Origin of the sequence: Novipirellula herctigrandis (genome assembly GCA_007859835.1) — a bacterium.
Classification (GTDB): Bacteria; Planctomycetota; Planctomycetia; order Pirellulales; family Pirellulaceae; genus Novipirellula_A; species Novipirellula_A herctigrandis.
Genome location: SJPJ01000001.1, coordinates 3,996,373 through 4,054,043, shown reverse-complemented (window position 1 = coordinate 4,054,043; position 57,671 = coordinate 3,996,373). Strand labels below are relative to the sequence as shown.

Here is a 57,671-nt window from a genome sequence, read left to right as displayed (position 1 = left end):
CATCAATGATGTTTTGGGCAGTCCAGACGTTGACGTTTTCGCGCTGGTCACAGTAGCCAACCAAATCACCGCCATCGCGGCTTCGGTCAGCCTCATGCGATGCGACGACATTGACCCCCTGTTCGTTGTAGAGTTCGAATTCGGCGAGCTGAACGGCGTCAAATTTTGTGTTGTGTCCTTGGCCGAGTCGTAGCCGAACGTAGCGCGCCTCTGTCGCGGGTATCGTGAACGACTGGGCGTCGGTTGTCGCCGCTAATGATGATGATAGTACTTCATGGAATGCATCGCTTGTCGGGTCGGTTGTGGAAACAGCGATCGAAAAATCCTTCGCAAAAAGATTTTGGTCGCCGTGCCGTTTCGGATTGTCGCTTAGTGTGTTGTACAAAACTGCCCGATGGATCGTGTGAATTCCCGGCGGATCCATCCGGATGATGAAGTCATGGCCGGGCAAGCGTTTCTTTATGGGCACCGCCAACACGGCGACGTTCTTTAGGAACAACGGTTTACCATCGTCATCCTTTGGGGCCTTAGTAGGGAGCGATGGTAGCGGTAGCGGCTGGTCGAACTTTGTTGGGCCCATCGTCGTTAGCGTCGATTGAAAGAGTCCCATGCTGGCGTGTTCAGGTTTGACCCAGCTTCCGCCCATGTCCCAGCTGCTAGAGACCGAGAGTTGAACATTCAAGTCGAGTTCTCCCGCAACACGCACCGCGTGAGCAATGTCGTCGACCGAGTGTTCGCTCATGAAAGCAGGTCCGTTTGGTGGCATCTTCTCCTTAATACCGCGCGCGCCCATGTCGAAGAGGCAAACGCCACTGATTCCTTTATCGCGAAATTGTTCTAGCTCGCGTCGTACGTGTTCCCGATTCACGTATCCATTAAGCCAGAGCCAATAGGTAGATGGCCGGGCCTCTTTCGAAGGTGAGATAAATCCTTGAAGTAGCGTTTCTCTGCCTTCTGGAATTTGAGCGGTACAAATTCGGCAACTGAGGATGAGGACAAGGAGACAAAACGTTGTTTTGCACGTTAGTGGATGCGACATGGCGAGGTTTCTTTCCAGCTTGATTCAACGAGAAATCATCTGCGATTTTTCGACTAGCAGGTGAGACGCAACTTGCGTGGTGAGGTGAGGCGTGATTCTGGTGTCCGGTTCAACGACCGGACGTACTAACATGATGGAATCCTAGAACGCCCCAGAATAATGCATTCGCGCGCCAGTTGTTGTGGAACCCCCAATATTCGAAGGACAACTTGGATGGAATTGGGGGGCCGACGTTGCTTAGCGGGATTTCATAAAGAAGTAGAAGTCAATTCATCAGCGACGTCGAACGTGCATAGTGTCGGAGTAGGATCTCAGCAATCGGCAGGTTGCTTGAGCGACTTCGCTAACGACAATCGGGTTCGGCAAGATAGATCGCTTGACCGCTGAAGCGACTTAGGAATTGCTCGTTGGACCAAGTGACGAGTCCAACCGCAGGATCGCTGATTTGCCAATCTCCGTCGTCGGTTTGACCGAGTACGACGACGGCGTGGCCTTCACGATCGTCGCCAAAGTTTGTCGAACGAAAGAACCCACTCCACGTTTCCGTTGTCCAACTTGATTGACCGGCCCGAAAAGATTGACCGGCCCGAAAAGATTGACCGGCCCGTAAGCAAGGTTCAAATGTTACCAGTGCAATTGCCGGCAACTGGTTCTCCATCGACCACTGTTCCGGTGACCGCTTCGTAACCGACGGCCTTTTTTGTGTTAGACGTGTTGCGGCGCAGACTCCCCGGAACAAACCCAAAGGGCTGGTTCCGTCCTGACCGGTCAGGCATTGGTGTGCCATTTCCCGTTCGGTCGTCTCGATACCGTGCAATTTCAAAAGTGTCGCGGCCGAAGCAGGACAGCAAGTCGATTCGTGAGATTGGAGGCAATGTCCTTTTCGCCATTGGGCGATCTCCCACCCCGTCAGTGGCCTAACCGCAGGACGAGCAACCGGGCCAACCAAACTGACCATCGCCATGACAGAAATTGGCAAAACGACCAAGCCGCGTCGGAACAACGATGTCGAACGGTTACCAAAAATCGTTCCTGCCGCTATCGCCAGCAAAACGGGAGCCAAATTCGACCACACAATCGCACTGCTGACGGGAATCAAGTTTGCCCACCAAAGCTGTTCCGATAAATACCATGCAAACATAGGGGCACCAAGCAGACCGAGTGCGCAAAGAGTGGTTGCGGACCGGTGGTGGTGCTGACAGAGAAGCCAGCTTCCAAAAAATCCTAGCGAGGCGACCACGAATACGCCGACGCTCGCAAGAAGCAGGTCGTAGAACATTTCAAACCCTTCCGTCTTTGAACCGGAAGCCAGGTGTCAACGATGAAATCCGTTAGGTTTACGTTAACTTAGTGTGAAGCTTTGTTCTAGATCAGAATTCGCCTTTAGCCCTTGATCGACATATACCGCGACAGTAAGTACCAAATCTTCGATCAAAACGGGGCACCCATTGTGAGTTCCCCTGCCTCGAGAACCTAGCTTGAGAAATGAGCTAGTGCAGCAATTGCCTGTTCGCCAGTGAGCGGTGTTTGGCAGGTGAAATGTTCGCATTGATAAAGGGTTGGGCTTCCTTCGATCACGTTGCGGTGCTCGTTGAGGGCGACCACAGGCCCTGACGGCGGTGCTTCGCCAACCACCCATGAAAGGGTAGCGTGCGGCCGGAAGCGGCTTAAGAAGACCGGCCGAAGGCTGTGCATCGCGTCGTTGTCAGGCACAGCCAACACGAGTTGCATCGAATCGTTTCGGTAACGGTCCAATCCAGAAACCAGGGCACCGCAGGCGGCCGATTGGGTTTCCAAAATGCCTGATGCCAACTGCAGCGTCCGTTCCGCCGCACGACGGTAATCACTGCGATCACAGAGTTGCGACAGTTTTAACAGCGTCATGACAGCTGACGCATTGCCGCTTACCAAACTGCCGTCGTGCCAATCTTTGGTACGAGTGATCAAGCGTTCCGAATCATCGGCGGTGTAGAAAAATCCGCCTTGTTCTTTATCTTCAAACTGTTCGATCATCGTGTCGGCAAGCTTTACTGCGCGTCCGATATAGCGTGCTAGGCCAGTGGATTCGAACATTGCGATCAGCGCTTCGATCGTGAATGCATAATCGTCAACGAATCCATCAATGTGTGATTGTCCTTGGCGAAACGCATGTTTCAACCGTCCACGATCGTCCATCATTTGTTCGAGAGTGAACTTGGTCGCACGCTGAGCAATTTCGATGTAGCGCTGACAATCAAGCACTCCGCCAGCGATGGCGAAGGCTGAAATCGCAAGCGAATTCCATGCTGTTAGGATTTTGTCATCCCGTCCTGGATGAACTCGGCTCTCGCGGACGACGCGAAGCTTTTCTCGGTCGGACGCCAATTGCTCGGCTAAATCAGGCATTGCTAGTTCTTCGGCCCAACTTTCGATGGACCGCGGCAAGTTGGCGATGCTGTTTCCTTCGAAGTTGCCTTGCTCGGTGATGTCATAGATGCGGCAAAACTGATCGCCTGCCATTTCACCCAGAATCTGCTTCACTTCTTCGGGGGTCCAAACGTAATACTTTCCTTCAACCCCTTCGCTGTCAGCATCCTCACTGCAATGAAACCCGCCTGACGGGTCGGTCATTTCGCGATCGAGATAGTCGAGGATTTCGCATGCTACGGTTGCATGACGCTCGTTCCGTGTGACTTGATAAGCGCGGACATAGACCTGCGCGAGCAACGCATTGTCGTAGAGCATCTTTTCAAAATGGGGGACCAACCATTTCGCATCGACGCTGTAACGAGCGAACCCGCCACCGATATGATCGCGAATACCACCACCGGCCATCCGGTCGAGCGTCAATTCCGCTGCCTCGGCCAATTCTCGATTTTCGGTTGTCGCGGCGCGGCGAAGAAGCAAATCTAAATCGGTTGCGTGTGGGAATTTTGGTGCGGCACCAAAACCGCCGTCTTCGCGATCAAACACATGTAACAGATGCGATGTGGTTTTGATGATGATCGCATCTTCGGAGATGGACGTAGAGGATGTGTCGGTTCCGATTGCAAGTTGCTCGAGCGAATCGGTCATCTTTCCCGCATGATCTTCGACTTCATCACGTCTATTTTGCCACGCCTTGGCGAGCGCATCGAGTACCGTGGAGAATCCAGGCATTCCGAAGCGTTCATTCGGTGGCCAGTAGGTGCCTGCATAGAAGGGCTGTTTGTCGTGATTGAGAAACACACTCATTGGCCAACCGCCGCGGCCGGTCATTAACTGAACCGCGTTCATATAGATTTGGTCAATGTCGGGACGTTCTTCACGATCGACTTTGATTGACACGAAGTTCTCGTTGAGAAACTTTGCGATCGCCTCATTCTCGAAACTCTCATGCTCCATCACATGGCACCAATGGCACGCCGCATAGCCGACAGACAAGAAAATCGGTCGGTCGGTCTGGCGAGCTCTCTCGAATGCCTCGTCGCACCAGGGATACCAGTCGACCGGATTGTCTTTGTGCTGGAGCAGATAGGGACTAAGGGATTCGGAAAGATGATTCATAAGAGGCTAAACATCCAAATTCCGGACATCGAGAGCGTGTTTTTCGATAAATTCGCGTCGCGGTTCGACTTTATCACCCATTAATAGCCGGAACATTTCATCGGCAGCACCGACGTCGGCCAAATTGACTTTTACAAGCGTTCGGTTTGCCGGGTCGAGTGTGGTTTCGCGGAGCTCTTCGGCGTTCATTTCACCAAGCCCTTTAAAGCGTGTTAGCTGCAACCCTTTTTCACCCGCGGCACGAACTTCAGCGAGTAATTCTCGCAAATCCCCAAGCGGACGGCGAATGTCTTCGCCACGAATCAACTCAAATCGCGGCGCTGTCGCTCCTGTGCGTTCGATAGGAATCAAGTCTTCCAGACCAAAGCCAAGTGGTTGTAGATCCTTTAGCCCGCTATTGATCGTACGAACTTCGTGAAGCTCTGCCAAATGTGCCATTACTTCGGGATTTTCTGAATCGGTTTTGGATTCCGCGTCCTCTTCGTTGACCCCTTCGAGTTCGTCGTCATCATCCACTTCGTTATCGAGTCGCCAACCCTTTTCGTTTAGCAGTGTTTCGACTTCGTCTTGCGAATGGAACCAATGTTCTTCGTTTTCATACGTCAACAAGTGCGAAGGCAGCTTTCCGGAAACGGGGTCAAGCCGGACAGCATGAATCCGTAAGCTAATGCCGCGTCGTTCGAGCGCAATGATCGCGTCTTCCATTGATGCGAGTGCCGTACAAAGTTGACGCATCGTTTCGCCTTCGGCTCGACGCCCATCTTCGGATTCAAAAAAGGTGTCGTTGAGTCCGCGTTCAAGCAATTGGCCCTTCATCTCTTCTTCGCTTTGGACGTAGTATCGCGATTTGCCATGCTGAACACGGAACAGTGGCGGTTGGGCAACGTAGACATGCCCACCGGCGACGAGTTGGTACATTTGGCGGTAGAAGAAACAAAGCAGCAGCGTTCGGATGTGGCTGCCGTCCACGTCCGCGTCAGTCATGATGATGATTTTGTTGTAGCGGCGTTTGGTCAAGTCTTGATCGGCACCAATTCCGGTTCCGAAAGCTTGGATCATCGATTGGACTTCTTCGTTGGCAAGGACTTTGTCTTCGCGGCTCTTGTAAGCGTTGATGATCTTACCACGTAGCGGCAAAATCGCTTGGTATTCGCGCATCCGGCCACCTTCGGCCGATCCGCCCGCCGAGTCACCTTCCACCAAGTAGATTTCGCACTCTTCCATATTCTTGCTAATGCAGTCGCGAAGTTTGCCAGGCAACCCACCGCCCCCAAGGGCGTCTTTTCGCTTCCGCAGCAAATCTTTCGCCTTCCGAGCGGCTTCACGGGCCTCGGCGGCAAGCAAACCTTTACGAACGATCGTTTTGGCGATACGAGGATTCTCTTCCATGTATTTCGCCAACTGCTCGCCGACGCCGGTGTTGATGATTCCTTCAACATCGCTATTGCCGAGCTTCGTTTTGGTTTGCCCTTCAAATTGAGGATGGGGGACTCGGACGCTAATGACCGCCGTTATCCCTTCGCGAAAATCGTCGCCACCGGGTACGGTTCCCTTGAATAGGTTTTCCTTTTTGCCATAGGCATTCAGCGTACGCGTCAGTGCCGAGCGGAAACCGGAAACGTGCGTTCCTCCTTCAATGGTGTGAATGTTGTTCACATAGGATTGAACGTTCTCGGTGAACTCGGTGCTGTATTGCATCGCGATTTCGTATTCGGTGCCATCCTTTTCGCCGATGATTTGGATCACATCGGTGTGCAATACGTCGCTAGCACGATTGAGGTGCTCGACGAATTCAACGATCCCACGTTCGTACTGGAAGTCGCCACCTTCGCCGTTGCGTTCATCAAGAAATTTGATGTGAACGCCACTATTGAGAAACGCCAATTCCTGCAAACGTTTGCTGAGGGCGTCGAAGTTGTATTTTGTAACGCTAAAGATTTTCCTGTCGGCTTTAAACGTTGTTTTGGTGCCGGTGCGTTTGGTGACCCGTCCTTTGACGACGGGGCCGGTTGGGACACCTCGCTCGTATTCTTGCGTCCATGTGTATCCATCGCGGCTGACTTCGACTTCGGCCCATTGGCTCAAAAAGTTCACGACGGTCACGCCAACGCCATGCAGACCGCCGGACGTTTGGTAGGCACCTTTTTCGAACTTGCCACCGAACTTCAAGACCGTCATTACCCCTTCCAGCGTACTGACTTCTCGGTCGAGTTCTTCGGAAAGTTGGTCGTGACGTGTGACGGGAATCCCACGGCCATCGTCTTCCACCGTGACGCTGCCGTCGGTATGAACGGTGACCGTAACCGTATTGGCAAACTTGGCCATCGCTTCGTCAATCGAATTGTCGACGACTTCGTAGACCAAATGGTGCAGCCCGCGCGTAGAGGTGTCACCGATGTACATCCCCGGTCGTTCACGAACGTGTTCAAGGTCCGACAAGTGTTGGAGGTCTTTATCAGTGTATTCGGCCTTGGCACTGGTGCGGCCGGCTTCGACCGCTTCCCGAGCTCCTGCGGCGACAACTTCGCGAGCCTTGGCTGCGGCTGAATCTTCCGCTTCCACGGCAGCTCGGGCTGCAACATAATCGTTGACCGATGCAGCAACCGGTGGGGGAGTGGTTTGGCCAGCGGCATCGTCGCTAGAAACGGGAGTCGAATCGGGATCCGAAGGGGTATCGTCGCTCATGAAAAATCCGAGTGAACATCGCTATGGTTAACACGAGAAAAAACGGTGAATTCACGCCGTTTTGGGAACCGAGAAGTTTACCATTTTTCGAGACTTTCCGCGATGGTACGTCGGCTACGGACCAGGGCAACTCAGTTTTTGAATCTGGATAAGATTTTCAGTAGGTCGCTTGGCTTGGTTGCGAAGGTCCGAAGGGTGGAGGCGACGACCTTGTGGCCCGGATCACGAAGAATCGTTAGGCTTGCGTTGCGAAGGCACGCCAAATTGACCGGACCATGATCTGTGCGAGCACGACACTTATCCTCGCCCATCGTTACGTCGCGAACCCAGTGCAAACAATTTTCGATGCCCCAGTGACCGCGTCCCCGATCCAGAATGTGCGTCGCATTGGCTCGGTCTGGCCCCAAGCTTGTAATCGCATTTGAGGCGTCGGTTACCCGCTCTTGGCCGATGATCCGCGTTCGCTCAATGCGAATCGCTTGGGCGAAGCCTGCCCAGTCAAGATAGCTACCGAGTCTGCTGCTGGAGAAAAGATGGCGAACTTCGCTCGCCCGTGTCCCTTGTCGACTTCGCGAACCTCATCAAGCTGCTGACGGCGAAGGCGTTCGCTGTAGGGGGGGAAGGCCGGGATTGAAATCCGACTTGATCGTCTTATTCAACTCCGGCTGATTGTCTTTGACAGTGATGAGATAGTCACCGCCAGAATCGATGATCTGTTGGCAAAGTTTCTTTTGGCAGAACATCGCGTGCCCCGTGATCACCATGCCGTCAACAACCAACGACTTGAGCAGCAACATGGCGGTTCGATGCTCGTTGGTCTTGGGGTTCATTTTTAGCTGAGCCAGTCCACCGCCCGATGCGTGCTCTAGCAGGGAAATCAGATGAATGCTTTGCCGGTGTGGTTGCAGTGTTCCGCAAAGCGTTTTGCCATCAATCTCGCCCCACGGCGCTTCGTCGTGGTAGGTCTTTCGCTGAGCAGGTGTTGAACCCACTTGGAGATGGCATTTTCAAGAGCCTCCGGTGGAAGGTCGATCAATAGTGACCGATAACAATTCGCTGTCGGACGCTTTCGCCTGAAGCCGATCGCGTGCCAAAAGCTCGGTTCTTGATTACTAATCCACTAGGCAATGGCGGTGCAACCGGTCGCGCCAGTGAGCAAGCCGCAAATAGTCGCCGCCAGCATGGCAGCTAAAGGATGGCGTCGTCCCAGTCGCCGTCGAGGATCGGGAATCGCGGCCAAAATGGCCAGCAATTCCCCGTCTGCGGGGATGGTCACGGATCGATCTCCGGAAGTTCAAATGCACTCCGTTAATGCAACAGACTCATATCTACGCATCAAACTACCCAAAATCAAACAATGAGTTGCCCTGGGCTACGGAAGGAATAGGTGTTCAGCCAGTCGCCGGGGCCCGGAAGATTCGTAAACCGCAGATTCTCACAGCCCGATTACTCGAAGCGATAAATGCATTCCCCCCTGACGCTATTGGTCAAAAAGTAGACCTCGCCCGACGGATCCTCGCCAAACGCCAATACTGGGAAACTATCCGAAATGACTTGTTCGTTTCGTGTCGCAAGGCCTGTTTCGGCGTCGTAGGACAATGCCCAAATGGTGCCAGCAACGTAGTCGGCATACAAATACTTGCCATTCAGTTCGCTCACACGATCGGATCGGTAAACGCGGCCCCCCGTGATCGATTTTCCGATCCCATGGTCATATTCCCAAACCGGCGTGATTGGGTCGCTCCGTTTTTCGTTTCTCGGGCGATTCCCAAACGGATGTGTTCCTTCTCGCACGCTCCATCCGTAATTTCCGCCTCGGACAATCACATCGACTTCTTCCCAAAGTTCTTGACCAACATCGCCGCACCAAAGCCGACCAGTTTCTTTGTCAAACGCGATTCGCCACGGGTTGCGAATCCCAAAGGCATAGATCTCGGCTTGAGTCCCTGTCACGTCCACAAAGGGATTGTCTGAAGGGATGCCGTAAGGTTTTCCTTCGCTTGATTGGTCGACATCGATCCGCAGAATTTTGCCGAGGATCTGGGATAAGTCTTGCCCCGAAGCCAAGGGATCGTTTCGGTAGCCACCGTCGCCAACGCCAACGTACAGGTAGCCGTCGGGCCCAAATTCGATACATCCGCCATTGTGATTCTGGTAGGGCTCATCAATTTCGAGTAAGACTTGTTCGCTATCAGGGTCAGCTTGGTTAGGGTTGTCTTTGGAAACACGAAAGCAAGACAAAACTGATTTGTTCTCGCTCCGATGCGAGTAGTACACATAGAATTTTCCGTTCAATTCAAATTCGGGATGCATCGCCAGCCCAAGCAAACCTTGTTCGTTGGCTCCCGTGTTGGCCCAACTTTTCACTTTCCCGCGTAAATCAAGGAACAAATGCGATTGGCTAACATCCGGTTCGTTTTGGAACGTCCAAATCGCGCCAACTTGGGAAGCGGCAAACAATCGATTGGATGTATCGTTGGCAAAAGTTAGCTCGATCAAACGCAGCGCACGGACTTGTCCTGCATCGTCGATTCCTTCCCATTGATCCCAGACCAAATTGGGAAACGCCAGACGGCTTTTGCGTCGGAGGTGTCCATGAATCGGCGCAGGAACCGACTCGTCTTTGCCTAAACGGCGGACCTTGATGTTGCGAAACGCGACTTCATCACCGTGATCTTGTAAGCAAATGTGGCCGGACCCGGCTTTTCCAAATTGCGGAAAGGCAGCAAACTTGCTCTTGGCGACGCGTTGCTGCCACCTGTCATCACCGATTCGGAAGTTGTAGTAATGGTTGCCGTTCAGGCAAACGAGGGATCCGCTCGGAGCGACACGGAGGTATATTTCGTTCCACTGACCCGCGGCACGCGTCGCATCGATCGTCGGCTTGTCTTTCATCCAACTTGGTGGCGTCGATTGATAGAGTTGGTATAGCCAACCTGCTTTTTGCGGATCATGCCCGCCGACGTTGTCTTGGATTTGAAGTTCGGGACCAGTGTGCCACGGCGGCCCATCGGTTTCGACGACATGGAACATCACGCCGCTATTACCCCCGGGGCTGATTCGATATTGCAATGACAATTCAAAGGCATCGAACTTCTGCTTTGTGATCAAATCCCCTGCACCACCCGATTGGCGGATGAGGTTGCCGTCTTTCACTCCCCAGCCGTCGGAGACTTCGGTTTGGTTGTAATTACGCCACGAGTGGGTCGATGTGCCGTCGAAAAGCAATTCCCATCCACTGAGCCTTTCCGATTCCGTCAATACGTTTGCGTCCGGAGCGTCTGCCATCACGGCGGTTGGGCCACAGGAAAACGCCAGCAGGCTGATCAAACCGAGAGGCAATCGCATGTTTTGATTCCATTAAAGACGAGGGAATTAGGACGAGGGAATTAGGACGAGGGAATGGAGACAAGAGAGTTGTTTGTGGCCGTGTTCTTGGCGGTGAACGGTTTTCGGACGAGCATGGTAGCGGGCATCGAAATAGCCGCAACCGCCAAAATAAGTATTGTTAGCGAGACTTCTGTGGGCAATGAGCGGAATTGGCGATGGCTAGTGATTTCATAAGGCGTCTTTTTTTTGCCTTGGATGGTCTCGCGAAACGACCATTCTGCAGTTCAAGCATGTTAAACTAGACACATCCGCAATCGCTTCTGTTTTCAACCGATCCGATGACCTACGAGTTGTTGTCCTCGTTGCTATTTCATGAATACGACCCAACAAGCCTACGATTTTCTCGCTCCCCCATCCCAGCCAGGTGATTTGGGGATGCTCGGCGCCTATCGCGTCATTAGCGAATTGGGCAAAGGAGGCATGGGGTTTGTTTTTCGCGCCGAGGATACTCGTCTCAAGCGGACGGTGGCGTTGAAAGTGATGAATAAAAAGATCGCGGCGACTCCAAACAGTCGGACGCGGTTTATCGAAGAAGCTCGAGCCATGGCTGCGGTCCATCACGACAATGTGGTGGTGATCTTTGAAGTGGGTGAGAGAAACGGCACGCCATTCATGGCCATGGAGCTGTTGAAGGGCCGAACGCTTGATGCGGTAAACTCAAAGAAAGAGCAAATGCCCTATGGCAAAGTTCTCGATTTCGCGATCCAGATTACTCGGGGTTTGAACGCCGCTCATTCCAAGGGGATTGTGCATCGTGATATCAAGCCTGCCAACATTTGGGTCGAAGAGGGAACCGATCGAATCAAAATTCTCGACTTCGGATTGGCGCTGGCGCAAACGCCGGTTGATCGGCTTGCGGGAACGGGATCGGTGATTGGAACGCCCGGCTATTTGTCGCCCGAACAAGCACGCACCGATCCGCTGGATGATCGAAGCGATTTGTATTCGCTCGGAGTTGTTCTTTACGAACTCTGTACGGGCCGTTTACCTCTTACTGCGTCGACAGTCTCAGGCCAATTGGTTGCCATCCTTTCTCATAAGCCCAAGCCGATTCACGAATTGAATCCCGATATTCCGGCGCCACTCGCCCGTTTGATTCATCGGCTATTGGCAAAAGAGTCTCGGGATCGTCCCTCTTCTGCTGCGGTGCTCGAAGAGCTACTCAACAAGGCAGCCGTCGAGTGCGAAGCGAAAAGCGAAGTCGCGTTGGCGATTAACAAGTTACAAATGGGCCTCAGTGAAGTTGTCAGCAAGAAAGAAGGCGATCTCTTTGAAGTTGTCCCAGATGTGTTTCCCGAAGCGGTTGAAGATCCGTTGGCGGTTCCGGATGCGCCAGTCAATGGTGGGTCGGGATCGATTCCAAGCATGCCTGCGGCGATGTCTAGCCCGATGGCAAAACCGATGGCAAAACCGATGGCGATGGGAAAGGCCGCGAACAAGCCCACTGGGGCACCAAGTTGGTTGATGCTGTACGGACCGTTTATTGGCGCTGGTGTTGCGGCGGTGATTTTGATTCCACTGGGCGTGTTCTGGTTTACCGCTTCGGATCATTCTGGCCTCGCATCGCAAGGCAATGTAATCATTGTGCCACCATCCAACGGAAGTCTCGCAACTGCAACACCGCCCACGCCCGCTGTGACGCCCCAGCAAAATAAACCACGGAAAAAAGAACCCAAGCCCAAACCAAACAATACAACTTTGTCCAACGTCCAATTGGATCCCATTGATCGATCGGATGGGCAGCAAACGCAGGGGCAGCCAGCAACGTCGGCGAGCGTGCCAACCGAGTCGGATTCCGTGCCTCCCGATTCGGAATCGATGCGCGATTCAATGCCGCTCATCGAGCCCGAGCCTGGACCCGAGCCCGAGCCCGAGCCTGGACCCGAGCCTGGACCCGAGCCTGGACCCGAGCCTGGACCCGAGCCTGGACCTGAGCCCGAGCCAAATCGCCAGCAAGAAACGATACCCTCCCTCGAAACCGTCGTGATTACGACCGCCGAGGGCAATGGAGCAGATTCGTCGGTGAGTCGTACCGGGGGTAAAGATCCGCTCGGACAGAATGCAACGATCGCTGTGCGAATGCGGAAGGGAAAAGAGCTTGAACATGCCTACATGCGATTTGATTTGTCGTCGCTGGGTAAGTCCAGGGACAGGATTCAAGATGCCGAGTTGGTGTTGGCGCTGACGGGCGACGAGAAGCCTGCTTTGACGCTGCTGCGGTTGTACGGAACCGATAATCCGCTCGCAGAAAAGTGGGGCGAATCAGGGCGGTCCGCGATATTTTGGCGCAATTCGTTTTCGAAGGTTGGCCTTGGTTCTCTCGGCGTTTTGGATGAGAAACGCTTGACTCCGGGACAGGACAGCAGCGATACGCAAATTCGCTTGGGCGGCGAAGCGTTGGCAGAATTTCTTCGCAATTCGAAGACGAAAACGGTGACCTTGGTGCTGTCCGGAGGTCAAGCAGACGATAGTTTGCTAAGCTTCGTCAGCCGCGAAGGGAGTGCGGGGCAACCGCCGAGGTTGGAAATTAAACTTTCCGCCAAATAACCGTTGTACTTGACGCCTTTTTCCCACGGTGGCTCTTTTTAGACGTGATACGAAAATGAGAACCTATTGACCGCTAACGAATCCGAGTCACCGCTAGGACGCCCACAACGGCAAGCTGCAATCGCGTTTATCCTGCTGACACTTTTTATTGACATTTTGGGTATCGGTATTGTCGTTCCGGTGTTACCAGAATTAGTGCAAGAATTGATCCAAGGGGATCAGTCACAGGCCAGCTTCTACGTTGGTGTGATCGGTGCGGCTTATGCCTTGATGCAATTTTTGTTTGCTCCGATCCTGGGCGCGCTGTCGGATCGTTTTGGTCGTCGCCCCGTCTTGTTAGCGTCGCTATTTGGTCTTGGGATCGATTTTTTAATTCAAGGATTTGCACGTAACATTTGGTGGCTGTTCGTCGGTCGGTTGCTTGCCGGGGTTATGGGGGCCAGTATCACAACCGCCAATGCTTACATTGCGGACGTTTCCACCGATGACAACCGAGCTCGCAACTATGGTTTCGTGGGCATGATGTTTGGTCTCGGTTTTACGATTGGTCCGGCGCTGGGCGGTTTCCTTGGCAGTGTCGATTTGCGGTTGCCGTTCTTTGTCGCGGCCGGTTTAGCACTGGTGAATTGGCTATACGGCTTCTTTGTGTTGCCGGAATCACTGCCGCAGGAAAGCCGCAGCGATTTTCGTTTGTCCAGTGGCAATCCTTTTGGGACCATGCGTCAATTGAAGGCCTATCCCTTTGTCACCGCACTTGCGATCGTTTTTGTTTGTAAATCACTTGCCCAACGAGGTCTCGAAAACGTCTGGGTTCTTTACACCGGATTTCGTTTTGATTGGGATGCGGCGGCAAATGGAAAGGCGTTAGCACTGGTGGGAATCACTGCGATCATCGTTCAAGGGGGAATGGTTCGGCCCTTCATTAGACGTTTTGGTGAACGCAACGCTGTGATGTTTGGCACCCTGATTTCAGCGGTTGCGTTTGCAGGCTATGGATTGGCAACCGAGGCATGGATGATTCCCTGTGTGATCATTGTTGGCGCGATTGGTGGTGTCGCTGGGCCTGCGGTCCAGAGTTTGATTGCCGCAACGGTCAATGAGTCGGATCAAGGAAAGGTGCAAGGAGCCTTGGCGTCGCTCGTCAGTTTGACAAACGTGATCGCGCCGATTTTTTTCACTGCTGGATTGTTCAATTATTTCACGAGCGACATGGCACCCGTCATTTTGCCAGGGGCCCCATTTTTAGCCGGTGCGGTAATCTTGATCGTATCGCTGATTATTGCTTACCGCGTTTTCTATCGATTTCCGCATGTTGGTTCGAGTGAAGCAAACGTAACAAAGGGCGCCGAGTGAAACTTGTCTGTGCAAAGCCGAGCGATTGGTGGCTGCCGCGGATTTGGGCGTTGATGTTGTTGGCTTTGGTTGCCGGTACCTTCCCGTTATGGCTTGGTGGTCGAACTGTGTTGGCAGTGCCAATGATCGGTTCGGCGGCAAACCTCCCCACTTTGTTGCATGGGTTGCCGATGATCGTTTTGGTCGTTGCCTGTGTTGTTGCGGTAGTCGGGGGGCGATACGTTCGATGCGCATGGTGGTGCGTTGCGTTGTCGCTTTGCCTCTCCTTTTTATTGAATCAACATCGTTTGCAGCCATGGGCGTACCAAAGTGCAATCTACGCAACGGTGTTTGCGACGATGGATCGCTTATCGGCAAGACGATGGTTGATTCCGATGGCGGCCAGTTTGTATCTCTATAGCGGATTGGGCAAACTTGATTACCAATTTGCTCACACGGTTGGGCAAGATTTTCTCAGTGCGATTGCATTGCCGCGAATTGGTTCGCCTGTGGATTGGTTTGAACATCACACATTGGCTTGGTTGGCGTTTGTTTTGCCAGCCTGTGAAGCGGTGATCGCAGTCGGATTGTTGATCCCCAAAACACGCCGATTCGCTGGCGGACTCGTGATCTTGATGCACTTAACCCTGCTCGCAATTCTCGGCCCCTGGAATCTTGGGCACAGCCTCGGTGTGCTGCTTTGGAATACGCTACTGAGTATTCAAGCGTGGTTTCTGTTTGTGGTTGCACCGGATGAGGCTCAAGAGGCAAAGACCCCCAATTCCAAATTGACTTGGATTCCAATCTCATTGTTGGTCGTTGCCATTGTGATGCCCACAACCGAGCGGTTCGGCATTTGGGATCACTGGCCTTCTTGGGCACTCTACTCACCTCATAACAGTCGCGTCGATGTGGAGATACATCGCTCGTCGTCGGAGCGATTGCCCGATGATATTGCCATCCATTTGAGTGATCGGGACGGCGATGGGTGGAACCGATTCGATATGGCAGGTTGGTCCCTTGCGAAACTTCGCGTTCCGATTTATCCGCAATCGCGATTTCAGTTGGCAGTCGCTAGCCAATTGGCGAGCGAAAACGGACTGGGACGATCCATTCGCGTTATTGTTCGAGGCGTTTCGAATCGCCGCACGGGACAGCGAACCGAGCAGCCATTGTTGGGGAGTCGCGAAATCGATGTGGCACTGGACGGCTATTGGCTCGCTTCGCCATCGATCGGGAACTAAAGCTGTTAGGAATCTCACTTTTGTCAACTTGGCGAAATGGAATGGTGATGGCTAGAATGGCCCGCACCAATCAATTGCCTCGATTGGTTTCCCGATCCCAAATGAAAACAAGCGAATCATACAGTGAATGTTTCAGCATTTCTCGAAAAGAACTTTCGTCACTTTAATGCCCGGGAACTCCTCAGCGCCGCGAAAAGCTATCGCGATTTCGTGTCGGCGGAACAAAACGGCAAGATGATGGTGACGCTTGCCGGGGCGATGAGTACGGGTGAGCTTGGTATTTCGCTGGCAGAAATGATTCGCCAAGACAAGGTCCATGCGATCACCTGTACCGCGGCCAATTTGGAAGAGGATATTTTTAATCTTGTCGCTCATGACGAATATCGAATCATCGAGGATTGGCGAGCGTTGTCGGTCGCCGATGAAGTCGCATTGCGTGACGAAGGGTTCAATCGCGTCACGGATACATGTATCCCCGAAACCGTCATGCGACACATCGAGCGAAAACTATTGAAGCTATGGCAAAAGGCTGCGGAGAACAAAGAGTTCAAAATGCCAGCCCAATTCATGTTCGATTTGCTTGACGATGACGATTTGGTTCAGCACTACCAAATTCCGCGAGAGAATAGTTGGTTGGCGGCTGCGAAAGATGCCGGTATTCCAATCTTTGTCCCAGGGTTCGAAGACTCGACATTGGGCAACATCTATGCGGCACGCGTGTACGAAGGGAAAGTCGCAAACCACCAAGCGATCGCATCGGGCACGATGCAAATGGAAAAATTGATCCACTGGTACAAAGAGACTTCGCCGAAAAACCCGATCGGTTTCTTTCAAGTCGGCGGGGGAATTGCGGGAGATTTTCCCATTTGTGTTGTCCCGCTGATGATTCAAGATTTGAAACTGGATGTTCCTTTGTGGGCGTATTTTTGTCAAATCAGCGATGCGGTTACCAGCTTCGGTGGCTACAGCGGTGCGGTCCCGAACGAGAAAATCACTTGGTGCAAATTGGAACCTGAGGCACCAAAATTCATGATTCAAAGCGACGCGTCGATCGTCGCGCCGTTGATCTTTGCTTATGTGATGGGAATGTAATCAGGTTGTGTATTCCGAGTTGAAGCGGACATAGTCCGTCGTGAGGTCGCTGGACCAATAGGTTGCAGTTCCCTTACCGTCGCCGACACAAAGATCAACCGCCACTTCGTTATTCGATTTCATGGTCGCACTTAAAGACGCCGCATCGAATTTTCGTGGTGATCCGTTTTCATAGATCAATTCCTCGCAAACACGAAGCGATACTTTGGCCGGTTGCATCGGTTCACCGGCGTAGCCTGCTGCCGAAACGATTCGGCCCCAATTGGGATCGCCACCGGTGATAGCGCATTTTACGAGTGGGCTGGCCGCGATCGTCTTCGCGATGGTCTCTGCGGATTTGTCGTTCGAAGCACCCGATACGTGGATCTGCATCACATGCGTTGCACCTTCACCATCGGCAACGAGTTGTTTGGCAAGGTGGATCGCCAATTCGGTCAACTCTTTTTCAAACAAACAAAGGGAATCTCCCGACAGCGGCGCTTCATCGCCACTGGCCAAAAGCAGTAGCGTGTCGTTCGTGCTGGTGTGGCCGTCCACGCTGACGCGGTTGAAGCTGGCGTTTGCAACACGAGTGAGTATTGCTTTGGCTTCGTCTGGGGCGATTGAGGCGTCGGTGCAAATGACCGATAGCATCGTTGCCATATTCGGCGCGATCATCCCGGCTCCTTTTGCCATCGCTGCGATGCGGATGGTTTTGCCGTCAAGGTTCATGTCGCGAGATTCTGTCTTGCGAGCATTGTCGGTTGTACGGATCGCTTCGGCGGCTTCAACAAAGCTCGTCTCGTTGCTCGCCAAGCGGCCAAAACATTGATCAATGCCCGATTTGACCTTTTCCATTGGCAACAATTGACCGATCACGCCTGTGCTCATCACTAACACATCGGTATCCTCGCACCCTACCAACGACGCGAGTTGGGAACACATGGCTTTGGCGTCGGCGTCACCTTGTTCGCCTGTGCATGCATTGGCGTTACCGCTGTTTGTGACGACCGCCCGGACGGTCGCCGAGGGTGTTCGCGAGCGAGACAAAACGACGGGAGCGGCTACAATTTGGTTAGTCGTATAGACGCCCGCCGCGACGAGTGGTCGATCCGATACAATCAGACACATGTCGGGCTTTCGGCTCGCCTTAATGCCACAAGCGACGCCAGCAAAACGAAACCCGGTCGGTAAGAACATCGACGAATTGGACACAGCATGCCTCGTGAACAGAAACTCTTGCACAGAAAACAGTGAATTGACTTTGGCAAACAATAAGGGGCACAACGCTCCACATCAAGCTACCGGCGACCAGGACGACGAGGTTTTGTGTTGCGAAGGGTTGTCCAAGCGATACGGAGACTTTGACGCACTGATCGACTGCTCGGTTCGCATCGCGCGAGGGGATATTTTTGGGCTTCTTGGTCCTAACGGAGCTGGGAAAACGACTTTGATCCGCTTGTTGCTCGGGTACCTACACCCCACCGGAGGCCAATGCAAGGTATTGGGGATCGATCCGGTTGCCGATAGTGTCGAAGTGCGTCGGCAAGTGACTTATTTACCCGGCGATGCTCGCTTGCCGCGTCATCTGCGAGGTGATGGTGTTTTGCGGTTTTTTGCTGAAATGCACCCGCTCGGTGATTTACATCGAAGTCGTGAAGTTGCTGAAATCTTGGAACTCAATACAAAGACTCGTGTCGCATTCATGTCGACCGGAATGCGACAAAAATTGGCTCTCGCCGTGGTGCTCGGCCCGCAAACGCCGCTGCTAATCCTTGACGAACCAACTGCAAATTTAGATCCCACGGTGCGAGCGGAGGTGTTGCGATTGGTGATCGAAGCGCGTGACAGCGGACGCACCGTAATGCTCTCATCGCACGTCTTGAGCGAAATCGAAGACATCTGCAATCGAGTTGCCTTCTTGCGTCATGGGCGGTTGGCTCACGAACTTCAAATGAGTGATCTGTTTCAACGACACCGGATGACGGCAACGACAGTTGGTGAATCGATCATGGTGCCCGATGCTTTAGCGGATCAAGTTGTCGTTCGGACGACGCCATCGAAAACAGGTCGAACGAGAGTGCAAATTGATACCGCAGGTGACCTCGGCCCGATTTTGACTTGGATCGACTCGCTTTGTTTGACTCACATTCGGTTTGAGCCGTTTGGCTTACGAACGGTTTACGATGCCGTGCATGATGGCCAGTCATTTTTGGGTGCAAAAAAGACGCTTCCTGATCGGGTTAGCGATGAGGTGTCGTCATGATGAATCGAGTATTGTTGAAAAAATACATTGGGCAATCGTCGCTGTTGTTCTTCTCGTGCGGCTTGGCTCTGTTTGCGTTTTCGTGGATTCGAGTGTGGGTCGTTAGCCTGATCGATATGGGGCAATTTCAAACGATTGTGGAACAATTCCGCGAGTTCGAAAAGTTTGCACCAATCGAGTTTGACTCGCTGTTTACCTACCCCGGTCGCGTCGGGATGACATTTGACGAGCCGATTGTGATTTTGTGTATCGTTATTTGGTGCGTCGCTCGCGGCAGCGACGTGATTAGCGGTGAACTCGGCCGCGGAACATTAGAGATGGTTCTGTCGCAACCCGTTAGCCGAACTCAATTGTTGGTGTCCCATGCGGCCGTGTCCATTCTTGGCTTGGCTTTACTATGCTTGTTGGTTTGGGCAGGCGTGGGGGCGGGGGTATACGCGACGACGGTCGAAGAAACTTTGCCACCACCGACGGTCCGCATCCCTATTGTGGGGATCGATTTACCGCTATCGGTTGATGACCCGCAAACGCAGACACTGCCGCTTCGTGATCGCGTTGACGTACGAGTGTTCGCTGCGTCGACGTTTCATTTGTTCGCGTTTGGTTTCTTCGTGCTCGGCTTGGCAACGCTGTTTAGCAGCACCGATCGTTATCGTTGGCGAACGGTTGGCTCCACCGTCGCGTTCTACATTTTGCAGATGGTGATGTTCGGATTAGGGAAGGCAGCCGAATCGCTTGAGTATCTGTTGTATATCACCTTTTTCAGTTGCTATAAGCCGCAAAAAATGTCATCGATTGTGGCAAGCGAAGGCTTGGCAGCTCCGTGGAGTCTGACGCACGTTTATTCCAACATTTGGCTTCCGCCGATGGTTTACCCGTTGATTTTGATTGGTTTAGGAGTGGTTTGTTTCAGTTTGGCAACTGTTTGCTTTAACAAGCGAGACTTGCCGGCACCCTTGTAAGGCTGTCATTTAGCAGGACTGCAATTTCGCTGCGTTATTGCCGCGAGATATCCAACACTGCATCAACGACGACTCGGTCTTCGTACTGGGTCAACGTCGCGTTGCCGCCTCGGAACCATTTTAGGATGGGCGGCGTGTAGCCGACCGGAGGGTTCGTTGGGGGGCGATTGTTTTGCCAAGCAGTACTCTTCCAATGATTGATTTCCGGGGCGAATTCGTATTCTCCACCAAGTGTGCATTGAAGATCGGTGGCAAAGATATTCGAAGTCGCTGCCATCGCGTTGGTTGGATCGACTTTCAACTGACGTGACAACATGCTCAAGAAACTGGCTCCTGCGTCACTTGTCTTTGCCGACCGTTCATACATTTGTTTCGTTACCCAGCCTTCCAATTGACTGCCGAGCAAATTCCCAACACGTCCTCGTATCTGTGCTGCATCGTCGACTTCGACCGACACTAAATACGGCAAACTAGCGTTCAATACGTCGGGATAGAACGACAGTACGCTGAATTCGCCACCCGTGTATCGATACAAGCCACCGATGAGTCGGCTCATCCCCGGGCCAACTGGTGTTCCACGGCCAATGCCAAGTGGCAAGCGATCCAAGATACCGGGCAGCGGCCATGCGCCCAGGTAGCCTGGTAATTGGCGAAGAGCTCGGTACGAGTTTAACAGTCCATCGAAGTCCTTTGGGTCGGGTGGCACGGAATCTTTGATTGCAGCAAATAGGTGCGTCGGAGGCCCAAGGTACTCCGATGCGACATGAGCTTGGACAGCAACGATATCGTCCGGTGCAAACCGCATCGCAACGCGAGTCGGTGGGCCAAGTTGCTGAGCCAATTTGCCATATTGGACTGGTGACCATGGAGCGATTTCAGCATGGATCGACAGTTGTTCGACTCGCGGGGTGTCGCCAGATCCTTCGGCGACGACTTCACGATGAACGCCTGCCATAATCGGATCCATATGCGAAAAACGGCTCGTATATGTCGCCGCAATTTTTGAGTACCAAGCTGCTTCTTCGGCCGAAACTTGCTTGAAGTCTACATCCGCGATTGGTAAGAAACTGCCTCGTGCGCCTCGCCGCGTATCGATCAAGTCGTCACCAAGCGAAACGATTCCGCTGCCATCGATCCGGTGGTTGAAATCTGCAGGCAAATACCCCGATTTCACGAGTTTATCAATGGATTGAATCGGTGTTCCTTCGTTAGCAGCTGCTAGCCTTGCCAAATGGACCAGCGCGATATCGGATTTCGAATCGAGCCGTCGACGTAACTCAACCAAGTACTTAGGCGAAACCAAGCCTTGTAGCATTTGTGGGGAAACGTAAGCGAAAACAGTGTCGTCACGTTGAAGCGGCATCAGACGACGGGCTAGTTGAAAATCGAATGTCTTTGCCAGCGATTGGCCGGTTTGGGCGACTTCCAAGAATCGCTTAACCATGGTTTCGCTATTGGTCACCAAGATGGTGTCGCCATCCTCTGCAAGAAACGATCGAACACGGTTGTCAGCGCTACGGAGGAACGAGACCTTTTGGCCGGCAATCGTCACGTCGTTTAGTTCAATGGCATCATCGTTTCTAGCACGCGTGTTGCGGTCGCTTTGCAGCGAAGTGCGAAACAGGAATGCGTTCGCGACTTTGAATAGGACTCCAAAGGTCGCACCGTCATTGAGGAACAAATCGCGACCGATCAAGGCTTGGTCTTGAATAACCGTTGGGCCGATCATGCGAGACATTTGCGTCATTTTTAAATTTAGTTGCGATTCGATCGAAGCGGTGGATTGGCTGCGAAAACCTCTTAAGGTTGCCATCCGTGTAATGTCACCACCATATTCGGTCGACAAATCGGTGAACCAGAGATAGTTTTCAAACGATCCGTAACGCAGATAGAAACACTCCGGTGGGACGCTGTCGGCAAGCGGTTCGGTTTCCGGTGCATCCGAATCGGAATTCAAATAGGCGGTCGAGGGGGCCCAATTCGGGCCACTCGGTATGGGGACCAAGTCGGTGTTACTTGCAGTGGAAGAAAGATTGCCTGCGGCAGCGCGTCGGAAGATCACTTCGCTTTCGTCTTCTGCACCGGCGATCAGCTTCAACGTCGAAACCAGCGTATCCTCTTGGTTTGGGTTGATCTCAAACCATCGAGGTAAGGGCAAATGCAAACGGCCTGACAACATCGCGACCAAATAGGTTTCCACCCAGGGGGGATAGTCGCCTCTTTCCACTTGGGTTTGAACACCGGTGGTGTAGTCGCCCCACCATCGCTCGAGCAATTGCCCGTGGGCGAGCGGATCCGATTGGGGGACCAGATCATAGGTCCCAATTGTGCCACCAATATCACTCACCGTTACGCGGATGGGTTGGTCCGATCGAAATAGGAATGAGACACGGCGTGAGACAGTGATTTCTTTGTCTTTGTCATTGCCGGTCAGTTCACGGATTAGCCCACCAAGCCGGTTTAGCAATCGACCGCGGCCTGGTTCGGGTACAGGACGCTCCGATGGCGGAATGACTCGTTGTCGAGTCTCGTTGGCGACTGGATACAGGACGCGACCGGCCGAATCGGTTGCGCGTAGTGGCGGCATTGACCCTGCATCCACGCCGGTGGCCAACGGAACTTCGATCGTTGCGACACCAAACGGTTCGCCGATTTGGGCGGAAACCATCGCATCAGCAGCCCTCCAATTCGGGGCTTGGCCGCAAACGTCGATTCCAACGATCAGCGTGGATAGGAACAAGACAGTTTTGACGAATAATAAACGGTTTGGCATTCGATTAGTCTATTTTAAAGCTGGGGTCGTCAGGGGCGGTGATTGAGGGATAATAGTGACGCGTCACCCCATTATTCAAATCGATCGCCTAACAGGATAGTCATGGCTGCGGATAGTCCATCACGAAGTGGTGTTTTTCAAGCTCAAACCGACAAACGACTCGAAGCCTTTGCAGAAAGCATAAGCTTCGATCGACGCTTGTATCATCAGGATATCCGGGGGTCCATCGCCCACGCTGAAATGCTCTGCGAGCGTGGTATGTTGTCGAGTGATGAGTTTACAACGATTCGAGACACTTTAAAGGAAATCGAGCTGGAACTCGATGCGGATACCTTCCCGATCTCGTTCGAGTTGGAAGATATCCACATGCACGTTGAGCAGGCTTTGATCGACCGTGTCGGCGATGTCGGGCGAAAATTGCACACCGCACGAAGCCGCAATGATCAGGTGAGCACCGATGTTCGTTTGTGGGTTCGCGAGGCCCTCGATGAGGTGGATCGCCGATTGTTGCGATTACAGCAGGCCTTTTTGTCTCGGTGTGACCAAGACTTTGACGTGATTTTGCCCGCGTATACGCATTTGCAGCGTGCCCAGCCGGTCGTCGCACCGCATTATTGGCTGGCCTACGTCGAGAAGCTGCAGCGGGATCGGAGTCGTGTTGCCGATTGTCGCAGCCGGTTGAATGAATGCCCGCTAGGAGTCGCCGCAGTCGCTGGGACCACGCTGGGGATCGATCGTGAGCAAACCTCCAAGGCACTCGGGTTTGACCGTCCCACCGCCAATAGTCTTGACACTAGCAGTGATCGTGACTTCATGCTTGAAAGTGCATTTGTCTTATCTGTGGTGGCATCTCATCTAAGTGGATGGGCCGAAGAGTGGATTCTTTGGAGTACCGTTGAATTTGATTTCATTAAATTGCCGCATGAGTTTTGCACTGGCAGTAGCATTATGCCGCAAAAGGTTAACCCCGATACACTCGAATTGACGCGTGGCAAATCGGCTCGAGTGATGGGTAACCTGCAAACGCTAATGTTACTCGTCAAAAACCTACCGCTCGCTTACAACCGCGATTTGCAAGAGGACAAGCCACCGCTCTTCGATTCGTTTGATACCGTGATCGCCTCTTTGGAATTGGCGGTGCCGATCGTCGAAGGATCGAGTCTAAAGCGTGAATCGATTGCCGCCCGTTTGGAACGCGGGTACCTCGACGCGACGACTTTGATGGAATGGATGATTCGTAAAGGCATGCCACAACGTCGAGCACATCACTTGGTGGGCGCGATTGTTGGCGAAGCGATGAATCGAGAGCTGGCATTGAGCGATTTGCCTATCAAGTCAATGCAATTGCACGCACCGGAGATCGACGAAACTGTCTATGCGATTTTAGGAAGCAAAAATGCGGTCGCAGCATTTGTCAGCTACGGCTCGACGGCGCCGGATCAAGTTCGCGAGCAAATTGATCGGTGGAAGGTGGCGTTAGCGTAGGGTGTGGTGCGATGATGGTGCGATGATGGTGCGCTGACAAAAAAATCCGCGACCCTAAGCGGTTCCGGTTTTTGACGAAACCTACTCAGAGTCGCGGATTTGCCGCGTCGAATTCGACGAAATTGTGCTCGCGTTCTTTAGAACATCAACCCAGTGGTAAAGGAAATGCCATCGAACGAAAGCGTGCTGTGTGAATCGACTGGTCCGCCGACGTCAAACCAGGCTTGCGTTTCGTAAGCCGATCGCAAAACTAAATCCATTCGCTTCGTAATTGGCAATTGATATTGCAAGCCAAGTTGCATTTCCAATGCCGTAATCACTTCACGTTGAGAAGCACGATCGTGGAGCGTTTCATAGGTGTCGGCAGTCGCACCGTTGTTGTCCCAGTCAGCGTAGTAACCGTTCGTGATCGTTTGATCGGTATCGGCCATTAACAACGATCCACGTAGTCCGGTGAAGATCGAGAACCGTGAATCCCAAAGGGGACGCAGGATTTGGAGCGATGCGGTCGGTCCAACCCCTTCGACTTCCAAGTCGTTGCCGACGGTTGCCAACAATGCGTGGTCGAAATCACGAGTCGCTTGAGCTCGCATTGACTGGTCAATGTTCGCATAGCGAAGTCCAAGTCCCGCGAGGATTTGGAATTTGCGGCTACAGAACGCTTGCGTCAGTTCGAAGTCGTAGACATCCAAATCCAACGAATGCGAAGCGGTTAGGGTTTGATCGCCGGTAGTTAACGGATCAGCGTCATGATCGTCAAATTCTGCTGTTGCACTTCGCGACAAGTTGCCCCCTGCGCCCTGAACGGTAACGAAGATCGGTTCGAAAACCGCTGTCGACGTTGCCGAGTAAGGACCAGCGTCATCATCGAAATTCCAGACGCCAAATCGGAAACCGGCACCACTGCATTGATCTTGCCAACCCAAGAATGCACGCGCGCTGAATTTGTAATCGTAGTCGTAGGTTTCAATTCGATTGCCAGTTGGCGGGTCGATTACAAATGTGATGTTGTTATCGAAATGGGGGCGAATGAACAAGAAGTCAAAGCCACCATAGATTCCGGTTGGTTGAGGAGCCGGTTTGCACGAAGCGGCCGAGACAACCGTGCCGTACCCCGATCCGCCGTACATGGATCCGGTGTAACCAGGAGCGCCGTAGCCGCTGCCATAGACGGCCCCTGTGCTATAGCCAGGGCCTACGTAGGTGCTGCCGCCGGACATGACTCCGCCCGAAACGGCTCCGCCCGAAACGATTGCTCCTGAACTGGCACCGGCCCAAGTCGATGGCCCTTGCCAATTGCCACCTTGCCACGCTCCACCGCTTGGAAGCGGGCCGACATAGCCTTCGGTTGCCGTCCCTCTATTCGCCGATTGATCAACGACGGGCCCTGAGAATTGAGTGCCGCCTTGAACGGCTCCCTGGGCGGCGCCTTGCGCCGATCCGATCGCCTGGTCGCTTGGCGAGGTCGTACCAACGCTCGGTTGCGATCGCGTGCCTGCTTGGCTTTGACCGCCGGCACGACTTTGTGTTGCTGCTTGCCCTTGCGCTTGAGGAGCGGCCACAACGGGGCCGCCCATCACTTGGCCCTGTCCAACAACGCCGCCCTGTCCAACAACGCCGCCTTGGCCAACAACGCCGCCTTGGCCAACAACGCCGCCTTGGCCAACAACGCCGCCCTGTCCGACAACGCCGCCTTGGCCAACAACGCCGCCTTGGCCCATGTATTGGCCTTGGTTGTAATTCATGCCTTGGTTGTACGCGGGGCCTTGGCCATAGTATTGACTTGCACCAGTTGCACGACCTTGTCCGTAATATTGACTGCTGCCCTGCATGTAGCCTGGACCCTGAGAGTAGCCTGGGCCTTGGTAGGGACCCGAGTGTCCGTATTGTGCAGCCCCTGGATACTGCAGCCCTGAACTTTGGCCGGGGCCGCAGTTACAAGGGGCTTGCGCACTGACAACGCCTTGGCTCGAGATAGCCAAGAGTGCTGCTAGGGACCAGGATCCGACGCGAAAGCGGCGGCAAGTTTGAAGAAGTAGTCGGCGTTTCTGTTTGATTGCTGGCGCTACGCCGCAATCAACCTCGTGCTTGGCGATTGGCATATTAACTGTCCTTGTGGTTCATTATGACGATTCCGTTCCTCATCCTTGAACGAGGTATCGGATTCATCGGAATCACAAGCAAAAATGGCGACAATGGTTCTGTTTCGCAGGCGAATCATCATGACCGGTCTATCTTTACATCCAACGCAATCGTCACGTCCCAATGTAGACAAAACGGCCACATTCCTGATGTCGTTTACGCGTCTAAATGAGCTTCTACGCACACGTTCCAGTGATTGGTAAGTGCCAACGCGGTCTTCGATCGTTCTTGGTAACCGAGAATAGGGTGAAAAATTTGGACGAATTTTCTACGAGAAGAACTGGATTGGATGGGCTTACTGCGAAGCTGTGACGATCGAATAGAACTTGCGGGCTGCTCGATGCATCGACAATCCCCGCCACTCGGCAGCATGTTTCCGCGGGATCAAGCCGACGCACAATGGTGGGTCTTGATAGAGTGCCTCCAGCGTCGCAGTGATCAAATCGGAAGGGGCGTTTTCACGCGTCGCCAAGAAAGCGGTTGTTCCCACCGTTGCGATACCTTGGGTAGGCAACGGCACATCGGGATAGTCGCCTGCTTCGATCGCCATTGGCCTGAGCGTTGGATGCTGCAGCGAAATTTCGATTGCGGAAGGAATGGGAACGAGTTGCCAACGACCACTCTTTAAGAAACTCGACAACAGCGGACTGCCTCGCCCGATGCATAATACCGCAGCATCAGGTGCATCGTCGCCAGCCAATTCACGCCACGGAATGACTTCGCGCGGCGAGACATTTGGCGTCAATTCAAGCGAATCGAAGACCATTTCTGCGGTCGCTCGCGACCCGCTGCCGACCGGCCCCACGGCAACCCGGTGGCCCGCCAATCCAGCGACCGATCGAATGTTCGAATCATGTCGGGCGAGCACATGGACCGCTTCATAGAACAAAGGAGCCACGACTCGTAACTCATTGCCGCTGATTGCTGACGCTTGCATCGGTGCCAAGTCCACCTCGCTGAGCAGCAGTCGCTGGCGATTGTCGAGCGAACCGTTGCTCGACATGACGGCCGCAGTCACAGAATGGTTTGCAATCAATCGTTTCGATATTTCAGCCGACACATCGTTGTAAACGCCGTCTTCGAGTCCGCCAGCGATGGTCACTCGTGAAGGCATCGATTCGCTGTATTGGTTTTGCAAAAGCGATAGCCCCACCGCGACGACCGGTAGGATGACCAAAAACGCCAGCATTGCTGCTTGAAAACGACGATGCGAAACCGATGTGCCAACGATCCGCCGTCCTGACAAAGCCGCGATCAGTGGTACCCCTTTCAACCATTGCCAAAGCTTGATCGGAAGCGACCTTGGTCTGGCCGCGATCGGGCGACCTTCCAGGAACGCATCCAAATCATCCGCCAATGACGATGCCAATTCATAGCGTTCGTCAGACTGTTTTTCCAAACATTTCGCAACAATCGTTTCCAAACCCTGGGGCACGTTTGATCGAAGCGACCGCATCGGTGGCGCCGGGTCATGGATGACTTGAAGCAGCGTTTGGACGACCGTTTCCGCCATGATTGGGGGCCGACCGGTGACACAAGCAAACAAGATTGCACCGAGCGCGTAAACATCACTTTGCCGCGTTGCTTGGTCGCTAAACCCGCCTGCTTGTTCGGGCGCCATGTAATGAGGCGTCCCCACGGCTGTTCCACTTCCCGTAACGCTGCTGTCGGAATCCATGTGTTTGGCCAAGCCAAAGTCAGTCACATGCACTTGATCTTTCTCGTCAATCAAGACGTTCGCGGGTTTCAAATCGCGGTGTAGCACTCCGTTTTGGTGTGCGTGATTGATTGCGCGAGCGACATCGCGGACATAGCGAACGGCTAGACGGAGATCGAGTGGTTCTTCCTTGATTCGACGTTGTAAGTCGGTGCCACGAATATAGGCCATCGAAAAGAAATGGTGCCCCGCTCGCTGGCCGAACTGGTAGACCGGGACGATCGCCGGGTGACTCAGTTTGGCTGCTGCTTGGGCTTCGGTGTAAAACCGCCGCACGTCTGATTCATCCGCCAACATCCCGCCACGGATCATCTTCACGGCAACCAAACGTTCCAACTCTGTTTGCTTTGCCAGGTAGACGATCCCCATGCCGCCTTTGCCGAGGATTTTGAGCAACTCATAGTCGCCAAGATCAAACGGTAGCGTTGGGCCATGGTCTCCTTTGCGGCGATGGGCCATTGGCAACGTCGCTGCGGGGTCGACATTCGAGTCATCGCCCGTTGCCATCGAAGTCGCGATTGTATCGGCACCGCTCGCAACGGGAGCTCGTCTGTGCGTGGCATTTTTCGACGACGCAGCATTCGTGACATGGTCGACCAAATCGGCCGCTTCCATCAATTGCTTTAGCTGATCCGCAAGCTCGGGAAACTGTTTTAGAAACTCATCTCGGCTGGTCATCTCTCCCGAATCACAGCATCGCAAATAAGCGGCGAATGCGGAATCAAGCGGATCGTCGGTTTCGGGAAGTTCGGGTTCTGGCATCAAGCGAACAGGTTCGAGAGACGGGATTTTGACAATGGGCTTTGAAATCGGGACTTTGAGTCAACGTGATTGCTTAACAGGCTCAGAACTAGGTTGTATGTGGGCGAGCATTTCTTCCTTTTTTTTAGAACCAGGGACTCGTATCCGCTTTTAGGGTCGTTCGCAACTTTTGCAGTCCTCGCTTTAGAAGCCCAGCGACGGCTGTATCGCTTTTTCCCATTCGCTCGACAATCTCCGCTAGGGTCAGCCCTTCCATGTAGCGAAGGCGGATTGCTTCGGCTTGCGTTTCGGGTAATTGGTGCAGAGCTTCCAGCAATGCCAAGGTTGCTTCATCACGGATTGCGGCGCCGCTTGGGCTGGTTGAACTGCCGGGCAACAATGTGATCCATCCACCACCGGCCGAATCGTTGTTCGCTGGTTTGTCCCCTTCGACTTCTCGTTTGAGTGACCGTTTTTGAGTCGTGATATGTCGCGTGACCGAGGTGGCAACATTGTTTTTCAAAATACCGCGGAGCCAGCCTGAAAATTCCGCAGGTGTGTCGCCCCGAAACGACTCTAAATCGCGTTTGGCTTCTAAAAAAGTCAATTGAACAATATCGGACGGGTCGATCCGGCGACGCAACCGTTCGGACAAATACCGATGGGCCAGCATCAGCAAGTATCCGCGATACTGTTCCAGTAACGCACCAAACGCCTCATTGTCGCCCCCTTTCGATGCGACGACAAGCTGAGTGGTGGAACCAATCGGGTTGGCAGGTTTGTTCGAAATTTTGTCCACAATTAATCGCGAGTGGCCAGGGATGGTTCTTGGGCAATGACGGATAAAATATACCGGTGATGCCGTCACTCGGCGGTGCGAATTACGGCGAAAGCCCACGCTAAGGCGAGCCTAATAAGGATCGGCGAACCTCGTTAGGATCTCATTGGCGGCTCACCCTCAGCGCATTCCCAGTATAGCGACTCGCTACTGCGGTTGCTGCAAGATTTGACGCAAACCTTCTACCAGTTCCTCGGGGGCGTCATGCCGGTATGTCACCTGGCTGGACTTTTTCGTTGCCAACACTTTTAGTTGACATTCCCCATCGGTCCACTCTTGGCCGCCCGCGATGATCGCAACAGTGAACCCATGCGCATCGGCGTATTTTAGCTGTGCCCCAAGCTTTCGTGGTTCAGGGTAAACTTCGACCTTTAACCCCGCAGACCGCAAATTAGTCGCTAAACGCAAATAATCGTCTCGGTGATCTTTGTCAAAGTAGGCAATGAAAATCGGAGCGGGTGTTGATGCGGTCGGCAGCAAATTGAGTTGCTCCATTGCGGCGATCAAGCGATCAAGTCCGAGCGACGCACCGATTCCAGGTAGGTGCTGTTTGGTATAAAGCCCCGCCAAATTGTCGTACCGGCCACCGCTGCAAACACTTCCGATCGATGGCAAATCATCGAGCGTCGTTTCGAAGATCACGCCCGTGTAGTAATCCAACCCGCGAGCGATCGAGACATCTAAACGCAACCGTCGCTCGGGCACGCCCGAGGCCAAGGCCCCTTCGTAAATGTCTCGCAATCTTTCGATACCAGCGTTTGCTTTTTCGTTCCCGCTGGTGATCTCAGTCAATGTTGCAAAAACGGATGTTGCATCTCCGGTGCAATCGGCGAGACGAAGTACCGCGTCCGCTTGTTCCGCAGTAACACCGGCGGCATTGATCATTTCTTCGGCTGTTTTTTCACGGCCGATTTTCGCCAATTTGTCTAAGCTGCGAAGCACTGCAACGCTCTTGTCTGCCAATCCGAGATGCTCAAGAAGGCCAGTCAGGATTGCTCGATTATTGACGCTGATCGTAAACCGGTCGAACCCAATGGTTTCTAACAAGTTGTTAATCACGGCAACCGCTTCAATATCGGCCAGCACCGATTCGGTCCCAATCGTATCAAAGTCACATTGAACGAATTCGCGGTAGCGACCATCTTGCGGTTTTTCACCTCGCCATACCGGTGCGATGTGATATCGCTTGAAAGGTGTTCCAAGTGTCGAAATGTGCTGGGCTGCAAACCGAGCCAAGGGGACGGTCAAATCGAACCGCATGCCAACGTTGCGACCCCCGTTATCGGTGAACCGATAGATTTGCCGGTCCGTTTCATCGCTGCCTTTGCCAGTCAGGATTTCGAGATGCTCGAGAGTCGGTGTGTCAATCGGCGCAAAGCCAAACGAACGAAAAACTTCACGAGCGGTTTGCATCAGTTGCTCACGCGGAATCATTACCGCGGGCAAGTAGTCGCGAAAACCTTTGAGCGTTCTTGGTTGGATCAGTGACATTTTAGGTTTTTGGATGTTATGCAATCGGAAGTGAGGTCGGTCGGCGACTACGCAACGAATCTTGTTTCTTGGTGTCGGGGTCGGGAAATTGACGGCCAAACAATGCGTCGGCGTATTCGTCAATCTGTTCGGGCGTTTCGAAGTACTTGTCGTAAACCCAATCGTCCTCGAATTCACATTCGGCGGTCGTGTAAGTGCGACATATCGAAGGACGTGTTTCGTAGATGCCACATCGATGATCGTCTTGCAAGTGTTTGCAGGTCGTGTGGACGAGCAAGTACCACGTATCGTCTTCGACAAATACCGTCGCATGCTCGTGCAGTAAGTACCAGCGAATGAAATCGAAATCTCGTCGATTGACCGGTTCGTCGATATTTAGCGCGAAGTAGTGACAGCACTTCGCCGTACAGTATTCACAAAGATTGGCGTCTTTGGGGTAATCCAGGCGGCGTCGAATCGTCATCGGTAAACTTGCGGAAGACATCTAGGTATTTCTCGATCGCGGGTTAAGACGCACTGGCAGGGGTTAAGACGCACTGGCAGGGGGTAAAATGCACTGGCACGGGTTGTGATGCACGGCGTCGTTTGAGTCTCCGAATTCGCCCTAGAAACTACCAAAGCGGCCGGGGTTAGTGTAGGCCCGCTGAATTTGCCTAGGCACCCCATCGTTGAGGCGCCGGTACTCTCAAACGCGATCCAAGATAGACCAAGGCGGCACAAATGCAAACGACGCCCACGGTGGCAAACAACGCCGCAAAACCGTAATGTTGGCCAATTAATCCCAACAGAGGTGCGCCAATGATCATGCCTAGGTCCAACGTCATCAACGCAAGTGTCGAGCCCGTTCCATGGGCCGCGTGAGGAAAACGGGTTAAGGTCAATGTGATCATTGTATGGAACATCAATGAATGGCCTACTCCGCCAAGCAACGCTGGGACCACAATCATCCACGGACGCTCCGGTGAAACGATGGTAAATGCGAACATGGCCATCGACATAAACACGGTACCAGCAACCAGAACTTTTGCAGGCCCAATTACGTCAGGCAACCGACGAAACCCCAATCGGACTAGAATCGCCAAGCCTGCATAACACCAAAAGAACACTCCGATGATCGATACGCCAGGTGTTTTCAAATGCATCGTATCGACGAAGCTAGCGACAAAGATCAATGGCGCGGTAATGCAGATGCCAAAGGCAAAGTTGACCAGCAAGATGGTGCCTGGCCAATAGCGACGTACCGTCTGGACAAATTCCCCCAACCGAGCTGGTCGCTGGTCGCCGACGCTTTTGGGGGCGTGCAAAAACAGCAGCAAGCCCGCAGGGATCGCGTTGGCAATGGTTGCAGCAGAAAATAGCATTACGAAGTCAAAGCGAACGCGATGGTCACTGCCAAGAAACAAGTCGCCCAGCGCAGGGCCCAAAAGCATTCCCATGAAACCACCGACCCCCAAAATGCCAATCGCTTCGGCGCGGCGGTTCGAAGGTGCGGTTTGCGAGACAAACGTTAAACCGCTTGCGAAGACGATCGCACCACCCAGTACGATTCCACCACGCAGCAAATAAATTCCCGCCGATAAATCATAGAGCGCCAAGTTTCCGATCGAACTAATGGCAAAGACAAAGTAGCCGACGCCCCACATCGCGCGAGCACCGATGCGGTTGATCCACTGTGCCATCCAAGGTCGAAGCAGCAACCCGAGCAACGCAGCGGAACCCATGATCAAGCCAACTTGACGTAAGTCGCCACCAAGGAATTCAATCCAACGTGCGTAATGGGCCATCAACGTATTGGCCATCACAAAACAGGTTTGGCTTGCGACGGCGATTAGGAAATCGCGATCGTAGAGACGGTGTTCCTGTTTCTCGACCGCCGACGCCGTATCTGGATGGGTGCACTCGTCAACGGACCGATCGCAAACGGACGAATTGTCGATCGGACAAGGGGAAATGGTGGACGACATCGGACCGGTGTTGGAACCTGTGAGGGAACGAAAGCGAGTCAAAAGAATAGCGATCGGCTAGACGGCTGACACCATGCCTCTTTACCATGGGTAATCTGATCGCCCTCAAACCTAAACGAAGGAATCCAAGCGATGCCAAATATTGGTCCCATGATTGCCGCCTCCGGTCGCCTAGGACTCGGATATGCCGAACGATTACTCACAGACGTGACGCCAAACCAGTTCGCGCGGTTCGCTCGAATCGGCGACACGGTGATTCAATCCAATCATGCGGCATTCAATTACGGCCATTTGAGTCTCTATGCCAGCAAGATCATCGAAGGGGTTGGTGGCGATCCGAGCGTCTACCAGCCGAGTGAAGCTTTTGTAGAGGTTTTCTCGAAAGATGCCACATGTGTCGACGACCCCGATGGAGATATATACCCATCGATGCAAGAAGTGGTCGACGCACTGGTGCGGAACTACACCGCTGCGATTGAAGCTCTCGAAGCGGCCGACGACGAAGTTTTTATGAAACCGAATCCAAATGTGTCGATGCGAGAGCGTTTTTCAACCACCGGCGCGATGCTCGGATTCTATATTGGCGGTCACTTCATGATCCATATGGGGCAAACGAGTGCATGGCGTCGTGCAATGGGGCTTGGGTCTGCATAGCGTGAACCCCATCGATACGCACGATTTGCCTGTTGCCGATTGCTTGCCAGCGATCTTAGAGGGGGTGTCGGCCTCTAAGCCGGTCGTTTTGAAGGCGCCCCCGGGTGCTGGCAAAACCACACTCGTGCCTCTGGCACTGATGCAATCCGGCGCGGCCATCGAAGGACAAATTCTACTCATTCAACCACGACGGTTAGCTGCCCGTGCGGCTGCGATTCGGCTTTCGGAAATCGTGGGTTCGCCACTTGGGCAAACCGTTGGCTACCATGTTCGCTTTGATCGGCGCGCATGCGCGGACACCCAAATCTTGGTCCTAACCACCGGCATGCTGCTGCGTCGACTGACCGACGATCCTCTTTTGGAATCCGTCGGATGTGTGATTTTGGATGAATTCCATGAACGCAGTTTGGAACTTGACTTGTCGCTAGGCATGATCGAGCGTGTTCGTACGACGCTAAGGCCCGAACTAAAACTGGTCGTCATGTCAGCGACCCTTGATGCCGAACCTCTTGTCAAGTTTTTTGCACAATCGGACTTGGCGGCTGTCGCCGTGGAATCGCAAGGCCGCGAGTATCCAGTCGATGTTCAGTATGCGCCATCGCTTGCCCAGCAACCAATCGACGAACGAGTCATTGATGTTTTGCCGCGAATTCTGAGGCAAACTCGCGGTCACGTCCTGGTGTTCCTTCCAGGCGTGGGCGAAATCCGACGAGTCCATCGTGCGATCGAAAGGCATGCGTTTGCGTCGGAGTGTTTGGTGTGCGAATTGTACGGCGAAATGTCCTCATCGGACCAAGATGCCGTCGTGCGAGTCTCCAATAAACGCAAAGTGATTTTGTCGACCAATGTTGCAGAGACCTCCGTTACGATCCCAGGTGTGACCGCCGTGATTGACAGCGGGATGGCTCGTGTGATGACGTTTCGCCCGCAAGTCGGCATGCCACGATTGACGCTTCAGCCGATCTCGCAAGCGTCGGCCGAACAGCGAGCTGGTCGAGCTGGAAGAACCGAACCGGGGATTTGTGTTCGACTTTGGCCTCAAGCCGCTCATCGTTCGCGGCGAGAAAACGATTGTCCCGAAATCGAACAAGCTGATTTCTCTTCTGCGGCACTGTTGCTCGCCGCTTGGGGCGAACGTGACACGTTTGCATTTCCTTGGCTTACACCACCGAGTCGGCAAAGTGTCGAGCAAGCCGCGCGTTTGTTGTTGCGCATGGATGCGATCAATGAAGGAGTTTACTTGACCTCGATTGGAAAACGGATGAGCAAATTACCGCTACATCCACGAATCGCTCGGTTCATGATTGCGGCCGAAGACTCGAACGTGCCGATGCAAGATGCCGCGATTGCCGCTGCGCTTCTAAGTGAACGAAGCCCATTGGCCAATCGATCCGCCACGCGTGACTTGATAGACCAAATCGACGCCATGAAACGCTTTATCGATGGCGACAAACGTGGCGACCTGCTTGTTTCTGCAGCGAAACAGGTCTCGCGAGTTGCGAAACAGTTGCTTCGTACGATGCGAAAAAAGGACACCGGCAAAGCGACGCCGACTGCTCTTAGCAAAGCATTCTTGGCCGCTTATCCCGACCGTGTGACCAAACGTCGTGAAGCGAGCAGCGGGAAAGGGGTCATGGTTGGCGGTCGAGGTGTCGAGTTTCAGGGGCAAAATGGGGTCTCGGATTTATGCGTCTGCATGGACGTCGACGACAAAGGAACTGATGCGATCGCCCGAATCGCTTTGCCGATCGAACCGAGTTGGCTCTGCGAGCATTTGATGAAGCGGGCCGATCAACACGTCTATGACCCGAGTCGCGAAGCTGTCATCGCTCGGCGTCGGGAATACTACGATGACTTGCTGCTCAATGAATCGCCGATCCAATGTGAACCAAGCGAGGCGGTCGCAGCATTGCTCTATGAAGCCATCTATCCGAAGCGAATGGAGTTGATTGGTGCGGCGAATCGAGAGGCATTCGAGTTTTTCGTCCGTTCCAACTTGCTCGCCCGATGGATGCCGGACCTCGATTTGCCGAGGCTGGATGACGAGGCGGCCGACCAAGTGTTGAGAGATTTTTGCCAAACCAGAACGTCGATCAACCAACTCCGATCGGCTCCATGGCTTGCGATCTTTAAATCGAAATTCGACTACGGTCAACTGCAACAGTTTGAACGTTTTGCACCGCAGCGATTAACCGTACCAAGTGGAAACTCGATACGCATCGAGTATTCCGATAGTAGTCCGCCTTCGATCGCGGTGCGAATCCAAGAATTGTTTGGATGGACACGGACACCGACGATTGCAGGTGGAAAAGTCGCGATTCAATTGCATCTTCTCGGCCCCAATCATCGACCGCAACAGATCACCGATGACTTGGAGAGCTTCTGGAAGAACACCTACGTGAGCGTTCGCAAAGATCTTCGACGCCGCTATCCAAAACACCATTGGCCCGAAGATCCGTTATCGGCAAAGGCAACCCATAACGGCCTCAAACCCAAGGGGCCCTAAGAGGAATCCGCATGGGGGCTGTCCGTTTGGTTTTCATTGGGGGCCACTTGGTTTTTGGGTCTGGCCATCAGGTTTTTAGGCGGGATTACGGTAGAGTGTGATCAGGCGTGATAGAATGTTCGGCAGAGACACGCGTCTCTTCCCGCCAAATCCCCTCCCCCCCGATAGGCTCTCGACTAGGAGTCCCCCACCATGTTTGCGTCTCATCTTGTAGATGTCCCCGTGCGTCATCTGGCGATCGGTATCGGTGTCCTGCTGCTGCAATTGCTGGGAATGGCTCCCAGCGTCACGGCGCAGCAGCCGATTCGTTTCGAAGCCGAAACAATCACCGAACCGTCATCAGGGTGGCAAATCAACCGACACACGGATCATCAGTGGAACCTATGGTCAACCGATGTCGATGCGGATCGGAAATGGTCAGGTGGCATCGTGTTGCAGTCGCCCGTTGTCAAAGCCGACCGTAACTCGCCCGAGGACGGTGCGCCGCCGCTGCATTCGATTGTTCGGGACATTGCACCTGGGAAATATCACATTGACATTGGTGGCGTCGGTCGGCCGATTGGGATTTCGCGTGATGGCGTGACATGGGTTTCCGTCGACAGCCGATCGGCTCACTTGGGAGTGGTCGAGATCGGTAGTGAAGGGTTTGAACTATGGCTTGATGATCGATTTGCATCCAAGACAAACCCAGGTTCGTGCTACTATGACTATTTGGAATTCACGCCGCTTCCGGATCCAAACCGAAAACCGAAAGTCGATGGGTGGGCGAAGGTTCGCGTTACCGAAAAATTGAGTCGTTCCGTTACGGTACTGCCGACCGGGGGCGGCCAAGTCTATGTGGGTTGGCGGTTACTGCGCAGCGATTCCGATCAAGTTGCGTTCAACGTTTATCGACAAGTGGATCACGGAGCTCCGGTTCGTTTGAATGAATTGCCGATCACGCAAACGACCGATTACGTTGACGACAGTGCAATCGCAGGAAAACAGTACGGCTATTGCGTCGCCACGTTGATCGATGGCAAAGAAACCATTCGCACCAAACCTGCCAACGTGATCGCAGGTGGACCCGCCCGAAACCATATTACGATCCCCTTGGATGGTCCCTATTCGTTCCGAAAATGCGGGATTGCGGATTTAAATGGTGATGGCAATTATGATTTCGTTATCAAACAGCCTGGTGGGAACGTCGATCCCTATGTGAATTATTGGAAGCCGAGTCCGAGCACATTCAAGGTCGAAGCCTACTTGGCCGATGGCTCGTTTCTGTGGCGACATGACCTCGGTTGGTCGATTGAACAAGGAATCTGGTATTCGCCGATGATCGTTTACGATTTGGATGGCGACGGCAAAGCCGAGGTGTGCTTGAAAGCTGGCGAGGGAGACCCACGAGATGGGGATGGAAGGGTTGGCGCGGGGAAGGAGTATCTGCTGATTCTCGATGGGATGACTGGAAAGCCAAAAACACGCACGGATTGGATCCCGCGTGATGCGTTTTCGGCGTACAACTATGCATCTCGCAACCAAATGTGCGTCGCCTACTTGGATGGCAAAACACCTTTCTTGATTGTCCAGCGTGGAACATACAAGCGAATGCATGCCCAAGCCTTGGAACTCAAAGACGGCAAGCTTCACGAAGCGTGGAAGTGGAATGACGCCGAGGAAGGCGGGAATTATCGCGGTCAGGGAGCACACAGTATGCACGCAGTGGATATTGATGGCGACGGTCGTGATGAGGTCTTCCTTGGTTCATCAGTGCTCGATGACCATGGCGTTGGATTGTGGTCGACGGGCTTTGGTCACCCTGATCATCACTACGTTGGTGATATCGATTCTTCGCGGCCTGGATTGGAGGTCTACTATGGAATGGAAACTCGGCAAACCAAGAACGGATGCTGCTTGGTAGACGCTGCCAACGGGGAAGTTATTTGGGGAATCGATTTTCCTACGCGACATGTTCACTCCACCGGAATGTGCAGCGACTTGGACCCAGACGTTCCCGGATGGGAGTGCTATTCGTCGGACACCGACGAGGAAAAGAAGTCAAACAAACGATGGCTGTTCGATGTGCGTGGCAATGTGCTTCGCAGCGATTTGGATTGGGCCACCGGACGGCGAGCGTTCTATTGGGACGCGGATCCTCAACGAGAATTGCGAGGTCGGCACGGTATTGAAAAATACGATGGCACTCGGTTCCCGACGAAAGTAACGGGCAATCTCGTTGCGTTTGCCGACATTCTTGGCGATTGGCGAGAAGAATTTATCACCAGCGTTGATGGCGAACTGCGGATCTACACAACCACCATTCCCGCCACGGATCGGCGAGCGTGCTTGATGCAAGATCCACTTTATCGCATGGACGTGGCTGCGCAAGCGATGGGCTACACACAAACGCCGATGCTTAGTGAAGGATCCGGATTGTAGTTGAGGTTACAAAGGCCGTCGGAGTCCAAGCCTGTTTGTCAATCGTTGGACTCGATGGATGCCGAATGCCGTTGCCCGTGCTTTCAAAAACACCTTGCATTGTTAGGTTTGCCGCATCGTTCGACTGGCCGGTAGTCCGATCGTTTGGGTTGTCGCGGTGGAGACGGCGGCAACGGGTGCTACTCATTGCTCCGTAGAATACGGTCGATCTGTGTCGTAGGGACTATCGCGATAGCATGGCTAACGCGTTACCAATGGGTTTTACGGAGGCCATGGATGGCACTGCAAACAAAACCGCTGGCGCTCCGCCGTTTGTTGGTCGTATCAATCGTGACAGTAATCGCGATCGGGTGTCAGTCGGCTCGACCATGTTGTGATCCGAATCTGGTTCCACGAGAGTTGAACGAGCGAACCGGTGCGACCGCCCGTGATTCTTCCACCTCTGTCTTCGCTGAGTCGTTGTTTGAAGATCGGTTTGTGGTCTGACACGCAGACACAGATGGACATGACGGTTTTGACTAAATGGACGATCCGTCCACGGTTGATGTCGATCGCGGGGGTGGCAAACGTCGCAGTGTGGGGCGAGAAAGAACCGCAGTTGCAGGTCGTTGTGGATCCGGATCGTTTGCGAGCGAACAATGTGACGCTGGATTCGATTTTGCAAACGGTGCGTGATGCCACCGCGGTCGGCGCAGGCGGCTTTGTCGATACCGCAAACCAAAGATTGGCACTGCGTCACGTGCCTGCGGTTTATACGCCTGAGCAGCTCGGCGAGATCGTGATTGGTTTCCGTACAGCAAGTGCCGCCAAAGTAGCGGTAGCGAACACGCCGCCGTCGCCCGGCACGCCGCTGAGAATCAAAGACGTCGCCGAGGTTACGTATGACTACGCACCGCCGATCGGCGATGCGATCATTAATAGCCGTCCTGGACTGCTATTGATCGTTGAAAAACAGCCTTGGGCAAACACGCTTGATGTGACTAAAAACGTCGAGAAAGCGATGGCGGAGTTGAAACCTGCCATGGGGGAAGTCGAGTACGATACGACTGTGTTTCGACCAGCGACGTTCATCGAGCGAGCACTCAGTAACCTCAGTCATTCGATGTTGCTAGGTTGTGTTTTGGTTGTGATCGTGCTGCTGTTGTTCCTGTTCGATTGGCGGTGTGCGGTCATCAGTGCGACTGCGATACCCTTGTCGTTATTGGCGGCTGTGATGGTCCTCTATTACCGAGGTGGGACCGTCAACACGATGGTGCTAGCGGGACTTGTCATCGCGCTCGGCGAAGTCGTTGACGATGCAATTATTGACGTTGAAAACATCATGCGTCGCTTGCGGTTGAATTCGCAGTTCGAAAAACCCCGCAGTGCTTTCACCGTCGTGTTTGATGCGTCGATGGAAGTTCGTAGTTCTGTGGTCTATGCGACGGTGATTGTGGTGCTGGCTTTCTTGCCCGTGTTTTTCCTCACGGGGCTTGCCGGTGCCTTCTTTCGCCCGCTGGCGGCTGCCTATATCTTGGCTATTCTGGCATCGTTGTTGGTCGCATTGACTGTCACGCCTGCAATGTCGCTATTGTTGCTGCCGAAGTCGGCTGAGCGTCATTCCAGCGATGGGCCATTGGTGCGGATGCTAAGAAGAATTTATCGATCGGTGCTTGGCTTAGCGTTGCGTTTGAAATGGGGGACTCTCGCTGTCACTGCTGTTATGTTCGTGACTCTCATCGCGACCATTCCGCAATTGGGCGAACAGTTAATGCCCAAATTCCGTGAGACCGATTTTTTGATGCACTGGGTCGAAAAGCCAGGTATCGGAATCGATGCCATGGACCGTATTACGCTTCGTGCCAGTGACGAATTGATGGCGGTCGATGGTGTCCGTAACTTTGGATCGCATATTGGTCGGGCGACGGTTGCGGATGAAGTGGTCGGCCCCAACTTTACCGAGCTTTGGATTAGCATTGACGATAACAAGGACTACGATTCCACCGTCGCAGAAGTCCAAACGATCGTCGACGGTTATCCCAGACTCTATCGTGACCTATTAACGTATCTAACCGAACGCATCAAGGAAGTGCTGACCGGAACAAGTGCTTCGATTGTGGTTCGGCTGTACGGTCCTGATCTTGAACAACTGCGATCGACCGCCGTTGAAATTGAATCGGTAATCAAACCGATCGAGGGTGTCACGACATTGAGGGTCGAACCGCAAGTTTTGGTTCCTCAGATCGCGATCGATTTGAACGTAGATGCAGCATCGCAATTCGGGTTGACGCCCGGCATGTTGGTGCAGAGCGTCACGACACTTGTCAACGGAATGCAGGTGGGGGAGATGTATCGGGATCAAGCAATCTTTCCGGTCGTTGTGCGCGGAGCGGAATATTTGCGAACCGACTTGCGGACGCTCGGCGATTTAATGATCGACACACCGTCGGGTGCCCAAGTGCCGCTTCGCAGCGTCGCGAGTGTGACGATCGTACCGGCCCCCAATGTGATCCAGCGTGAAGGAGCGTCTCGTCGTCTCGATGTCACTTGCAATGTCGCAGGCCGTGATTTGGCTTCCGTTGCGACCGATATTGAAAACGCCGTGCTTACGAGGGTTGACTTCAAAACCGGCTATCACCCAGAGTTTCTAGGAGAATACGCCGAAGCGAAAGCGTCCCGTCAGCGATTGTTCCTTCTGTCGCTCGGGTCCATTCTTGCGATCACCATTATTCTCTATATCGACTTTGAAAGTTGGCGCGTGGTGCTGTTGATCTTGTTCGCTCTGCCACTCGCACTTGCCAGCGGGTTATTGGGTGTCTTCGCGGGTGGCGGCATTATCTCGCTCGGATCCCTGGTCGGGTTCGTGACCGTGCTCGGTATCGCCGCTCGAAATGCAATTATGTTGATCAGCCACTACCGTCATTTGGCGACGGAGGACCCCGACTTGACCGGGCGTGCACTCATTATACGTGGAGCCGAAGAGCGTCTTGCACCAATATTGATGACGGCACTGACGACTGGCCTCGCACTCGTCCCGCTGATTGTCACTGGTGAACTTCCTGGGCAAGAGATCGAATACCCAATGGCGCTAGTGATTCTCTACGGCCTTGTTGGCGCGACACTGGTTAATCTTCTCGTTCTACCCGTGTTATACAGTTGCGGTGTCTCGAAAAATTCGGCCATTTGATAATCGACATTCCCAATGGAGATGGCGAACCAATCGGGCGATCGGGGGCTTTGGCTATAGAATCGCGTCGCCAATGACAATCAGGCCGACGACTGCGGCTCCAAGGCCGGCGACCAGGACGGCGGCAGCGGCTGTGTCCAATACGTTGCCGATTACTTCGTCGTGCTCGGGATGCAAGCGTTTGCATAACCGCTCAATCGCCGTGTTCATTAACTCTGCCGAAAGCACGATTGTGATCATGCAAACCAACATGGCCCAACGCCATGTTTCGAGGTGCAGGAACAACGCGATTATCAAGACGGCTACTGCAATTGGCAAATGAACCCAGAAACTCGACTGGTCGCAAATCGAAATGCCCAGTCCTCGAAACGCAACGGCGAATTTGTGAGCCCAGCTACTCCGTCCGTTCATCACTCAAGTCCCTCAACGCCAGGCGGTGGGATCATTTGGCCACCGACGCGACCGAGCCGCGGTGATGGCCAAAAACGTGGTTCAATCGTAAACCCGAATCCAACGTTGTCTCGACCGCGGTCGATGTTGATTCCCAGACGCACTAGCAACGATTCACCAATTCGCGTTAGACCAAAGGATTGGCCAACATTGCCGGCTTCGCCAAAGTCATACGTCGTGGCCGATGACCAGATCCATTTTTCATTCAGCCGATAGTCGACCATGCTGCGGAAGACCGTACTGCTAATCGGTCCCTGCAGCGACAAAAGTCCAAAGTAGACATCGCCCACACCGGGCCGGCTTGTTCGCACACCGGCGCTGAGGGATCGAAGGCCCGAATCGAAGAAGTCAAAATAGCCGTCACTCAAAAGACTGACGCGATCTCCAATGTGATAGGCCATGTCATAGGTCGCCGGACCAACCGTTTCGCCAAAATTGTCACGATCGGCATCGGGAAAGATCAACAGATCGGTATCGAATTGAAACAGATCGACGATTCGTTCTCGTCCGGGCAAGCCTCGTTTGGTTTGCCAACGCTGGTTCAAGCCAAGCCGAATTTGCTGCAAGTCGTCGGCAATCACATCGCTGCCACTGGTGATGTATTTTTGCGTTCCATTGCGCAACGCGTACGTTCGCGGGTCAAATCTCGCTGGCAATATGCCGCCGTAGTCGCTCACTATGAACCTGCGCCGGAATTGTTGCTGGGCGTGATCGTCTAGCGGATCGTATAGCGGTAACTCTTCGAAGTCCGTATTGCTGTCGGCATAGAAATAGTCGGCGGTCCATTCAAGTTTATGCGCGAGGCCGCGAATATTCAGCAGGCTACTTTGGATCGTGGGATCAACACGTGACATCGGCAAGCTGGCCCTGACGCCACCTTGGCCGAGTATTCGTGTTAGCGGAGTACCATCGGCCGCTTCACCGTACCGAGCCGCTTCGCCGGAAACATAAGGGACCACTTTCACTGGGCCTGCTTGAACCGGAAGAGCCAATTCTTGCCGCGTACGAGCGATGATTCCTTCGGCATCCATCTCGCCCGGCAGCATCGTCATACCGGCGGCCTCGGCTGGATTTGTCGCCGTGTCGGCTGCGTTTAATTTCGTGTAGCTAATGTGATTATGTGCTGACCATGTCAGCCAATCGGCGAATAGCGACCCGCCGATCAAATAGTGATCGAGCGCCGGAAGCTGCTCGGTTTGCTGAAAGAAATCATTCGTTTGAGCTTGGGCCGACAGCTCGAACAGATTGCTGTGGTAGTATTTTCGGAGCCTTAGCGAGGTGTCTTTGTTCTTATCGCGGTCCCATTCGTTTTCAAAATATTGTTCTTCGAAATTGCGATCACTAATCCAGCCAAATTCTGCGATGAATTCGTAGCCATTTTGCATTTCTTGTCGATGTCGGAAAATCGCCCGTCCGCGATTGGACGTTTCCGGTGGCAAGTTCCTGCGATTACCCCCGAGCGTATCGGTCCCTTTGTCATTTATGAACCAAGCGTCGAGGGAGCCGTTGGTTTTTCCAGGAATACCGAATAGGCCTGGGAGTTGGTAGCTCAGCAGTGTTCCGAGTGCCGGCCCGCGGTCACTCAGATAGTCGGTGGAAAGTTCCCATTTCAAACCTGGTGGTGCATTGTCGACTCCAAACAGTTGGAGCAAGTTCCAATCGACTAGGGCTTGCGTTCCAAAAATACTATCATTGCCAACCTTCAGATCGCTGATAAAGAGGTTTGGATCACGCAGGGAACTCGAAAAACGGGGCCAATATAGAATGGGCATACCACCAAAGTAAACGAAGTTGTCGCGGCTGCTCACGAACGGATCGCGTCGGATCGAGGTCGCACCAGTTGCTGGATCGATGACGGAGGTATTGCGGTCGTTTAATTGCAAGCGTTCGCTTTGAAGCCAATACCGTGGCACTCCCATTCGGCTTGTTGTCACGGCGGCATCGAAGGCGACAAAATTGCCTCGCCCCACTTGTTGCAGGACGTCCGCTTTCAATCGAGCGATTCCCTGGTACTCAGGAATCGTGGTGATGGTTTCGGCTTCCAAGACGACACCGACTTCGCGAGTAACGTTGTAGTACATCGCGTCGGCGTAAATGATCCGTTCACCTTGCCGGAAAACGATATCGCCTTCGAGATAGAGTTCTCCCTCTGCCTGGCTCAACGATTCCGTCCCGTTGAACAAGTTCGTCGTGAGCGGTAGCCAACCAACGATGCGATCAGCGGACAAGGAAATCGTTCCAAGTTGCATCACTTCGCCGCTGGGCATTTGCGCCGACACGTCGCGGACCAAAATCGTGACGCCCCCACGCGCGACAATTACCGATTCGCCCGTTTCCGGTCGGTTCGACCAATCGATTTGCGGTGGCATCGACGCGCCCCGTGCAAGCAATTCGACACTGCGATTTCCACCGTCAACAAAGAATTGGAATCCACCGGTGGTTGCGCCATCGGACATGGTGATCGGAGAGGCCGGCATCGGCGGCGCAAAACTTGTCTGCGGGATTTGGTTCGTCAGTGGATCTTGGTTGGGTGGTGATATAGGCGAATCGATTGGCGAAGGGTAATCACCGATCATTCCATTTGGATAATTTGGCTGCGTTTGGTTAGGTGATTGGGGCGGATACGTTGGGTCGCCGTAGATCATCGGCGTATTGAGTACCGGGGGAGCAAACGCCGGTGAATTTTGCGTCGGGGATCCAAGCGAATGGGGGACGACCGTTTGGGGATCTTGAAATTGCACTTGGGCGATCGGATCGGTTGCCTGCCCCAATCGTTGCGGTTTCAAGTAGCGCAGTAGTGCCGGTGGATTTTCGGGCTCACCTCGGTAAAGCGGTGCTTGGATTTCAGGGTCCGCCAAGGTTTCGAACCTGAGTTGCTTTGGTCCGGTCTGCTGCCTGTCTACCATCTGCACGCCTTCGGCGACGACTTCGGTGTGCACTCGTCCAATATCGCCACTGACGACCAACAAGATCGATCGGGCCGACAATCGTTGGCCAGCATGCTCGAGCGTGCAGTCGCCTTCGAGAAGCGATGCCTGAGCGTTACCGATTTTCCAGCGATAGATCACGTTGCCGCTGACACGCAGCGGGTCGGAACTGATTTCCACTTCATCCGCATGCAACATCCAACTGCTCAAGGAAACGACCAGCATCGCAAAGAATAGAAGGAACCGCCGGTGCGCAGCGGTGAATTCCGAGATTCGCCCGGTGGACGTTTTCTCGGTCATTCGTCTATCAGCGGTGGCGTCCATGCCGACCAATTGCGAAGGTTTCCTTTGAGTTAGAGTCGGTCGGAGTATACGAATCGATTTCTATTGATCACAACCGAGAAAAGCCCCAGAGTGGCGAAGAAATTGCCGATTGAGGACAAAAAGTTCGTGTGGAACATGACGAATTCGCCGTGAAACCGAAACGTGATCACCTTGCTCGGCCCCTTTGCAGTCCTCATTGAAAGTCGACAATAACCTGCATCACCCACCGCTTCTCTATTTGCTTGTATTAATGTCTCAGCCTGAATCCTCCGAATCGTTCGATCAACTCGCTGCCCTCGCCACGGAGCGTTTCAAGTGGCAGTGGGACGAAGTTTTGATCGCCGACCAGCCGTATCGGCTTGCCGTCGCCGCCGATCCCGAGGGGATGTTGATTGAAGCGTGCGAGCGACAAGACGCTGGCGAAGAAGGGGTGATCGATCCCTTTTGGGCGACCACATGGCGAGCCGCATCGGGTTTAGACCGCTATCTGGACCGCATCGTTTTGGACGACGTCCCGGTCCTCGAACTCGGCTGTGGCACCGGACATGCTGGCATCGCGGCGGTCCTCCGCGGTGCTCGTGCGACGTTAACCGATGGGGTCGACGATCCACTTTTGTTGGTGCGGATGAGCGTTTTGAATCTGTCTCAGCAGAACCAAGCGAAATGCAACGTCCAGAGACTACGATTTGGAATCGACAAGATTGAAACCAAGTTTCCCGTGATTTTGGGAAGCGATGTGACGTATTTGAGGACGCTTTGGCCGGAGTTGGACCATTGCCTTCGAGATCACCTCGCCGACGGCGGCGAGGTGCTATTGAGTGATCCCTATCGCATCATCGCGAACGAGTTTCGCGGTTGGATTCAGGATCGCGGTTGGCACTACGTCGAGCACAAGATCGACTTAGCCGACGATCCCGAGCACCCGATTCGGGTGATGCGATTAACGTCATTAAAATGATGTCGCGGAAAACGGCAGAAGCATTCAATGCTACTTTCACCAAAAGGGAAGTCTCTGCGACTTCCCCCTCTGCCGCGACGATTGCCGGCGAAAAGGATTACAGCCGAATCACTTGTTCTTGGTGGATTGTTTCGGTTTTCTGCTCACACGTTGCGGCCATTTCGATTTGCACTACCCAACGCCCTTCGGCGTCGCCGGTGACAATCCAATGTGGTTGGACGCATACACTCTGATGAACCAATTCAAAACCCGATTCACTTTGGCTGACCGTTGAAATCGGGAAGGCCCAAACACCGCTTGGTCGATCGATTTGTAATGAGACGTCGATACCGAGCCAACGATCGGATAGGTTTAGTCCTTGTACATCTTGCAAATCTAACTCTTCGCCAAGTTGTCCAAGATGATTGCCGTCAACGTCCGAGAAATAACGGTCATCGGCGCCCGATGGCATACCCGCAAAGTTCATTTCAATCGCAAAATGCAGCGGATTGTCTTGAGGCAAATTCTCTAGCAAATAAGTCACCAACAATCGGTCACTACCGGCTTGTAGTGTGACCGCTTTGGTCAACGTGATTGGAATTCCCCAGGCGTTGCCATCACGTCGCATTTGCACTTGGACTCGATCCGCACCGCGGCGCAGTTTCGTCTCGTAAGGCAAATCGACAAAGTCACCACGCTCTTCTGCTTCGCCGCGTGAAACCGCTTGAAGGCCCGCGTCATTATCGTAGAAATGATCCATCAAGCTCTTCCGAGCGTAACGGTCATACTGCAATCGTTGATCCAAGTCCGCTTGTTTGAAAACAACGCGGTCGTGGATGCTGGCGACTTCATCGCCACCGGTGTTGGGCCCTGCAAGTACTTTGCGGTGGTAGTTTTCGGGGCGTCGTTGCAGTGTGGCAAGCAGATTATGCTGGATTTCGCGAACATCAAGCTCGTACATCCGCCCGCCATGCCCGGGGGCGATCCATGCGCACAATTGGTTGTTACTGAGTTGAACTTCTTGAAGGCCGTCGAAGTTGTAGTCATCCGCTGTGGCGGCGACGGTTTGATCGTTTTGGCCTTCCAATTCGCTGAGGCGATTGTCGGCGGCGATCAAATGTTGATAGATTGCATTACGAAGGTGAGGCAGGTAAATGCCTCCAAAGGCGCCGTGCCAATAGGGGCAATTGCACTGACCGCGGTATAGGTCGTCGCGAATTTGGGCGATCACCCCTTGGTCGGTCGCCGTCGTTTCGGCTTTTGCCAATCGGCTGCTGACGCTCATCATCCGAGCGTACATCTCGTTTGTTTCGTCGTATTTTGACTTAAAGTTCCGCCAATATCCACCACGAATGAAAGGTTTGAGGTCGGCCCATTGTGGGTGATCTTCCATCGAATGGGTGACGTCGTCGAAGCTCTTTTGCGATTCGACCGGCAGTGCCCATTCGGTCATTTCGCGGTAACTGCAATCGGGCAAATACACCTTGCCCGCCGAGGGGGTTTGGGCGACCGCATCGGCAAGCGAAACGGTTTTGAGCCAATCCGTATTTTCGCTCAGCGCGGTGAAAAACGAACGTAGCCATCCTTTGTCGTAAACGTGAACTTTCGTATCAGGCCACGTACCAAATTTCTCGCCGTCGTCCCCGAAGGTTAACACCGCACCAGGCGATTGTTCGGCGAATTGGCGGCAATGTGCAACCGTTTCGCTGGCCGGTTGAAATGGGATTGTGTAGCGCAGACGTTCCGAACCGGGGAAGACTTTCAGTAGTCGCCCATCGTCTTCGGTTAAGAAATAACCGGTCAATTCATGGTCGCGAAGACCCGCGGCCCGGAAATGGAAATCGTCGAGAACGGTGTATTCAATCCCAGCGTCGACCACGTCACTTGTCAGCGAGGATTCCCAGACCCGCTCAGGCATCCACATTCCTCGCGGTCTTACCCCGAGCGTGCGTTGCAGCCAATTGCTGTAGGCTTGGATTTGGCCAATCCGGTCGCGACGCGGCAACATCGTCATGATCGGTTCATATTGTGGCCCACCGACGATTTCGACTCGCCCCGATTCAACCAACATTCGCAATCGGTCAATGTATTCGGGATGCCGATCGGCCAACCACATCATCAAGGGGCCAGAAGTGTGGAGCGAAATTTGCAGCTTTTCAAACGGCTCAAACACTTCCATGAACGGCAAATAGCTGTCCTGGTAGGCTTGCTCGAAGACGCCATCAAAGTTGCCAATAGGTTGGTGGTTGTGCAAAACGAGGCACAAATATGCGTGTGGCGTCATATTTTGTTAGTAGCGGGAGTGGAATGTTGTGTTTAGAACGTGAACCGATGACCCAATTTGGGCGACCGCTTTTTTGTTACTATCGGTCCAATCGCTGCAAACTGTTCACCCAAATTGTAGCCATCTAGGGTGAGGCGGAAAGTCTCGCACCGGGCCAAAATTCTCTGCACCACTAGCTGGAATCAGCTATAGAACGCGGCGTGGGTCTTCGGCTTTGGCACATTCACGGTACTTTTCCGTGGCAACTTCCGGAAGCACCGTGTTGATCATGGACTGGCTACTCCATTCAAAACCCGCCAAACGGCTGATTCGAGGGAAAAATTCCAGTGACCAATGGAATGCTTCTTCGTTGGCCGATGATCCGGGGGGCCGGGTATGCAGCAGGACATTGTACGCGGCATCCGGAATCATAGTCTCAAGCCATCCGGTCATCCGCTGTAGCAACCGAGCCAGTTCGTCGATAACGGGGAGCGAGAGGTTGTCAAAATCATTCTGATGATCCTTGGTCGTCACACGGACCAGCATCGGCAAACGGCTAGCATAGGGGCAATAGGCAACCAACGAATCGGTTTGAGCAACGATGCGAGCCTTTTGTTTTAGTTCGGCACGAACGATATCGCATTGCAAACAACAGCCTGTCTTCGCTTGGTGAGACCGCATTCGCTCGGATACTGTCTCGACGTGGCTCGGGATTTGATCGGTTGCAATTAATTGGCTATGACTGTGCTGAAGTGACGCCCCCGCATCGCCACCGACATTCTTGAACAAACTAATGTACTGAATCCCGTTTTGGTTTTTCCAATATCGCAGGCGTTGTTGATAAGCGTACAGCAGCAGTTTGGTTTCCGCTAAATCGAGTTCGCTGATCGATTGAACATGATTCGGTGATTCAATAATGACTTCATGGCCGCCGACCAATTCACGCGATTGGAATAGCGATTCTGCTCGGTTTGCTCTCTGCTGAAATGCTTGCTTCTTGGCGTGTTCGATGTCTGTGTCACGGTTGCTTGAGCAGTCGGTGACGACGGGATACTTGTTCGGTACCACTCGGACCGACCAATCAAGGGCATCGACATCCGTCGGGTCACCGAACACGAGAAACCGATCATTGCAATCAATTCTGGCGGCCCATGATGCGGCAGGCGTTAATTCTTCTTCGCCCGCACAAAATGGGCACGTGACAGCGGTCTTGTTGACGACCTGTAGCACTTTACCAAATTGGTTAGGACGCGAAGTGCGATGCGGTGCAAAGATCGTCCAATCGCCGGAAAACGGATCGAGTCGTGATTGAGCGCCACTCTTAGCTGGAACCGCTAAGGATTTGGGAGCAACGTCGGTTTGGGTTGATCCATGATCGGACAGCGGACGTTTATGCGAAGCTGATGGATGAACCGGAGTGGTGTCGTACGAATTACGACTAAGCGGCTTGACGTTTTCGATCACGATTTTTTTTCACGTTATTGACAGTACCCGATGCTAATGCGTTGCAAGTCCCAACGCATGTCCGCCGCGCTGATCGTACAGTATTTTCGTCATGGATTGCAAAACAAAAAGAGCGAAAAACAACGGATACTTCGCGCGTAGTCAGCGGCTTTTATCAGTGATTCGTTTTAAGGGTCACTGTTTTTGCGTAAAGGTCAATATACTGGGCGGCGCTCTTCCGCCATGAGAAGTCTTGCGTCATTCCCGTTTGGATAATTTGTTTCCATTTTTCTTTGTGGTGATAACGAAGTTCGAGCGCTCGTCCAATGCTTTGGTCCAAAGCCACTGCATTGGACGTAGGTACGAAGAAACCAGTAGCAGTTCCGTTTTCAAGTGTTGTTGTGGTGCAATTAACCACAGTGTCGGCAAGTCCGCCTGTTTCGGTGACAACAGGAACGGTCCCATAGCGAAGGCTGTAAAGTTGGTTCAGGCCGCAGGGTTCGTACTGACTTGGCATCACAAAGACATCCGCGCCGGCTTCGATTTGGTGCGCCAATTCATCGCTAAAGCCGAGGTACAACGCGAATCGATTGGGGAAGGCTTTGGCAAGGGCGCGCAGCTCGTTCTCGTAGCGTGGTTCGCCGCTGCCCAAAACGACCCACTGAACAGGGCGATCCTCGCTCAAGTGCCATTGCAGCACTGGAAGAATGATGTCCCATCCCTTTTGCGATGCTAGTCGACCGACGAGTCCAATCATCGGAATTTCATCACTTTGTTCCAAGCCGAAACGCTTTTGCAATGATTGTTTGTTCGCATACTTTCCTCGCTCAAAGGATCCCGAGTCATAGTTGGCGACCAACTTCGGATCAAGCTCGGGGTTCCAAACCGTTTCATCAATACCGTTGATGATCCCCGCCAAGCGGTCAGATTTGCTTCGCAAAATTCCATCAAGGCCACAGCCTTGTTCGATCGTGCGAATCTCTTCGGCATATCGAGGGCTCACGGTACAAATCATGTCCGCAGTGACGATGCCGGTCTTGAGAAAGTTTAAATGGTTGTAAAACTCGAATTTGTCAGGCGTGAAATGTGACCAATCGAGTCCAGTCCAGCGAAACGCTTCGGACCAATATTGCCCTTGGTAGGCGAGGTTATGGATCGACATCACCGTCGACGCACCCGCGATCCAATCGTGAGCGGATGGGTCAGCAGCCATCAACCCGGGAACCAGTGCGGATTGCCAATCGTTGCAGTGAACAATATCGACGTCCCATCCGAGGCAGGCGATCGCTTGCATCGCCGCTCGGCAGAAGAAAGCAAATCGCTCGGCGTTGTCGGGGTAGTCACCTTCGCCGGTACCGTACAGTGCATCGCGGTCGAAGTATTGAGGTTGGTCGATGAACCAAACCGGCACATCCTGATCAGGCAATTTGGATTTGAGCAGTCGAGCGCCCACTAACTTTTGGTCCGACATCGGAACCGCGAATGAGATATCGGTCGATTCAATCGGTAAACCGGCGTGGTGGATACTGCGAAATGCAGGCATGATCAAAGCAGTCTTGTGCCCCATGGCTGCAACTTTCGACGGCAACGTGCCGCATACATCGGCCAATCCGCCAGTCTTGGCAAACGGGACAGCTTCAGTCGATAGATAGACGATATTCAAAGTTTGGCTCGGTCGGTAAAGGTGCGTCAAAGGTATGCAAAGTCTGCATGGAACGTCGAAATTATGGATTACAGCGATTCACTGATACGCGGCACGGCACATGAATTTCTGTGCGGCACGGCGCAATAACTTCTAATGACTTTGGGACTCCGTTAGACTGTAGGTCAAAATCCGTGGTTTCTCTTTATGAATGATGTTTATCAATGGCGGTCGCACTAAGCGAGTTCTGGACGAGGTTGGTTCGCAGCGGATTTACCGATGCGGCTGGATGTAAGCATTTTGCGGCCAAGTATGCTCAAGCGTCCGCAGGTACGCCACCCGCAGACGCATTATCGCTTGCGCAGTACCTCGTTCGTTCAGGGGAATTGACCGAATTTCAAGCCAAAGCATTGCTGAGGACCGAGCTGAAATCGCTCTCGATCGGGCCTTTTCTGCAAACCGAATCTGTTGCTCCGGCACCTTTTTCCTCATGGATTCGGGTGCAACGTAGACAAAAGTCCATAGACAAAAAACGAATCGGCGTTTTGTTCAGAGCCACTGCCGAACGCCTTAGTGGCGGTCGAGACCAATGGTTGGCGGCCCATGCGAAAGTTCAGGCTGAATCCCTGCAATCGATCGAACTTGAACAGGTCCAAACGGGAATCATTGTTTTCTCCGAATTGCCAAGTGGTCAAAACCTCTTTGAAATACTCGCGAACAAACCAGCACGCAGTACTCAGCGGGTCTGCCGAATCGGGATTGCGATTTGCGATGCTCTCGCGGCATTGCATGCCGTATCGCTGTGGCACGGGGCGATTCGCAGTGACCGTGTTTGGATCACGCAGTCGGGGCAATCCCTTTTGCTGCGTGATCCTTCGGGGCCCCCGACCCCGCCAAACGCGGCCAATCGCGCCGCTTGGTTGGACACATTGGCATCACCGTTGAATTACGCCGCGCCTGAGTTCGCCACTGTTGCGACGCAGTGCAATGCCGCGACCGACATCTATAGTCTCGGTGGTTTACTGTATGAACTTGCCACAGGAAAGCCACCGCATCAGGCCGCATCCGACGAGGAACGATTATCGCTTCATGCGTCCGAGATCCCCACACTGATCACCGAGGCTGTGACGAAAGGGGAGTCGGGAGATCCACTCATGCGAGTGCTTGCCTACGCAATGGCTAAGAATCCAAACGCTCGCTTCGAGTCGATCCAACAATTCGCCGATGCGCTTCGAGTGGTTGAGTCGGTTACCCAAACACCCGCCACCTCTAAACCCGCCACCTCTAAACCCGCCACCTCTAAACCCGCCACCTCTAAACCCGCCACCTCTAAACCCGCCACCTCTAAGCCCGTAGCAAAAGTGGTGGAGACTGACAAACAGCCCGTTCCCCCCAAGAACATTCCTGTTGTTGCCCCGGAACCGCTACCGACACCTGAACGGAGACCCGAACCAACACCTGTCTTAGAAATATCGGCTCCTCCGCCACGACCACCGGTGGTCGAAAGTCCCGTCACACCAAGCGAACGAGAGCCTGTACCTCGAGAGCCTGTACGGCGACGGAAAAAGAAGCGGACCAAAGCACCGTTAGTGCTCAGCTTTCTCGGCGCAGCGGTGCTTCTGTTGGGAATCACATTGCTTGTTCGTGGGCCAGCTGAACCGACGACAACTTCTTCCAAGAATCGGCCTCGCCCGACGGTCCCCGATTGGGTCCCGCCGCCAACGAAACGGACTGTACCCCGCGAACCCGAAACTGCAACGCTCTCGACCGAAGTGTCGGGCTATACTTTGGTCGATGACGATCGATTGCTTTGGGCCCCGCCCTATCGACCCGGTGACGCAGCGCCGTTATCGATGCTTCCGCCCGGTCCCGGCATCCTGATCACCGTTGATTTGGCATCGCTCGATTCCAATTCATCCTCGCGGGAATTGCTTGATGCGTTTTCCCCTGACTTGACGAATCTGCTTGGAAAAGCAGCGGCACGTGCTAAGGTCCAAGTTGACGAGATCGAACGATTAACGGTGGCTTTGCATAAATCAACTGCTGCCAAATTGCCTGTGGGTTGGCCTGAGGTATCATTGGCAATCACGCTCCGGCAGCCCAAGTCACTTGGTTCGCTAATCGAAGCGTGGGATGTTTCCGAATCGCGAACCCCCGAAGGAAAGACGATTTACGCCGGCGATGCTATTGACGCCGATGCGTTCTACGTCCCCGCAGACGTTGGTACCGACATCACTCGGTTTACGTTAGGTACAGTTGCCAGGGTCCGCGAGGTTGCCGAGATGGATGGTGCCGATATTCCATTGCCACGAAACATGCAATCGCTATGGAATGCCACGAGTCAAGAATCGCTTTTGGCAATGTTAGTGACACCAAATTTCTTGTTCAGCGATGCTCAAGGAATGTTGCAAGATGGTGCACCGCGATGGTTGCCATCGTTAAAGGAGTTATTGATTCCCAATGTGGCCGCAGCGATGTTCACAACCTCTTTTGATCAAGGCAATCTCTATGCCGAAGTTCGACTGGCACCGAGTGGTGGAATCAGTGAGTCGTCGTTAAAGCAATCGCTTGAACAATCGATCGAGAACACTCCCGAATGGGCTGAGGGTTTTATTCTCGACGCAGTTCCTGATCCATCATGGCGACTTCTTGCTAACCGATTGCCATCGATGATGCGTTTTGCTGCCGCGCAAACTCGCTACGGCATTGCCGACCAATCTGCAGTCTGCAATGTGTATTTGCCCGATCGTGCTGCGTCGCAAATCGGGCTCGCCTCTTTGTTCGCCATGCATACAACCGAAACGATGCAAGGGAGTGTGGCAGAGAGCCCAGCAAAAGCCGTTTCGCTCGAAGAATTGCTGAGCCAAAAAATGTCCGTCTCGTTCGATCAAGAATCCCTCGAATTCGGTGTGAACATCATTGTCGATCAATTCGTCGAATCGTTGCCTGCGTCCGTGGAAATGCCTCCGGTGCGAATTGTTGGTAGTGATTTGCAGAAAATGGGGATCACCCAGAATCAGCAGATACGCGATTTTTCGAAAATCGATCTTTCTTTTCGGAGAGTTCTGACGGACTTACTTCTCGGTGCGAATCCCGACAAAACCGCGACCGGTTCACATGACCCCAAGCAATCACTCATTTGGGTCGTTGTCGATGACGCGGAAAATATTGGAAATAAGGAGATTCTCATTACCACGCGCCAAGCGGCAGCAGGGAAATACGAATTGCCCGCGGAATTCGTGACGCCCTAAGAAGAGCGTAATGTTCCAGTCATGAACGGGTTGGTTGGGTTGTAGCAGTTAGTTGGCGTGGTCAGGCAAAGAAGTGGCGGAAATCTGCCATGGAATTTCTCAGTGGTGTAAATCAGCATCCTACTGTTAGTTGGAGGACACGCCTCTGTAAGTTGGAGGAGACGCCTCCGCAATCATTTCAAATGAAGTTCCGTGAGCGGAAAATGTTAACTGGGGATTACCTACCGATCAGCGTTGCGACGTTGCTGCCTGCGAAGGCAGTCGGGTTGAACCTGTTTCAAAAGGAACAGGAAACCGATCGATTGATGCTTTATCGCGGTGCGGACTATCCACTTCATATGGAAGATCTGGATCGGCTTCGTGATCGTGGGGTGCATCTGCTTTATATCGCTAAGGATTCAGGTGCCCGGTACCAATCTTACCTGCGACGGTTGCTCAATTCGTCCCCAGATTCGCCAAGCGTGACGCCTCAGTTAAAAGTTGGCGCACTTAACGAGGTCGTGCTCGATGTTCTTCGAACTTCGTTCGGCAGTCGCGATGTTCTCGATGCCGTTACTTCGATTGCCGCGTTGGGGACTCTGACGGCTGACATCATCACTCGTGACGAATTTGCGGTAAGTGACCTTTTCCGAGTTTTGCATCACGACTACGCAACCTTCACTCATTCAACCAATGTGGCGTTCTACTGTGGCATCCTCGCTGCGGGACTCGGCTATTCTCATGAAGAGATTGAACGCATTACGACTGGGGGGCTGCTGCATGACCTTGGCAAACTTGATATCGATGAGCGAATTTTGGCCAAGCCAGGCAAGCTTGATGAACTCGAATATCGCCAAGTTAAACGTCATCCATCCCTCGGTTTTCGAAAGCTTGCTGAGCGAACCGATTTGTGCGAAGGCCAGTTGATGATGGTCTACCAGCACCACGAACGACTCGACGGAGGTGGGTATCCCGTTGGAAATGTTGGAGAGAATCTACATCCCTGGGCAAAAATTTGTTCCGTCGCCGATGTGTTTGAAGCCTTGACCAGTCAACGTCCTTATCGCCAACCCCTAACTCGAAAGAAAGCAATCGAGATCCAGGAACGCGACAGTGGAAAATCATTCGACCCCGAGATATTGGAATGTTGGAAATCGATTATTCTAGGTGCCTAGCCGAATGGTGCGACAAAGTGGTTTGGGACATCCAGCTGCCGCAGCAGTGGGATACCTACTTCGCAGGCAATGGTGAAAAAGCAGCCCTCGTCGCGTCGGACGAACGAAGCAACCAACGAGTTGGGATTCGTACCAAGGCACTGCTTTGGCCCGAAGATACGCTGCCCTTTTGCAAACGTGTCAATGAACCAGTCGGAATCTATACGCGAGATTTTTCTAGATCCGGTGCGGGGTTCATTTCCTCGATCGAGTTCTTTCCTGAAGAGCAGGTGCGGATTGTGTTACCCAGTTTTTGGGTGCGAGTTCAGATTGTCCGCGTTCGCCGCGTAGCCGATTCCTGTTTCGAAACGGGGGCAACGCTGATGCAAAAATTCGAGCCAAGCCCTGACGCGTTCACGCATCCCGCTGCCGCGTAAGACAGAATCGCAATGGTATGGACCATTCGCGGTTGCTCGAAGCCAATGTCACTATTTCACGTTGGTTGCTACTCAAACTCTGTTTCGCGAGCCACTTTGACCATCGCCTGAAGGTTTTTTAACGGTGTACTGCGAGGCACAATGCAGCCAGAGCCAAGGATATACCCGCCTCCTTTGGATGCATCGGCAATGCATTTCTGGGATGCTTCGCGGACTGATTCAGGCGTTCCTTGCAATAAATCATTCACGGTATGAATATTGCCTTGCAACGTGACGCGGTCGCCAATTTTTTCTTTGGCAACAGCCAAGTCGACCACGTTGTCAATCTCAACGATTGCTGCACCGGTGTCCGCATAAAGTTCAAGTACCTTGGTGCTGTTACCGCAAATGTGGAGTAGTCCGCCCGTGATACCGTGATCTTTCCATGCTTTGAAAACTCTCTTCTGATAGGGCAACGCAATTCGCTCGTAGGTTTTCGGCGAGATCATGTCGCACGATGATAACGAATCACCGCAATGGATCACGTCGGCTCCCGCATCCCAGCACGCTTTTCCGAATCGGATCAGCGATTCAGTAGCGACTTCCATCGCGTGATGGATTCCCGCTTCGGCTTCGTCGTTCATCCCCGCTTCGAACATACCAACTTCGTAAAGCCATTGTTGGGAACCAATCAAGTAGGACGCCAGTGCGAATGGCCCCGTCCCAGGCGAGCGTATCGCCACTGCATTGCCCACTGCTTTGCGAGTTTGCCGGATTGCTTCGGTCATCACATACATCCGCCCATCCGTCGCCGGATCGACCGGTTCAATCTTAAAGACATCCGCAAGTGATTCGACGGCTGGTTTCGTCAATGCGGGAAGCTCATCAGGGTCGCGAGTCGTTTCGCATCCGAAACCTTCGGCAAT

Annotated in this window: 36 protein-coding genes and 1 pseudogene (2 of these 37 only partly in view); 16 read left to right on the top strand and 21 right to left on the bottom strand. The window is 53.3% G+C overall.

Annotation, left to right across the window (positions count from 1 at the left end):
- The 7 genes and pseudogenes from CA13_RS15030 to CA13_RS14995 all read right to left on the bottom strand — a co-directional run.
- Positions 1–1,039: the 5' portion of a glycosyl hydrolase gene (locus CA13_RS15030; protein ID WP_146397945.1), read on the bottom strand. Its footprint begins 2,429 nt before the window's first position; the window shows 1,039 of its 3,468 coding nt (coding positions 1–1,039); the start codon lies at positions 1,037–1,039; the stop codon falls past the left edge of the window.
- 343 nt (positions 1,040–1,382) lie between these two features.
- The gene (locus CA13_RS15025) at positions 1,383–2,318 is read right to left on the bottom strand and encodes a cysteine peptidase family C39 domain-containing protein (RefSeq protein WP_146397943.1); all 936 of its coding nucleotides are present in this window, start codon (positions 2,316–2,318) and stop codon (positions 1,383–1,385) included.
- A 194-nt stretch (positions 2,319–2,512) separates the two neighbouring features.
- The gene (locus CA13_RS15020; protein WP_146397941.1) at positions 2,513–4,564 is read right to left on the bottom strand and encodes a thioredoxin domain-containing protein; all 2,052 of its coding nucleotides are present in this window, start codon (positions 4,562–4,564) and stop codon (positions 2,513–2,515) included.
- Positions 4,565–4,570: 6 nt separating this feature from the next.
- Positions 4,571–7,249, bottom strand: coding sequence for a DNA gyrase subunit B (locus CA13_RS15015; RefSeq protein WP_146397939.1), 2,679 nt, complete (start codon positions 7,247–7,249; stop codon positions 4,571–4,573).
- A 131-nt stretch (positions 7,250–7,380) separates the two neighbouring features.
- Positions 7,381–8,241 (bottom strand): annotated as a pseudogene (locus CA13_RS35230) (ISAs1 family transposase).
- Positions 8,242–8,369: 128 nt separating this feature from the next.
- Positions 8,370–8,525 carry a transposase family protein gene (locus tag CA13_RS15000; protein ID WP_146397934.1) on the bottom strand — a complete coding sequence of 52 codons (156 nt, stop codon included), beginning with the start codon at positions 8,523–8,525 and terminating at the stop codon, positions 8,370–8,372.
- A 170-nt stretch (positions 8,526–8,695) separates the two neighbouring features.
- Positions 8,696–10,597, bottom strand: a complete 1,902-nt coding sequence (locus CA13_RS14995) for a PQQ-dependent sugar dehydrogenase (protein WP_146397932.1) — start codon at positions 10,595–10,597, stop codon at positions 8,696–8,698.
- Between the two features lie 354 nt (positions 10,598–10,951).
- On the opposite strand from CA13_RS14995, the gene CA13_RS14990 reads away from it, so the two are divergent.
- The 4 genes from CA13_RS14990 to CA13_RS14975 all read left to right on the top strand — a co-directional run bounded on the left by CA13_RS14990 (position 10,952) and on the right by CA13_RS14975 (position 16,854).
- Complete coding sequence (locus CA13_RS14990) at positions 10,952–13,186, top strand: serine/threonine-protein kinase (RefSeq protein WP_146397930.1); 2,235 nt, start codon at positions 10,952–10,954, stop codon at positions 13,184–13,186.
- A gap of 66 nt (positions 13,187–13,252) precedes the next feature.
- Complete coding sequence (locus CA13_RS14985) at positions 13,253–14,539, top strand: TCR/Tet family MFS transporter (RefSeq protein WP_419194385.1); 1,287 nt, start codon at positions 13,253–13,255, stop codon at positions 14,537–14,539.
- The gene (locus CA13_RS14980) at positions 14,536–15,762 is read left to right on the top strand and encodes a hypothetical protein (RefSeq protein ID WP_146397928.1); all 1,227 of its coding nucleotides are present in this window, start codon (positions 14,536–14,538) and stop codon (positions 15,760–15,762) included. The genes CA13_RS14985 and CA13_RS14980 overlap by 4 nt, the downstream gene beginning before the upstream one ends.
- Positions 15,763–15,885: 123 nt before the next feature.
- Entirely contained in the window at positions 15,886–16,854 is a 969-nt protein-coding gene (locus CA13_RS14975; protein ID WP_146397926.1) for a deoxyhypusine synthase family protein, read from the top strand.
- On the opposite strand, the gene argJ is transcribed toward CA13_RS14975, so the two are convergent.
- Positions 16,855–18,033, bottom strand: a complete 1,179-nt coding sequence (gene argJ, locus CA13_RS14970; protein WP_146397924.1) for a bifunctional glutamate N-acetyltransferase/amino-acid acetyltransferase ArgJ — start codon at positions 18,031–18,033, stop codon at positions 16,855–16,857. It abuts the gene before it with no gap.
- A 127-nt stretch (positions 18,034–18,160) separates the two neighbouring features.
- Between argJ and CA13_RS14965 the strand changes: the two genes are divergently transcribed.
- Together CA13_RS14965 and CA13_RS14960 are read left to right on the top strand one after the other, a co-directional pair.
- Entirely contained in the window at positions 18,161–19,099 is a 939-nt protein-coding gene (locus CA13_RS14965) for an ABC transporter ATP-binding protein (RefSeq protein WP_419195115.1), read from the top strand.
- Positions 19,096–20,061, top strand: coding sequence for an ABC transporter permease subunit (locus CA13_RS14960; protein WP_146397919.1), 966 nt, complete (start codon positions 19,096–19,098; stop codon positions 20,059–20,061). The genes CA13_RS14965 and CA13_RS14960 overlap by 4 nt, the downstream gene beginning before the upstream one ends.
- Before the next feature lie 34 nt (positions 20,062–20,095).
- Here the strand turns inward: CA13_RS14960 and CA13_RS14955 are convergent, their stop codons facing one another.
- Entirely contained in the window at positions 20,096–22,834 is a 2,739-nt protein-coding gene (locus CA13_RS14955) for a hypothetical protein (protein ID WP_146397917.1), read from the bottom strand.
- Positions 22,835–22,936: 102 nt separating this feature from the next.
- On the opposite strand from CA13_RS14955, the gene argH reads away from it, so the two are divergent.
- On the top strand, positions 22,937–24,319 hold the full coding sequence (argH, locus tag CA13_RS14950) for an argininosuccinate lyase (RefSeq protein ID WP_146397915.1): 1,383 nt from the start codon (positions 22,937–22,939) through the stop codon (positions 24,317–24,319).
- A 137-nt stretch (positions 24,320–24,456) separates the two neighbouring features.
- On the opposite strand, the gene CA13_RS14945 is transcribed toward argH, so the two are convergent.
- From CA13_RS14945 to CA13_RS14920, 6 genes are all read right to left on the bottom strand, one after another.
- Positions 24,457–26,421: an Lpg1974 family pore-forming outer membrane protein gene (locus tag CA13_RS14945; RefSeq protein ID WP_146397913.1), complete on the bottom strand. Its 1,965-nt coding sequence runs from the start codon at positions 26,419–26,421 to the stop codon at positions 24,457–24,459.
- Between the two features lie 335 nt (positions 26,422–26,756).
- Positions 26,757–28,940: a serine/threonine-protein kinase gene (locus CA13_RS14940; protein ID WP_146403672.1), complete on the bottom strand. Its 2,184-nt coding sequence runs from the start codon at positions 28,938–28,940 to the stop codon at positions 26,757–26,759.
- A gap of 124 nt (positions 28,941–29,064) precedes the next feature.
- Positions 29,065–29,718 carry a sigma-70 family RNA polymerase sigma factor gene (locus CA13_RS14935; RefSeq protein WP_419194384.1) on the bottom strand — a complete coding sequence of 218 codons (654 nt, stop codon included), beginning with the start codon at positions 29,716–29,718 and terminating at the stop codon, positions 29,065–29,067.
- 186 nt (positions 29,719–29,904) lie between these two features.
- On the bottom strand, positions 29,905–31,242 hold the full coding sequence (gene hisS, locus CA13_RS14930) for a histidine--tRNA ligase (protein WP_146403670.1): 1,338 nt from the start codon (positions 31,240–31,242) through the stop codon (positions 29,905–29,907).
- Between the two features lie 22 nt (positions 31,243–31,264).
- On the bottom strand, positions 31,265–31,732 hold the full coding sequence (locus CA13_RS14925) for a YkgJ family cysteine cluster protein (protein WP_146397911.1): 468 nt from the start codon (positions 31,730–31,732) through the stop codon (positions 31,265–31,267).
- Positions 31,733–31,901: 169 nt separating this feature from the next.
- The gene (locus CA13_RS14920) at positions 31,902–33,212 is read right to left on the bottom strand and encodes an MFS transporter (RefSeq protein WP_146397909.1); all 1,311 of its coding nucleotides are present in this window, start codon (positions 33,210–33,212) and stop codon (positions 31,902–31,904) included.
- A gap of 132 nt (positions 33,213–33,344) precedes the next feature.
- Here CA13_RS14920 and CA13_RS14915 point away from each other — a divergent pair, with 132 nt between their 5' ends.
- The 5 genes from CA13_RS14915 to CA13_RS14900 all read left to right on the top strand — a co-directional run bounded on the left by CA13_RS14915 (position 33,345) and on the right by CA13_RS14900 (position 41,959).
- Positions 33,345–33,866 carry a DinB family protein gene (locus CA13_RS14915; RefSeq protein WP_419194383.1) on the top strand — a complete coding sequence of 174 codons (522 nt, stop codon included), beginning with the start codon at positions 33,345–33,347 and terminating at the stop codon, positions 33,864–33,866.
- Between the two features lies 1 nt (position 33,867).
- Positions 33,868–36,372, top strand: coding sequence for an ATP-dependent helicase HrpB (hrpB, locus tag CA13_RS14910; protein WP_419194382.1), 2,505 nt, complete (start codon positions 33,868–33,870; stop codon positions 36,370–36,372).
- Positions 36,373–36,564: 192 nt separating this feature from the next.
- On the top strand, positions 36,565–38,793 hold the full coding sequence (locus CA13_RS14905; protein ID WP_146397905.1) for a rhamnogalacturonan lyase family protein: 2,229 nt from the start codon (positions 36,565–36,567) through the stop codon (positions 38,791–38,793).
- A gap of 276 nt (positions 38,794–39,069) precedes the next feature.
- On the top strand, positions 39,070–39,279 hold the full coding sequence (locus CA13_RS35225; RefSeq protein WP_419195183.1) for a hypothetical protein: 210 nt from the start codon (positions 39,070–39,072) through the stop codon (positions 39,277–39,279).
- Positions 39,209–41,959 (top strand): efflux RND transporter permease subunit, encoded by a 2,751-nt coding sequence (locus CA13_RS14900; protein WP_146397903.1) that lies wholly within the window; start codon positions 39,209–39,211, stop codon positions 41,957–41,959. Before CA13_RS35225 ends, CA13_RS14900 begins: the two co-directional genes overlap by 71 nt.
- Before the next feature lie 54 nt (positions 41,960–42,013).
- Here the strand turns inward: CA13_RS14900 and CA13_RS14895 are convergent, their stop codons facing one another.
- Positions 42,014–42,370: a diacylglycerol kinase gene (locus CA13_RS14895; RefSeq protein WP_146397901.1), complete on the bottom strand. Its 357-nt coding sequence runs from the start codon at positions 42,368–42,370 to the stop codon at positions 42,014–42,016.
- On the bottom strand, positions 42,370–45,636 hold the full coding sequence (locus CA13_RS14890; RefSeq protein ID WP_419194381.1) for an LPS-assembly protein LptD: 3,267 nt from the start codon (positions 45,634–45,636) through the stop codon (positions 42,370–42,372). Before CA13_RS14890 ends, CA13_RS14895 begins: the two co-directional genes overlap by 1 nt.
- Before the next feature lie 220 nt (positions 45,637–45,856).
- Here CA13_RS14890 and CA13_RS14885 point away from each other — a divergent pair, with 220 nt between their 5' ends.
- Positions 45,857–46,618: a class I SAM-dependent methyltransferase gene (locus tag CA13_RS14885; protein ID WP_419194380.1), complete on the top strand. Its 762-nt coding sequence runs from the start codon at positions 45,857–45,859 to the stop codon at positions 46,616–46,618.
- Between the two features lie 97 nt (positions 46,619–46,715).
- On the opposite strand, the gene CA13_RS14880 is transcribed toward CA13_RS14885, so the two are convergent.
- The 3 genes from CA13_RS14880 to glgA form a co-directional block, all read right to left on the bottom strand.
- Positions 46,716–48,881, bottom strand: coding sequence for an alpha-amylase/4-alpha-glucanotransferase domain-containing protein (locus CA13_RS14880; RefSeq protein ID WP_146397897.1), 2,166 nt, complete (start codon positions 48,879–48,881; stop codon positions 46,716–46,718).
- A gap of 186 nt (positions 48,882–49,067) precedes the next feature.
- On the bottom strand, positions 49,068–50,324 hold the full coding sequence (locus CA13_RS14875) for a galactose-1-phosphate uridylyltransferase (RefSeq protein WP_419194379.1): 1,257 nt from the start codon (positions 50,322–50,324) through the stop codon (positions 49,068–49,070).
- 154 nt (positions 50,325–50,478) lie between these two features.
- Complete coding sequence (glgA, locus tag CA13_RS14870; protein WP_146397893.1) at positions 50,479–51,966, bottom strand: glycogen synthase GlgA; 1,488 nt, start codon at positions 51,964–51,966, stop codon at positions 50,479–50,481.
- A gap of 203 nt (positions 51,967–52,169) precedes the next feature.
- Here glgA and CA13_RS14865 point away from each other — a divergent pair, with 203 nt between their 5' ends.
- The 3 genes from CA13_RS14865 to CA13_RS14855 all read left to right on the top strand — a co-directional run bounded on the left by CA13_RS14865 (position 52,170) and on the right by CA13_RS14855 (position 56,766).
- The gene (locus CA13_RS14865; RefSeq protein ID WP_146397891.1) at positions 52,170–55,196 is read left to right on the top strand and encodes a serine/threonine protein kinase; all 3,027 of its coding nucleotides are present in this window, start codon (positions 52,170–52,172) and stop codon (positions 55,194–55,196) included.
- A 203-nt stretch (positions 55,197–55,399) separates the two neighbouring features.
- The gene (locus CA13_RS14860; RefSeq protein ID WP_146397889.1) at positions 55,400–56,350 is read left to right on the top strand and encodes an HD-GYP domain-containing protein; all 951 of its coding nucleotides are present in this window, start codon (positions 55,400–55,402) and stop codon (positions 56,348–56,350) included.
- The gene (locus tag CA13_RS14855; protein ID WP_419194378.1) at positions 56,320–56,766 is read left to right on the top strand and encodes a PilZ domain-containing protein; all 447 of its coding nucleotides are present in this window, start codon (positions 56,320–56,322) and stop codon (positions 56,764–56,766) included. The genes CA13_RS14860 and CA13_RS14855 overlap by 31 nt, the downstream gene beginning before the upstream one ends.
- Before the next feature lie 68 nt (positions 56,767–56,834).
- Here the strand turns inward: CA13_RS14855 and CA13_RS14850 are convergent, their stop codons facing one another.
- Positions 56,835–57,671, bottom strand: partial view of a uroporphyrinogen decarboxylase family protein gene (locus CA13_RS14850; RefSeq protein WP_146397887.1) — the 3' portion only. Its footprint extends 219 nt past the window's final position; the window shows 837 of its 1,056 coding nt (coding positions 220–1,056); its start codon lies off the right edge, out of view; it ends in the stop codon at positions 56,835–56,837.

Excerpts from the sequence above, each read along its gene's own strand:
- CA13_RS14995 (WP_146397932.1), bottom strand. The coding sequence starts at position 10,597 with ATGCGATTGCCTCTCGGTTTGATCAGCCTGCTGGCGTTTTCCTGTGGC.
- CA13_RS14955 (WP_146397917.1), bottom strand. The coding sequence starts at position 22,834 with ATGCCAAACCGTTTATTATTCGTCAAAACTGTCTTGTTCCTATCCACG.
- CA13_RS15015 (WP_146397939.1), bottom strand. The coding sequence starts at position 7,249 with ATGAGCGACGATACCCCTTCGGATCCCGATTCGACTCCCGTTTCTAGC.
- CA13_RS14960 (WP_146397919.1), top strand. The coding sequence starts at position 19,096 with ATGATGAATCGAGTATTGTTGAAAAAATACATTGGGCAATCGTCGCTG.
- CA13_RS15020 (WP_146397941.1), bottom strand. The coding sequence starts at position 4,564 with ATGAATCATCTTTCCGAATCCCTTAGTCCCTATCTGCTCCAGCACAAA.
- CA13_RS14920 (WP_146397909.1), bottom strand. The coding sequence starts at position 33,212 with ATGTCGTCCACCATTTCCCCTTGTCCGATCGACAATTCGTCCGTTTGC.
- CA13_RS14915 (WP_419194383.1), top strand. The coding sequence starts at position 33,345 with ATGCCAAATATTGGTCCCATGATTGCCGCCTCCGGTCGCCTAGGACTC.
- CA13_RS15025 (WP_146397943.1), bottom strand. The coding sequence starts at position 2,318 with ATGTTCTACGACCTGCTTCTTGCGAGCGTCGGCGTATTCGTGGTCGCC.
- argH (WP_146397915.1), top strand. The coding sequence starts at position 22,937 with ATGGCTGCGGATAGTCCATCACGAAGTGGTGTTTTTCAAGCTCAAACC.
- argJ (WP_146397924.1), bottom strand. The coding sequence starts at position 18,033 with ATGTTCTTACCGACCGGGTTTCGTTTTGCTGGCGTCGCTTGTGGCATT.
- CA13_RS14865 (WP_146397891.1), top strand. The coding sequence starts at position 52,170 with ATGGCGGTCGCACTAAGCGAGTTCTGGACGAGGTTGGTTCGCAGCGGA.
- CA13_RS14940 (WP_146403672.1), bottom strand. The coding sequence starts at position 28,940 with ATGCCAGAACCCGAACTTCCCGAAACCGACGATCCGCTTGATTCCGCA.
- CA13_RS14855 (WP_419194378.1), top strand. The coding sequence starts at position 56,320 with ATGTTGGAAATCGATTATTCTAGGTGCCTAGCCGAATGGTGCGACAAA.
- CA13_RS14860 (WP_146397889.1), top strand. The coding sequence starts at position 55,400 with ATGTTAACTGGGGATTACCTACCGATCAGCGTTGCGACGTTGCTGCCT.
- CA13_RS14905 (WP_146397905.1), top strand. The coding sequence starts at position 36,565 with ATGTTTGCGTCTCATCTTGTAGATGTCCCCGTGCGTCATCTGGCGATC.
- CA13_RS14925 (WP_146397911.1), bottom strand. The coding sequence starts at position 31,732 with ATGTCTTCCGCAAGTTTACCGATGACGATTCGACGCCGCCTGGATTAC.
- CA13_RS14890 (WP_419194381.1), bottom strand. The coding sequence starts at position 45,636 with ATGACCGAGAAAACGTCCACCGGGCGAATCTCGGAATTCACCGCTGCG.
- CA13_RS14895 (WP_146397901.1), bottom strand. The coding sequence starts at position 42,370 with ATGAACGGACGGAGTAGCTGGGCTCACAAATTCGCCGTTGCGTTTCGA.
- CA13_RS14880 (WP_146397897.1), bottom strand. The coding sequence starts at position 48,881 with ATGACGCCACACGCATATTTGTGCCTCGTTTTGCACAACCACCAACCT.
- CA13_RS14990 (WP_146397930.1), top strand. The coding sequence starts at position 10,952 with ATGAATACGACCCAACAAGCCTACGATTTTCTCGCTCCCCCATCCCAG.
- CA13_RS14945 (WP_146397913.1), bottom strand. The coding sequence starts at position 26,421 with ATGCCAATCGCCAAGCACGAGGTTGATTGCGGCGTAGCGCCAGCAATC.
- CA13_RS35225 (WP_419195183.1), top strand. The coding sequence starts at position 39,070 with ATGGCACTGCAAACAAAACCGCTGGCGCTCCGCCGTTTGTTGGTCGTA.